This window comes from Phreatobacter sp., from assembly GCF_022843985.1.
GTDB lineage: Bacteria > Pseudomonadota > Alphaproteobacteria > Rhizobiales > Phreatobacteraceae > Phreatobacter.
Genome location: NZ_JALHMP010000034.1, coordinates 1 through 46,162, shown reverse-complemented (window position 1 = coordinate 46,162; position 46,162 = coordinate 1). Strand labels below are relative to the sequence as shown.

At 66.7% G+C, this 46,162-nt stretch carries 37 protein-coding genes and 5 pseudogenes; 20 read left to right on the top strand and 22 right to left on the bottom strand.

The window, feature by feature from the left end; all coding sequences use genetic code 11:
* The 5 genes from Q0C57_RS18660 to Q0C57_RS18640 form a co-directional block, all read left to right on the top strand.
* On the top strand, positions 1 to 330 hold a 330-nt coding region (locus Q0C57_RS18660; protein ID WP_296578687.1), incomplete at its 5' end, for a hypothetical protein.
* A 272-nt stretch (positions 331 to 602) separates the two neighbouring features.
* The gene (locus Q0C57_RS18655) at positions 603 to 845 is read left to right on the top strand and encodes a DUF3297 family protein (RefSeq protein WP_296578686.1); all 243 of its coding nucleotides are present in this window, start codon (positions 603 to 605) and stop codon (positions 843 to 845) included.
* Between the two features lie 183 nt (positions 846 to 1,028).
* Complete coding sequence (gene glmM, locus Q0C57_RS18650) at positions 1,029 to 2,375, top strand: phosphoglucosamine mutase (protein ID WP_296578683.1); 1,347 nt, start codon at positions 1,029 to 1,031, stop codon at positions 2,373 to 2,375.
* Between the two features lie 147 nt (positions 2,376 to 2,522).
* Positions 2,523 to 3,410, top strand: a complete 888-nt coding sequence (locus tag Q0C57_RS18645; RefSeq protein ID WP_296578680.1) for an outer membrane beta-barrel protein — start codon at positions 2,523 to 2,525, stop codon at positions 3,408 to 3,410.
* A gap of 187 nt (positions 3,411 to 3,597) precedes the next feature.
* A complete protein-coding gene (locus Q0C57_RS18640; protein WP_296578677.1) occupies positions 3,598 to 4,446 on the top strand; it encodes an outer membrane beta-barrel protein in 849 nt (282 codons plus the stop codon).
* A gap of 13 nt (positions 4,447 to 4,459) precedes the next feature.
* Here the strand turns inward: Q0C57_RS18640 and Q0C57_RS18635 are convergent, their stop codons facing one another.
* Together Q0C57_RS18635 and Q0C57_RS18630 are read right to left on the bottom strand one after the other, a co-directional pair.
* The gene (locus Q0C57_RS18635) at positions 4,460 to 4,900 is read right to left on the bottom strand and encodes a VOC family protein (RefSeq protein WP_296578674.1); all 441 of its coding nucleotides are present in this window, start codon (positions 4,898 to 4,900) and stop codon (positions 4,460 to 4,462) included.
* Positions 4,901 to 4,911: 11 nt separating this feature from the next.
* On the bottom strand, positions 4,912 to 6,060 hold the full coding sequence (locus tag Q0C57_RS18630; protein WP_296578693.1) for a PA0069 family radical SAM protein: 1,149 nt from the start codon (positions 6,058 to 6,060) through the stop codon (positions 4,912 to 4,914).
* A 269-nt stretch (positions 6,061 to 6,329) separates the two neighbouring features.
* Here Q0C57_RS18630 and Q0C57_RS18625 point away from each other — a divergent pair, with 269 nt between their 5' ends.
* From Q0C57_RS18625 to metH, 3 genes and pseudogenes are all read left to right on the top strand, one after another.
* Complete coding sequence (locus Q0C57_RS18625) at positions 6,330 to 7,313, top strand: metalloregulator ArsR/SmtB family transcription factor (protein WP_296578690.1); 984 nt, start codon at positions 6,330 to 6,332, stop codon at positions 7,311 to 7,313.
* Positions 7,313 to 8,227 carry a methylenetetrahydrofolate reductase [NAD(P)H] gene (gene metF, locus Q0C57_RS18620; protein WP_296578671.1) on the top strand — a complete coding sequence of 305 codons (915 nt, stop codon included), beginning with the start codon at positions 7,313 to 7,315 and terminating at the stop codon, positions 8,225 to 8,227. Before Q0C57_RS18625 ends, metF begins: the two co-directional genes overlap by 1 nt.
* A gap of 34 nt (positions 8,228 to 8,261) precedes the next feature.
* A pseudogene (gene metH, locus Q0C57_RS18615) lies at positions 8,262 to 12,081 on the top strand (methionine synthase).
* Between the two features lie 94 nt (positions 12,082 to 12,175).
* Here metH and Q0C57_RS18610 read toward each other — a convergent pair.
* Both Q0C57_RS18610 and Q0C57_RS18605 read right to left on the bottom strand, forming a co-directional pair.
* Positions 12,176 to 14,167, bottom strand: coding sequence for a potassium transporter Kup (locus Q0C57_RS18610; protein ID WP_296578668.1), 1,992 nt, complete (start codon positions 14,165 to 14,167; stop codon positions 12,176 to 12,178).
* A gap of 232 nt (positions 14,168 to 14,399) precedes the next feature.
* Positions 14,400 to 15,353, bottom strand: a complete 954-nt coding sequence (locus Q0C57_RS18605) for a DUF2865 domain-containing protein (RefSeq protein ID WP_296578665.1) — start codon at positions 15,351 to 15,353, stop codon at positions 14,400 to 14,402.
* A gap of 601 nt (positions 15,354 to 15,954) precedes the next feature.
* On the opposite strand from Q0C57_RS18605, the gene Q0C57_RS18600 reads away from it, so the two are divergent.
* A complete protein-coding gene (locus Q0C57_RS18600) occupies positions 15,955 to 16,563 on the top strand; it encodes a TetR/AcrR family transcriptional regulator (protein ID WP_296578662.1) in 609 nt (202 codons plus the stop codon).
* Positions 16,564 to 16,570: 7 nt separating this feature from the next.
* Here the strand turns inward: Q0C57_RS18600 and Q0C57_RS18595 are convergent, their stop codons facing one another.
* The 15 genes from Q0C57_RS18595 to Q0C57_RS18525 form a co-directional block, all read right to left on the bottom strand.
* Positions 16,571 to 17,128, bottom strand: a complete 558-nt coding sequence (locus Q0C57_RS18595) for a hypothetical protein (RefSeq protein WP_296578659.1) — start codon at positions 17,126 to 17,128, stop codon at positions 16,571 to 16,573.
* Positions 17,125 to 17,361, bottom strand: coding sequence for a DUF2798 domain-containing protein (locus Q0C57_RS18590; RefSeq protein WP_296578657.1), 237 nt, complete (start codon positions 17,359 to 17,361; stop codon positions 17,125 to 17,127). The genes Q0C57_RS18595 and Q0C57_RS18590 overlap by 4 nt, the downstream gene beginning before the upstream one ends.
* A gap of 88 nt (positions 17,362 to 17,449) precedes the next feature.
* Positions 17,450 to 17,821, bottom strand: a complete 372-nt coding sequence (locus Q0C57_RS18585) for a PilZ domain-containing protein (RefSeq protein ID WP_296578655.1) — start codon at positions 17,819 to 17,821, stop codon at positions 17,450 to 17,452.
* A 44-nt stretch (positions 17,822 to 17,865) separates the two neighbouring features.
* Complete coding sequence (locus tag Q0C57_RS18580; protein WP_296578653.1) at positions 17,866 to 18,603, bottom strand: aspartate/glutamate racemase family protein; 738 nt, start codon at positions 18,601 to 18,603, stop codon at positions 17,866 to 17,868.
* Between the two features lie 47 nt (positions 18,604 to 18,650).
* Entirely contained in the window at positions 18,651 to 19,646 is a 996-nt protein-coding gene (locus Q0C57_RS18575; protein ID WP_296578651.1) for an ABC transporter ATP-binding protein, read from the bottom strand.
* Between the two features lie 10 nt (positions 19,647 to 19,656).
* Positions 19,657 to 20,658: an oligopeptide/dipeptide ABC transporter ATP-binding protein gene (locus tag Q0C57_RS18570; RefSeq protein WP_296578648.1), complete on the bottom strand. Its 1,002-nt coding sequence runs from the start codon at positions 20,656 to 20,658 to the stop codon at positions 19,657 to 19,659.
* Positions 20,655 to 21,557, bottom strand: a complete 903-nt coding sequence (locus Q0C57_RS18565; RefSeq protein ID WP_296578645.1) for an ABC transporter permease — start codon at positions 21,555 to 21,557, stop codon at positions 20,655 to 20,657. Before Q0C57_RS18565 ends, Q0C57_RS18570 begins: the two co-directional genes overlap by 4 nt.
* Before the next feature lie 4 nt (positions 21,558 to 21,561).
* Entirely contained in the window at positions 21,562 to 22,515 is a 954-nt protein-coding gene (locus tag Q0C57_RS18560) for an ABC transporter permease (RefSeq protein ID WP_296578642.1), read from the bottom strand.
* Between the two features lie 22 nt (positions 22,516 to 22,537).
* The gene (locus tag Q0C57_RS18555; RefSeq protein WP_296578641.1) at positions 22,538 to 24,157 is read right to left on the bottom strand and encodes an ABC transporter substrate-binding protein; all 1,620 of its coding nucleotides are present in this window, start codon (positions 24,155 to 24,157) and stop codon (positions 22,538 to 22,540) included.
* 76 nt (positions 24,158 to 24,233) lie between these two features.
* A complete protein-coding gene (locus Q0C57_RS18550; protein ID WP_296578640.1) occupies positions 24,234 to 25,901 on the bottom strand; it encodes an ABC transporter substrate-binding protein in 1,668 nt (555 codons plus the stop codon).
* Positions 25,902 to 26,150: 249 nt separating this feature from the next.
* Positions 26,151 to 27,554 carry an amidase gene (locus Q0C57_RS18545; RefSeq protein WP_296578638.1) on the bottom strand — a complete coding sequence of 468 codons (1,404 nt, stop codon included), beginning with the start codon at positions 27,552 to 27,554 and terminating at the stop codon, positions 26,151 to 26,153.
* Positions 27,551 to 28,684, bottom strand: coding sequence for an NAD(P)/FAD-dependent oxidoreductase (locus tag Q0C57_RS18540; protein ID WP_296578636.1), 1,134 nt, complete (start codon positions 28,682 to 28,684; stop codon positions 27,551 to 27,553). The genes Q0C57_RS18545 and Q0C57_RS18540 overlap by 4 nt, the downstream gene beginning before the upstream one ends.
* Positions 28,685 to 28,808: 124 nt before the next feature.
* Positions 28,809 to 29,882: a TadE/TadG family type IV pilus assembly protein gene (locus Q0C57_RS18535; RefSeq protein ID WP_296578634.1), complete on the bottom strand. Its 1,074-nt coding sequence runs from the start codon at positions 29,880 to 29,882 to the stop codon at positions 28,809 to 28,811.
* Positions 29,883 to 30,058: 176 nt separating this feature from the next.
* Positions 30,059 to 30,973, bottom strand: a complete 915-nt coding sequence (locus tag Q0C57_RS18530) for a lipid A biosynthesis lauroyl acyltransferase (RefSeq protein ID WP_296578630.1) — start codon at positions 30,971 to 30,973, stop codon at positions 30,059 to 30,061.
* Between the two features lie 12 nt (positions 30,974 to 30,985).
* Positions 30,986 to 32,008 carry a zinc-binding dehydrogenase gene (locus Q0C57_RS18525; RefSeq protein WP_296578628.1) on the bottom strand — a complete coding sequence of 341 codons (1,023 nt, stop codon included), beginning with the start codon at positions 32,006 to 32,008 and terminating at the stop codon, positions 30,986 to 30,988.
* A 315-nt stretch (positions 32,009 to 32,323) separates the two neighbouring features.
* Here Q0C57_RS18525 and Q0C57_RS18520 point away from each other — a divergent pair, with 315 nt between their 5' ends.
* From Q0C57_RS18520 to Q0C57_RS18470, 11 genes and pseudogenes are all read left to right on the top strand, one after another.
* A complete protein-coding gene (locus Q0C57_RS18520) occupies positions 32,324 to 32,605 on the top strand; it encodes an acyl carrier protein (protein ID WP_106748888.1) in 282 nt (93 codons plus the stop codon).
* A 116-nt stretch (positions 32,606 to 32,721) separates the two neighbouring features.
* Positions 32,722 to 33,195 carry a 3-hydroxyacyl-ACP dehydratase FabZ family protein gene (locus tag Q0C57_RS18515; protein ID WP_296578623.1) on the top strand — a complete coding sequence of 158 codons (474 nt, stop codon included), beginning with the start codon at positions 32,722 to 32,724 and terminating at the stop codon, positions 33,193 to 33,195.
* A gap of 9 nt (positions 33,196 to 33,204) precedes the next feature.
* Positions 33,205 to 34,410, top strand: coding sequence for a beta-ketoacyl-ACP synthase (locus Q0C57_RS18510; RefSeq protein WP_296578622.1), 1,206 nt, complete (start codon positions 33,205 to 33,207; stop codon positions 34,408 to 34,410).
* 10 nt (positions 34,411 to 34,420) lie between these two features.
* Positions 34,421 to 35,695, top strand: coding sequence for a beta-ketoacyl-ACP synthase (locus tag Q0C57_RS18505; protein ID WP_296578620.1), 1,275 nt, complete (start codon positions 34,421 to 34,423; stop codon positions 35,693 to 35,695).
* Positions 35,695 to 36,444, top strand: a complete 750-nt coding sequence (locus Q0C57_RS18500; RefSeq protein WP_296578618.1) for an SDR family NAD(P)-dependent oxidoreductase — start codon at positions 35,695 to 35,697, stop codon at positions 36,442 to 36,444. The genes Q0C57_RS18505 and Q0C57_RS18500 overlap by 1 nt, the downstream gene beginning before the upstream one ends.
* A 25-nt stretch (positions 36,445 to 36,469) precedes the next feature.
* Positions 36,470 to 37,795, top strand: a complete 1,326-nt coding sequence (locus tag Q0C57_RS18495) for an O-antigen ligase family protein (protein WP_296578615.1) — start codon at positions 36,470 to 36,472, stop codon at positions 37,793 to 37,795.
* Positions 37,796 to 37,900: 105 nt separating this feature from the next.
* Positions 37,901 to 39,340: a mannose-1-phosphate guanylyltransferase/mannose-6-phosphate isomerase gene (locus Q0C57_RS18490; RefSeq protein ID WP_296578611.1), complete on the top strand. Its 1,440-nt coding sequence runs from the start codon at positions 37,901 to 37,903 to the stop codon at positions 39,338 to 39,340.
* A gap of 122 nt (positions 39,341 to 39,462) precedes the next feature.
* Positions 39,463 to 40,335, top strand: a complete 873-nt coding sequence (locus Q0C57_RS18485) for a tyrosine-type recombinase/integrase (RefSeq protein WP_296578608.1) — start codon at positions 39,463 to 39,465, stop codon at positions 40,333 to 40,335.
* Positions 40,336 to 40,344: 9 nt separating this feature from the next.
* Positions 40,345 to 41,538, top strand: coding sequence for an IS91 family transposase (locus tag Q0C57_RS18480; RefSeq protein ID WP_296578607.1), 1,194 nt, complete (start codon positions 40,345 to 40,347; stop codon positions 41,536 to 41,538).
* A gap of 394 nt (positions 41,539 to 41,932) precedes the next feature.
* Positions 41,933 to 42,882, top strand: a protein-coding gene (locus tag Q0C57_RS18475) for an IS630 family transposase (RefSeq protein WP_296578605.1) whose coding sequence is annotated in 2 segments (ribosomal slippage) — positions 41,933 to 42,274 and positions 42,277 to 42,882 — 948 coding nt in all. Because the reading frame shifts where the segments join, the coding sequence is not laid out codon by codon here.
* 9 nt (positions 42,883 to 42,891) lie between these two features.
* Positions 42,892 to 43,859, top strand: a pseudogene (locus tag Q0C57_RS18470) (IS630 family transposase); the annotation flags it as partial.
* 22 nt (positions 43,860 to 43,881) lie between these two features.
* Here Q0C57_RS18470 and Q0C57_RS18465 read toward each other — a convergent pair.
* From Q0C57_RS18465 to Q0C57_RS18455, 3 pseudogenes are all read right to left on the bottom strand, one after another.
* Positions 43,882 to 44,256 (bottom strand): annotated as a pseudogene (locus tag Q0C57_RS18465) (transposase zinc-binding domain-containing protein); the annotation flags it as partial.
* Positions 44,257 to 44,265: 9 nt separating this feature from the next.
* Positions 44,266 to 44,973: pseudogene (locus Q0C57_RS18460) on the bottom strand (tyrosine-type recombinase/integrase); the annotation flags it as partial.
* Between the two features lies 1 nt (position 44,974).
* Positions 44,975 to 45,961, bottom strand: a pseudogene (locus tag Q0C57_RS18455) (IS481 family transposase); the annotation flags it as partial.
* Between the last annotated feature and the right edge of the window lie 201 nt (positions 45,962 to 46,162).

Below are 46,162 nucleotides of genomic sequence, written 5' to 3'. Positions count from 1 at the left end.
GCCGCGGAACCCGCCACTACGGCCGCCGCCGCCGCGACGCCCGCGGCCACCGCGCTGCATCTCTATCGTTTCGCCAGCGCCCAGCGCGCCGCGGACACCGTCAAGCGTGGGTGCGGCCGCAGGCGCCGCTTCCGCCACCGACCCGACAACGGTCGTCGCCACGGCGCCGCCGGCAAGGCTCAACAGAAAAAACCGCCTATCCATGATGTCAATCTCCTCGATAATTGCCGCCCGGCCGCGAGGCTAGCACGTCTGGTCCTGCCGGACAGAATTATTCTCATCAACATAACCAAACGGAAGCCGCTACATTTGCTGCATTGCAACAGATGAATACTGAGTCGGCGGGGCATTTCGCCAATGGCAATGGCTCGGTAATTCAGATTCTATTTCCGTGGCACGGAATGCAGGATGTCGACCGGACTCGCCGCGCGCGATTGCGTAGCAAGTCGGCATGGCTCGGGCCGGTCTGCCGCCGGATGCGAGGCATTTTGCGCCGTCCCGCCGGTTGACGCGCCCGGGTGCCGGGTCCCGGCGGTCTTGGCAGGGGGCGGGTGGACGTCTATGTCGGGGGAAAGATCCTGCCAGCCCGCGAGGAGCCTGCCTTGACCGATGCGCCGACCCTGCCGGACCGCCTGTCGACCGATCCCAACAGTCCGTTCTACGACGAGGCCGTTCTCTCGCGTGAGGTCGGCATCCGCTTCAAGGGTGTCGAGAAGACCAATGTCGAGGAATATTGCGTGTCGGAAGGGTGGATCCGCGTCACTGCCGGCGCCGCCAAGGACCGTTTCGGCAACCCTTTGACGATCAAGCTGACCGGCCCGGTCGAGCCCTATTTCAAGCGCTGAGGCGCGCCGGGAGTCTCGAGCGTGGTGCCACCCTGTCGACCGGTCCGGGCCACTGTCATCGTTGCTTACCATATGTGAAGCGCGCCCGGGGACATCGGCGGCGCCTGCGCCTATAAGGTGCGGACCGCCTGATCGCATCGAATCGCAACCCACGACCCTCCGAAGCCGCACGAGAGTTCGCCCATGCCCCGCAAGTATTTCGGTACAGATGGCATCCGCGGCCGCGCCAACGCCTTCCCGGTCACGCCCGAATTCGCGATGAAGGTGGGGCAGGCGGCCGGCGTCGCGTTCCAGCGCGGCACCCATCGCCACCGGGTGATGATCGGCAAGGATACGCGGCTGTCCGGCTACATGATCGAAAACGCGCTGGTCGCCGGCTTCACCTCGGTGGGCATGGACGTGCTGCTGGTCGGCCCGATGCCGACACCGGCGGTCGCCATGCTGACGCGCTCCATGCGGGCCGATCTCGGCGTGATGATCTCGGCTTCCCACAACCCCTTCGACGATAACGGCATCAAGCTCTTCGCACCCGATGGCTACAAGCTTTCCGACGAGGTCGAGCGCGAGATCGAGAGCCTGCTGGACCAGGACCTTTCGAAGAAGCTCGCCGCCTCGCGGCTCCTGGGGCGCGCCAAGCGCATCGACGACGCCCAGGCGCGCTACATCGAGTTTGCCAAGCGCACGCTGCCGCGCAACCTCGACCTTGCGGGTCTGCGCATCGTTATCGATTGCGCCAACGGCGCCGGTTACAAGGTGGCCCCGGCGGCACTCTGGGAGCTCGGCGCCGAGGTCGTGACGATTGGCGACAAGCCTGACGGCTTCAACATCAACGAGGCCTGTGGCTCCACCCATCCGGAGACGCTGGTGGAGAAGGTGCGCGAGATGCGCGCCGATATCGGCATCGCTCTCGACGGCGACGCCGATCGCGTGCTGATCGTCGACGAGAAGGGCCATGTGGTCGACGGCGACCAGTTGATGGCGGTCGTGGCGCAGTCGTGGCTTGAAGATGGCCGCCTCGCCCAGCCCGGGATTGTCGCGACCGTCATGTCCAATCTCGGGCTGGAGCGGTTCCTCGGCGGTCTCGGCCTTCAACTCGCCCGCACTCCGGTCGGCGACCGCTATGTGCTGGAGCATATGCGCGAGCATGGCTTCAATGTCGGTGGCGAGCAGTCGGGCCACATCATCCTGTCGGACTATTCGACGACGGGGGACGGCCTCGTCGCCGCCCTGCAGGTGCTGGCGGTCGTGCTCAAGATGGGCCGGCCCGTGTCTGAGGTCTGCCATCGATTCGAGCCGCTGCCGCAGATCCTCAAGAACGTGCGGTTCAAGGGTGGCAAGCCGCTGGAGGCGACGAGCGTCGTCACCGCCATCGACGACGCCAAGCTGAAGCTCGGCAGCCATGGTCGCCTCGTCATCCGCCCCTCGGGGACCGAGCCCGTCATCCGCGTCATGGCGGAAGGGGACGACCGGGAACTCGTCGAGACCGTTGTCGACCAGATCGTCGCGGCCGTGGCCAAGGCCGCCGCCTGAACCTCGTGCCGGCAGGGGGCGGGTCGCTTCACCCGGCGTTGACCATGTTCGTTAGGGTTAAGCCGCCCTTAAGCAATCTCTGCGATTTTTTTGGCGTTGAACCTCCGGCTGCCCCGTGAAGGGTGCGGCCCCCGCCAGGACATCGCCATGCGCCGCCACTCTTCAGCCGTCCTCGCCGCCGCGGCGGCGCTCGTTTCCACCGCCGCCACCGCGGCAGACGTCGCGCCGGTTCTACGCCAGTCTGTTCCCGTGGTGCAGCCCGCCGAGAGCGGCGGCTGGTACCTGCGCGGCGACATCGGTGTGGCCGCCCATGCGATTGGCAATTTCGCCGTGATGCAGAACGGCACGCAGGTGCGCGCCGGCACCGGCGGCGTCAACGACTATGCGCTGCGCATGAAGTCTCATTCGGAAACGGTGTCGATCGGTATCGGCGTCGGCTACCAGTTCAACTCCTGGTTCCGCGCCGATCTGACCGGCGAGTTCCGCGCCGGCGGTCAGCTGCGCGGCCTCGACTACGTCAATTTCGACGCTGGCGGCGGCACCACCGCGCAGACCAATCTCTATCACGGCAACACCCGTTCGATGGTCGGCCTCGCCAATTTCTATGTCGATCTCGGCACCTTCTGCCAGATCGGCTGCCTGACGCCCTATCTCGGCGCCGGCTTCGGTTTCGCCCATACGACAGTGAGCGGCTTCACCGACACCTCCACCGGCTTCAACACGGTCACCGGGGCGACCGGCTCGCTCGGCGGCTATGCCAGTTCCGTGTCGCGCACCAGCTTCGCCTGGGCGCTGATGGCCGGCGTCGGCTACAAGGTCAATGAGCGGCTCACGCTGGAAGCTGGCTACCGCTATCTCTCGCTCGGCGACATGCCGGCTCTGTTGCTGCGTGACCCCGCCACCGGCCAGCCGCGGCCGGGCCGTGAGACCATCCAGGCCAGCCGCCTGACCGCCCACGAGATCAAGATCGGCATGCGCTGGTCGCTCAATTGCGCCTGCGCCGTGCCGGCCGAGCCGATCGTCGCCCGCTACTGATCCGACCGCCACCGCGCGGACAAGACGGCGCGGGCCTGGCCCGCGCCGTTTCCGATTGGGCGGGGAGGGTGGCGGCACGGTTAATTTTTAACCTTAAGGCGACCTTAACCCGCATTTCCGACACTGGTCCGGCTTCTCCCCGCGTCTGACGGCCGGGCTTCCCCCGCGCTTTGCAGGAAACGAGTCGATGACAGGTCCGACCATGTGGCTGCGTATCGGAAACCGCCTTTCGGCCGCCGTCATAACCTGTCTGGTACTCGCCGCTGCTCCGCCGGCTCTCGCTGCCGACACGCGTGGCGCCCCGCCGTCTGCGCCGCTGCTGCCCCCGGTCCTGGCGGAGGACTTCTCGTCGGGCTGGTACATGCGCGGCGACCTGACTGCCAGCTTCTTCCGTCGCCCTGCCGCGCGCTATTTCGACGCCGTCAATCTGGCCCCCGGGGCCTGGGTGGACCTGCGCGACACACGCGCCGGCACGGGTTTCGGCGCCGGCCTGGGCGCCGGCTTCAAATACAAGTGGCTGCGCCTCGACACGACGCTCGACATCCGCTCGACCGCGCGGCTCTCGGGTTTTGCACCGCCCGAGGGCAACTGGGCCTATGCCGGGCCGCTGCCGGTACCCGCCCGCACGGACCGTTTCGGCGTCACCGCCCATGCGCTGCTCGTCAACGCCTATGTCGATCTCGGCGGCTGGGGCGGCGTGACGCCCTATCTTGGTGTCGGCATCGGCACCGCCCGTCTCGCCGCCTCCGGCTATGTCTCGACGCCGGTGCCTGCCGCTGCGCTGCTCGGCGAGACGATACGCACGCCGACCCTCGTCTCCACGGTCAAGTGGACCCTCGCCTGGGCCGCAATGGCCGGCGTGACCATCGATCTGACGCCGCAGACCAAGATCGATCTCGGCTATCGCTACATGCATATGGGCGCGCTGCGCTTTGCCGATACCGCCGGGGGTGCCTACCGCACGACAGTGGCGGCGCACGAGTTCCGCATCGGTCTTCGCTACATGTTCGGCGACGGGCTGGGCGCCGGAAACTGACCGGCGGTGCCCTTCACATCGGCAGGTCGGCCGAGCCGTCCTCGCGCAGCGGGAAGAACGGGTTCAAGGCGAGTTCGATCGGGTGGCCATCGGGATCGGCGACGTAACCGGAATAGCCGCCCCAGAAAACCTCCTGCGGCGGCTTCAGCGCCGTGGCTCCATGCGCCAGGGCATGGGCATAGGCGTCGTCGACTGCTTCGCGCGAGGGCAGGGTCCGGGCGATGGTGATCCCGCCGAAGGGGCCGCGCGGCGCGACCGGTAGCCCCGCATCCTTGGCGAGGGCGCGGCGGTCGAAGAGGGACAGGACGACGCCGCCGGCCCTGAAGAAACTGACCGATGTCTGGCTCTGCGAGGCGGATTTGTCGAAGCCGAGATCGCTGTAGAAGCGCGTGGCGCGGGGCAGGTCGTCGACACCGAGCGTGACCAGGGCGATAGCGGCGGGGGCGGGTTTCATGCGGTATCCCTTCACAACAGCGACAATTGCTCGGCAGCGGCCGCTCCCTTGCGGGCAGGGGGCGTAAAATGCCCGCTGTCCAGCCGCAGTGTCCGCTTGTTGAAGCCGATGCGTTCGCGCGCCACCTCGAACCGGCGGCCGATCATCCAGGCGAAAGGGCCCGTGCCCTTCTGCCGCAGGTGGAAGGTCGCGTCGTAATCCTTGCCGCCACGGGTCTGCTGGACGAGGGAGAGGACGTGGCGTGCCGCGTCCGGCCGGTTCGCCACCAGCCATTCGCGGAACAGGTCGCGGATCTCGTGCGGCAGGCGCAGGAGGACATAGCCGGCCTCGCGGGCGCCCATGTGCCAGGCCGCATCGAGGATGCGCTCGATCTCGGCGTCGTTGACGGCAGGGATGATCGGCGCGACGAGAACCGCCGTCGGGACCCCCGCTTCCGACAGCAGGCGGATGGCCTCCAGCCGTTTCGCCGGGGTCGCGGCGCGCGGCTCCAGCGAGCGGGCGAGCTTGCCGTCGAGCGTCGTCACCGACAGCGCCACCTTGGCGAGGCCCTTGGCCGCCATGCGGGCGAGAATGTCGATGTCGCGGGTGACGAGATGGCTCTTCGTGACGATCCCCACCGGGTGGTTCGCCGCCTCCAGCACATCGAGGATGCGCCGGGTCAGCATCCACTGTTTCTCGATCGGCTGGTAGGGGTCGGTATTGGTGCCAAGCGCGATGGTTCGCGGCTGGTAGCCTGGCACCGCCAGTTCCTTTTCCAGGAGGTCCGCTGCGTTGGGCTTGGCGAACAGCCGCGTCTCGAAATCGAGGCCGGGGGAGAGGCCCATATAGGCATGGGTGGGGCGGGCGAAACAGTAGGTGCAGCCGTGCTCGCAGCCCCTGTAGGGATTGATTGACCGGTCGAAGGACAGATCGGGCGAATCGTTGCGGGTGATGATCCGCTTGGCCTTCTCCTCGGTCACCGTCGTGGCGAGCGCGGGCAGTTCCTCAAGAGATCCCCACCCGTCGTCGATGGCCTCCCGGCGCTCCCTTTCGAAACGCCCGGAGGCGTTGGTCAGCGTGCCGCGCCCGCGCCGCCGGGCCTCGCCGACCGCCGGGCCCGACGACAGATCGAGGGCGCTGGCGGTTTCGAGGCCGAAGATGCGAGCCGCCGCAGCCTCCATTCCACCGCCGTTCAGGCGGGCGGCGAGATCGTCTTGAACCGGTGAGGGGCGGGGACGGGCCATGGCTCAGAGCTAGCAGAGAGCCGGTAGTCGCTCAAGAACAAAAAAGGAACATGGTGCTTGTGGTCGCCGATTTTGCCGCGTCGAATGCCCCTTGCCACGGCTGGCAAACGGGCATAAAGATATCTTTATATGTGAGTGAGCCTGTGACCCTGTCCTTCGGTAAACCCCTTCGGGCCGCTGCGGCCGCCTATGCGTTCGACGGCGCCGTGGCGGTCCTGCGTGCCGTTGGCGAGCCGACCCGGCTGCGACTGCTCGCGCTGCTGGCGGAGGCCGAACTGACGGTGACTGACATGGTCGATATTCTCGGCCAGTCGCAGCCGCGCATCTCACGCCATCTCAAGCTCCTCCTGGAAGCAGCACTTGTCGAGCGGGTCAAGGAAGGCTCCTGGGCCTTCTTTCGCGCCGCGGGCGAGGGGGCAGGCGCCCGCACCGTCGCTGCGCTAGCGGCACTGGTCGATCCGGGTGATCCCATCCTTGCCAGCGACCGCGAGCGACTCGCCGCGGTGCGCGCAAAGCGGTCAGCCGAGGCGCAGGCCTTCTTCAGCCGTCATGCCGCGGACTGGGGGCGGCTTCGGGCCCTCCATGTTCCCGAGGAGCGGGTCGAGAAGGCCGTGCGCGACGCGCTGTCCGGCACGAAACTGCGCTCGTTGCTTGACCTCGGCACCGGCACCGGTCGGATGCTGGAGCTTTTCGCCCCCGACATCGATCGCGGCCTCGGCATCGATGCCAGCCCGGAAATGCTGACCCTGGCGCGCGCGGCGCTCGACCGCGCCGGGATCCGCCATTGTTCCGTGCGCACCGGCGACATCTATTCTCTCGCCCTGCCGCGCGACGCCTATGACGGCGTCATCATCCACCAGGTGCTGCATTTCCTCGACGACGGTGCCCGTGCCATCCGCGAGGCGGCACGTGTGCTGCGCCCCGGCGGACGCCTCGTCGTGGTGGACTTCGCCCCGCACGAACAGGAATTCCTGCGTGAGGTCCAGGCGCACCGCCGCCTCGGTTTCGCCCGCGACGTGATCGAAGGCTGGATGGCTGCGGCCGGCCTGACGCCGGTCCGCTTCACCACCCTCGCGCCCGACAATTCCGGCGGTGACACGCTCACCGTCTCCATCTGGGTCGGCCGCGACCCACGCATCGTCAACGACGCCCCGGTCCTGCCGGCGGCACCTGCCATCGAGGTCGCCTGATGTCCTCCGCCTACAAACCCAGCCGCTATGTCTCGCGCTCCCGCCTGAAGGTCTCCTTCGAGTTCTTCCCGCCGAAGACGGAAGAGATGGAAACCACCCTGTGGGAATCGGTCGAGCGGCTCGCGCCGCTGGAGCCTTCCTTCGTCTCGGTCACCTATGGTGCCGGCGGCTCGACCCGCGAGCGGACCCACGCCACCGTCTCGCGCATCATCAGGGACACGGTGCTCAAGCCGGCGGCGCACCTGACCTGCGTCGCTGCGACCAAGTCCGAGGTGGACGAGGTGATCCGCGACTACTGGTCGGCCGGCGTGCGCCATATCGTGGCGCTGCGCGGTGACCCCGTCGGCGGCGTCGGCACGAAATACGAAAGCCATCCCGGCGGTTACGAGGGCTCGCCCGAGCTCGTCGCCGGCATCAAGGCGATCGGTGATTTCGAGGTCTCGGTCTCGGCCTATCCCGAGCGGCATCCCGAGAGCCCCTCGCTCGACACCGACATCGAGATGCTGAAGCGCAAGGTCGATGCCGGCGCGACACGGGCCATCACCCAGTTCTTCTTCGACAATGACGTCTACCTGCGCTACCTCGACCGTGTCCGCGCCTCCGGGATCACCATCCCGATCGTGCCAGGCATCGTGCCGGTGCAGAATTTCAAGCAGACGGCGGGCTTCGCCGCGCGGACCGGGGCAAGTGTGCCCGACTGGCTCGCCCGGCGCTTCGAGGGATTGGAAAACGACCCGGCGACGCGCAAGCTGATCGCCGCTGCGGTCGCCGCCGAACAGGCGCTGGACCTCGTCGACCGTGGTGTCACCGAATTCCACTTCTACACGATGAACCGCGCCGATCTCGTCTATGCGGTCTGCCACCTGCTGGGCATGCGGCCCAAGGAAGCCACGCCGAGCGCGGTGGCGGCGTGATCCAGTCAGATTCTCTCCGGAGGGAGCTCTCCCTATGACCCAGTTTCCCCACCGCCATGCCGACGGCGCCGAGATTCTTGCTGCCCTGACCAAGGCTGCGGCCGAGCGAATCCTCATCCTCGACGGCGCCATGGGCACCATGATCCAGCGCTACAAGTTCTCGGAAGCGGATTTCCGCGGCGAGCGCTTCGCCCACTGGACCCATGACCTGAAGGGCAACAACGATCTCCTGATCCTGACCCGTCCCGACGTGGTCGAGGCGATCCATCTCGAATATTTCGAGGCGGGGTCGGACATGGTCGAGACCAATACCTTCTCCTCCACCTCCATCGCCCAGGCCGATTACGGCATGGAAGAGCTCGCCTACGAGCTCAATTACGAGGGCGCCCGGCTTGCCAAGAACGCGGCGAAGCGCGCCGAGGCCAAGGATGGCCGTCGCCGGTTCGTCGCCGGCGCCTTCGGTCCGACCAACCGCACCGCCTCGATCTCGCCGGACGTCAACAATCCCGGCTACCGCGCCACCACCTTCGACCAGTTGCGCGAGGCCTATGCGGACGAGGCGCGCGGCCTGATCGACGGTGGTTCCGACATCATGCTGGTGGAGACGATCTTCGATACGCTGAACGCCAAGGCGGCGCTGATGGCGATCGAGGAGGTCTTCGAGGAGAAGGGCCTGCGGCTGCCGGTGATGATCTCCGGCACGATTACCGACCTGTCGGGCCGCACCCTGTCGGGCCAGACGCCGGAAGCCTTCTGGTACTCGCTGCGCCACGCCAAGCCCTTCTCCATCGGGCTCAACTGCGCGCTCGGTGCCAAGGAGATGCGCGGCCATATCCAGGCGCTCGCCAAGGTCGCCGACACGCTGGTCTGCGCCTATCCCAATGCCGGCCTGCCCAATGAATTCGGCCTCTACGACGAGAGCCCGGAAGCCATGGCGACCATGGTCGGTGAATTCGCGACCGCCGGCCTCGTCAATATCGTCGGCGGCTGCTGCGGCTCGACGCCCGACCATATCGCTGCCATCGCGAAAGCGGTAAAGGGCGTGAAGCCCCGCGCCATCCCGGCCATCGAGACGAAGCTGCGTCTCTCCGGCCTCGAAGCCTTCGAGTTCGCGGCGTGACGCGCCGCGTCCGTCCTTCTCTTTTCGTGAGTGCCCGATGAACACCCCCGTCGCGTCCTTCATCAATATCGGCGAGCGTACCAACGTCACCGGTTCGGCGAAGTTCAGGAAACTCATCACCAACGGCGACTATACTGCCGCGCTCGACGTTGCGCGCGAGCAGGTGGAGAACGGCGCGCAGATCCTTGACGTCAACATGGACGAGGGGCTGCTCGATTCCGAGCATGCCATGGTGACCTTCCTCAACCTGATGGCCGCCGAGCCGGACATCGCCCGCGTGCCGGTCATGGTCGACAGCTCCAAATGGGAAGTGATCGAGGCCGGGCTGAAATGCGTGCAGGGCAAGTCCATCGTCAACTCGATCTCCATGAAGGAGGGCGAGGAGAAGTTCATCGAACAGGCGAAGAAGGTGCGGCGCTATGGCGCCGCCGTCGTCGTCATGGCCTTCGATGAGGTCGGTCAGGCCGACACGTTCCAGCGCAAGATCGAGATCTGCGAGCGCGCCTACCGCATCCTCGTCGACCAGGTCGGCTTCCCGCCCGAGGACATCATTTTTGACCCGAATGTCTTCGCGGTGGCCACGGGCATCGAGGAGCACAACAATTACGGCGTCGACTTCATCGAGGCGACGAAGTGGATCCGCCAGAACCTGCCGCATGCCCATGTCTCCGGCGGCGTGTCGAACGTGTCCTTCGCCTTCAGGGGCAACGAGCCCGTGCGCGCGGCCATGCACTCGGTTTTCCTGTTCCACGCCATCAAGGTCGGCATGGACATGGGCATCGTCAATGCCGGTGCCCTGCCGGTCTATGACGAGATCGACCCGGAGCTGCGCGAGCTCTGCGAGGACGTGATCCTCAACCGCCGTCCTGATTCCACCGAGCGGATGGTCGACGCGGCGGCGCGGTTCAAGGGTGACGGCGTCGCCCAGCAGGACAACAAGAAGGACATGTCCTGGCGCGAGAAGCCGGTCGGCGAGCGCCTGACCCATTCCCTGGTTCACGGCATCACCGAGTTCATCGAGCAGGACACCGAGGAAGCCCGCCAGCAGGCGACGCGGCCGCTGCATGTCATCGAGGGGCCGCTGATGGACGGCATGAACCATGTCGGCGACCTGTTCGGCGCCGGCAAGATGTTCCTGCCGCAGGTGGTGAAATCGGCCCGCGTCATGAAGCAGGCGGTGGCCTATCTCCAGCCCTTCCTCGAGCAGGAAAAGCGCGACATGGGGCTGGTCGATAAGCCCGCCGCCGGCAAGATCCTGATGGCGACGGTGAAGGGCGACGTCCACGACATCGGCAAGAACATCGTCGGCGTCGTGCTCCAGTGCAACAATTACGAGGTCATCGACCTCGGGGTCATGGTACCGGCCCAGCGGATCCTCGACGAAGCGCGCAAGCACAATGTGGACATCATCGGCCTGTCCGGGCTGATCACGCCCTCGCTCGACGAGATGGTCCATGTCGCCGCCGAGATGGAGCGCGAAGGCTTCTCCGTGCCGCTGATGATCGGCGGTGCCACGACCTCGCGCGTCCATACGGCTGTGAAGATCCACCCGAACTACCACCGTGGCCAGACCGTCTATGTGCTGGACGCCTCGCGCGCCGTCGGTGTCGCCTCGGCGCTGCTCTCCGAGGACCAGCGCGGCCCCTATATCGCCGAGATCAGGACCGAATATGCCAAGATCGCCGAGGCCCACCTGCGCGGCGAACAGGCCAAGCTGCGCATGCCGCTGGCCGACGCACGGGCGAACCGCCTGAAGCTCGACTGGGAGGGCTACGAGCCGCCCAAGCCGAGCTTCACCGGCACCCGTGTCTACGAGGACTATGACCTCGCCGACCTCGTCAGCGCCATCGACTGGACGCCCTTCTTCCAGACCTGGGAGCTGAAGGGGCGCTATCCCGCCATTCTCGACGACGACAAATATGGCGAAGCGGCCCGCAACCTGTTCAAGGATGCGCAGGTGATGCTGCAGCGGATGGTCGGCGAGAAGTGGCTGACCGCCAGGGCGGTGGTCGGCCTGTGGCCGGCCAATACGATCGGTGACGACATCGCGCTCTACAGTGACGAGTCGCGCAGCCAGGAGATCGGCCGGCTGCATACCCTGCGCCAGCAGATCTCGCGCCGCGAGGGCCGGGAGCGCGCCCATATCGCGCTGGCCGACTATGTTGCCCCGGTCGGGACGAAGCCCGACTGGATCGGCTGCTTCGTGGTCACGACCGGCATCGGCGAAGAGGTGCTGGCCAAGCGCTTCGAGGACGCCAAGGACGACTATTCCTCGATCCTCGCCAAGGCTCTGGCCGACCGCCTGGCCGAGGCCTTCGCCGAGCGCATGCACCAGATCGTCCGAAAGGAGTTGTGGGGCTATGCGGCGGATGAGACTGCCTCGGCCGAAGAGCTCATCCTGGAGCAGTATCGCGGTATCCGCCCGGCACCGGGCTATCCGGCACAGCCCGACCATACCGAGAAGGACACGCTGTTCCGCCTGCTCGACGTCGAGCGCGCCATCGGCGTGACGCTGACCGAGAGCCGCGCCATGTGGCCGGGCTCGTCGGTCTCGGGCCTCTATCTCGCCCATCCCGACAGCGCCTATTTCGGCGTCGGCAAGGTGGAGCGCGACCAGGTCGAGGATTATGCGCGGCGCAAGGGCTGGACGGTGGAGGAGGCCGAGCGCTGGCTCGCACCGGTGCTGAACTACGATCCGGCCATTCTCCGGAGCATGAGCGAAGCGGCGGAGTGACGGGGCTGCCCCGGGGCCATGACCGCCGCGTCCCCACCGGGCGCGGCGCGCCGTGGCGCGACGCCCCGAACGGCCGAGGCGCCATGGTGCGAGGTCAGATCGTGACCTGCGTGCCGACCTCGACCACCCGTCCGGTCGGGAGGTGGAAATAGTCCGACGCCGAATTGGCGTTCACCGCCAGGCCGATGAAGATGTAGTCCTGCCACAGCGGCATGCCGAGCTTGCCGGACGCCTTCAGGTGTCGCCGCGACAGGAAGAACGAGGTCGACATCATGTCGAACTTCAGCCCGTATTTCTTGCAGGCGATGAGGGCTTTGGGGACGTGCGGCGTTTCCATGTAGCCGAAGCGGACCGTGAGCCGCGAGAACCGCTCATTGATCTTCTCGTAGGAGATGCGGTCGCCGTCCGGCAGGCGCGGCACGTCGACCGTCTTCACGGCGAGGAAGACATTGTGCTCGTGCAGCACCTTGTTGTGCTTGAGGTTGTGCAGCAGCGATGCGGGTGCATAGGACTGGTCGGAGGTCAGGAACACCGCCGTGCCGGCCACCTCGTGCGGCGGCCGTTTGTCGAAGCTCTTCAGCAGGTCGACCAGCGGCACCTCGATGCGGCGGGTCTTGTCGGCGAGGATCGCCGTGCCCTTCCGCCAGGTCAGCATGAGGAACATGATCACCGCGCCGATAACGAGCGGCACCCAGCCGCCATCCACGAGCTTCAACATGTTGGCGCCGAAGAAGATGAAGTGGATGACGATCAGGGGCACCATCACGACGAGCGCCAGCAGGATGTTCCATTTCCACAGCCGACGGACGACGAACCAGGCGAGCACGGCGGTGATGAACATGGTGGCGGTGACGGCGATACCATAGGCGGAGGCCAGGCTCGACGAGGACTTGAACAGTAGCACCAGGGTCAGGACGCCGATCAGCAGGCCCCAGTTGATGGCCGGCATGTAGATCTGGCCGGCCTGTTCCTCGGACGTGTGGCGGATGGCCATGCGCGGCAGGAGGCCGAGCTGGATGGCCTGACGCGACAGGGAGAAGGCGCCGGTGATCACCGCCTGGCTCGCGATGATGGTGGCGAGAGTCGCCAGGATCACCATCGGCAACAGGGCCCAGGAGGGCGCCAGCAGATAGAAGGGATTGGTGAGCTTGGAGGGGTCGGCGAGCACCATGGCGCCCTGGCCGAGATAGTTCAACGTCAGCGCCGGGAAAACCAGGCCGAACCAGGCCCACTGAATAGGCTTGCGACCGAAATGGCCAAGATCGGTGTAGAGTGCTTCGCCGCCGGTGACCGCCAGGAAGACCGCGCCGAGTGCGAGGAGGCCGATCGTGCCGTTATTGGCGATGAAGACGAGACCGTAATAGGGGTTGAAGGCATGAAAGACGCCGAGATCATCGGCGATGTGGATGGCGCCGGTCACCGCCATGGCGAGAAACCAGACGACGCAGATCGGTCCGAAATAGCGCGCAACCCTGGCCGTACCGTGGCTCTGGACGGCGAAGAGCCCGATGATCACCACGACCGTCAGCGGCAGGATGTAGGGCTCGAAGACCGGCGTTACCAGCTTGAGGCCCTCGAGTGCCGACAGAACTGAGATGGCCGGGGTGATCGCCGCGTCGCCGTAGAACATGGCGGCGCCGGCCATGCCGAGAAGGGCGATCATATAGGAGGGCTTGCCCATGGCGCGCTGGGCGAGGGCGACCAGCGTCAGGATGCCGCCTTCGCCCTTATCGTCCGCGCGCAGCAGCAGCAGGACATATTTGCCGGTGATGATGAGGATCAGCGACCAGAGAATCAGCGACAGCACGCCGAGGACGATGTCGCGGCTCGGGGTGCCTGTTGCGCCATGGCCTGTCGCTGCAACGACGGCCTCACGGAACGCATAGAGCGGACTGGTGCCGATATCGCCGTAGACAACACCGACGGAGCCGACGACCAGCCCCCAGAAGCTCGCCTGGGAATTGCCGTGGCCATGACCATGTTCGCCGTTCCCGCCGGCCCCACGCGTTTCCGTGCGGTTGTCCTGGCCCGGGCCATCATCGGCCGCGGCCGGATGCGGGGAACCGGCCGCCGTATCTTCTGCCATCGGATCGAAACCTTTGGGACGGTTCTGGGGGAGTTCCTGAGGGCACGCGACGTGCAACCGCGGCTGCGCCTTCTCTCTGCCGGCATCATTCAGGACGGAACACCGGCCTTGTCTTGGGTTGGAAGCGACCGATCACCGCAGACAATCTCGTCGATGCCGCGGAAAAGGATGACGTCCAAGGGCAGCTTTTACTCCTCCCCCATGGCCGGATCAATGGGGACCCGGCAGGGGCTCAGCGCACGAGTGTCTCGCGGCTCTGGGTCATGTCGATGACGCGGATGGCCGGCGTCTCGGGGGTCACCGGGATGGAGACCGACACCGGGCCGGCCCTATCCCGGATCGGGCCCGCGGCGGCCCGCGCTGCCTGCGGCAGGCGGCCGACGGGGGCCGCGGCGGCGTTATCACCGGCCTGGATGCCGGCCTGGATCTCGTCGACCCGGCGGCGGACGTCGGCAGGCAGGCGGCCATAGGACCGTGCCGCTACGAAATCCTGCGGCTGGTAGGGGAACCGCGTGGCACCGCGGAAGACCTGGACACCGGTCTCGGTCACCACGACATCGCCGGCGCGCAGGGTGACGTCGTGGGTGATGGGAAGGCGGGCGAGGCCGTTGGCGGCTGCGCCCTGGCAGGAGCAGCTTCGCTCCAGTCCCTGGCGGAAGCGGAAGGCGGTCCGCAGCGCCGCATAGGTCTGGCCGCGGGCATTGACCGCCTCCTCGATGCTGCCCTGGTGCCTCACCGAATAGAGCGCCACGTCGGCACCGGGACACATGGAGGCGCAACTGTGCTGCTGCGCCTGCTGTGCGGCGCCAACCGTGGCCGGCCCCATAGGGAAGAAGAACCCGTCGCAGGTGCGCACGCAATAGGCGCGCGGTCCGCCGACATTCTCGCCGGTGGCCGACCGGCTCTGCTCGCCATGGCCGCGCGGCGTTCCGCGGATGTCGCCGCCGGGGCGGACGGTGATTTCCGGCACGTCGCGGCTGCGGCCCCCGCCGAACAGCGACAGGAATCCGAGGCCGCGGCCGGAGGTCGGCGGTGCCCCCGCACGCTGGCCGGCTTCGCCGCGGGCAATGGCATAGAACTCGTCCCGGTCCTGGGCGAGGGACAAGGCGGTGGAGACCAGAATGGCGAGGCAGGTGATCCCGGCAGCCAACAGGGCGGCGTGGAGACGCGGCGCGTGAAAGGTCATCGGTCCACCCTCGATGAGCGACGCAGAACAGGCAGGGGCATGCGGCTCTGTCTCGTCGCGCCGGCGCGGAGCCCGAGCGGACGATCAGCAGAGGCGGACCCTAGAGAGCGGATGTTGCGCCACCATGTCGTGGCTGCGGTGCCCGTCTGAAACATGGGGCGGAGCGGACCGGCGCAGCGATGGGCAACGTGCCAGGCCGCGCCAGTCCGCGTCAGTGTCGTCAGAAAGCGCCGAAGAGAATCGCCCCAACAAAGGCAAAGGCGGCGCACGCATAAACAATGTTGACGTGACGCACGAGTTCCACGGCTGATCTCCCATGAAGAAACCGGGTGCCTCAAACTATGCCGGCTCAGCGCGAGGCGCCAAGTGAAATCTGGCGATATCCCGAGATTTGGGCCTGCTGCGCGCCGCACGCCCGGGCTCCCGATTGACACGATTGCGGAAATTCCGGCGATCAACGCGGCGCATTGGGTGAGGGTTCCTGACCCTTCACCTCCGGGGAGTTGCGGCGGGGAGGGCTGCGTTCGCCGCCCCGGCGCGCGGACGGCCGCCGCGAGCCCCCTTGACGGGCTCGGGCGCAGATGTCACGCCATTTTACATCATGGCAAGCCTCCCCGATTCAGAACTGTCCGAGCGCCGTGGCTATCACCATGGCAATCTGCGCGAGGCGTTGCTGGAGGCAGCCCGCCGGCTCATCGCAGCGCGTGGGCCCGCGGGTTTCACCCTGTCGGATGCGGCGAAACTGGCGGGGGTGTCGCCCGCGGCGCCCTACCGCCATTTCAAGGACCGCGAGGCCCTGCTGAAGGAGATAGCCGTAGCCGGCTTCGAGGCCCTGGGCCGGCGGCTCCGCGCCGCCGCCGAGGCCGGCGGCCCCGACGGTTTCGTCGCCATGGGGCGGGCCTATCTCGCCTTCGCGCGCGAGGAACCGGCCTATTACGCCGCCATGTTCAACACCGGCCATCCCGGCGGCGGCGGGTCGGGAGACGATCCGGGCTTCGCGGCGCTCCAGCAGGCGGTTGGGCGGAGCATCGGCAGCGACGATCCCCGGCGGGTCAAGGTCGCGGCGACGCTGGTCTTCGCCCTGACCCACGGTCTGGCGTCCCTGTCGGCGCCGGGATCGATCGCCATGCCAGGCGGGCTGGATGATCCCGAGCGGATGCTCGACATCGGGGTCCATGCCCTGCTGGCCGGGTTTGCCCGAATGCCGTGACCGCGGCTCAGGCGAGCGCCCGCATGAGCCCGGCCATCAGGCTGACGGCGCCGCTGGCGACGCCGGTGCCGAACTTCAGCGCCGATGCCCAGGGCAGGATCGCGGCGACGTCACCGAGGCCCGAATAGGCGATGGCGAGCAGCATGTTCTCGGTCAGGTCCATCGCTGCATAGGCGATGGGAAGGGCGAGGAGGAGGCGGTGGGTGCGCTCGTTGACAGGCACGCCGCGGGTCACCAGTCCGACGGCGAACAGGAGGCTGGCAGTGACGGCGGCGATGAGCGGCAGGTCGACGACGAGGCCGGCCAGACCCCGCCCGCGCAGCGACCAGATGGCGTCGAGATAGTCGCGGAAGGCGGCGGCGCTGTAGCCGCCGTGCTGCGTGTCCGGCCGAAGCGGCCGCAGGCAGGCGAGCCCGTCGCAGGGCGCGGCGCGCAGGGCCGCCTCGATGGGCGCATGGAGGAGGGCACCGGCGAGGTAGCAGGCGAGGACGGCCGCCAGCGCCAGGGCGAGGCGGGCCGGGCTGGCGCGGGCGGCGACAGCCTCTGCGGCACCGAGCAGCGTCACAGGCCCTTCGCCTCCATCCAGGTGACGATCCGCCCGGTCATTTTCCGCGCGATCGGAATGGCGATATAGGCCGATACGGCGGCTGCCGGCCAGGCGATGATGAAGGCGGTCAGCCAGCGGGTCAGATAGTCAGGCGGGAAGCCGAGATTGAGCCAGGTGATGAGCGCGGTCATGAGGAAGGCCATGACGGCGGCCATGAGGATCGGCTGGATGATGGCGGCTTTCGGCGGCATGGCAGTCTCCGGAACTGGGACCGGATCACTGCCGACTGTCGCGCGGCGTGGCAAGCGTCATGGGATAACGCCGCGATGCGGCGCTCGATCAGTCGGAATCGCGCGCGTTGAGGCGCTGCATCAGCTTCCGGTTCTGCATTTCAAGGGTCTTGAGCTTTTCCGCCAGCGAATCGGTGCCCAAGTCCTTCGCGACCAGGAAGGCCACGCCAATTTCAGGCGGGCGGCGCCAGGTGACGGAACATTCGAAGGTTTCGCCCTTCTGGGGAATCTTCAACTGGAAGTGATCCGGCACGTCGCCGACGCCACCGCAATCGAGCCTTGCGCCGCGTTGCGTGAAGTTGCGCACCGTGCATTCGGTCGAGCGCAGGCCGCCGGGGAACAGGATGGTTCCCTTCCAGAACGTGCGCGACCGCTGGATCGTGCGGCGCTCGATGGCTGCGTTGGTTGGCACGGCGGGCAACCTGTCTCTGACAAAAGTGTCTTCAACAGTCTAGGCGCCAGCCCTTAACCGTCCGTTGCGACGGCCGCGGACGCGAACTGCCCGCGATAGACTTTGGGACGCGGCGGCGCATAGCCGCCGGCCTTGGAGGTCCGCAGGCCGAGGGTGTGCAGGCTCTCGGCGAGCTTCACGGCGGCCGCGACGCCGTCGATGACCGGCAGCCCGTGCTCCGCCGACAGCGCTGCCGCAAGGTCCGCCATGCCGGCGCAGCCGAGCACAATCGCCTCGGCGCGGTCCTCGCTCTTCGCGCGTGCGATCTCCTCAGAGATCCGGGCGCGGGCGTCAGAGGCGGGGTTTTCGAGTTCCAGCACCGGCACTTCGCAGGAGCGCACCCGGGCGCAGCGATGGGCGAAGCCATATTTGTGGACATTGTGCTCAAGGGCCGGCACCGAGACGGCCAGGGTCGTCACCACGGTGAACTTGGTCGCCAGCAACGTCGCCACATGCATCGCCGCCTCGCCGATGCCCACCACGGGCACGTCCATCAGGGAGCGGGCGGCGTCGAGGCCAGTATCGTCGAAACAGGCGATGACGAAGCCGTCCGAACCGGGGCGGGCGCGCATTTCCGCCAGCATGCCCGGAATGGAATAGACCTCGTCGTAATAGCCCTCGATGGAGGCCGGGCCGCTGTCGGGGTTGACGGCCTCGATGGTCGTGCCGGGTGCTGCGACAGCGCGCGCCGCTTCGCCGATGGCGCGGGTCATGGAGACGGTGGTGTTCGGATTGACGATGGTCAGGTGCATGGCGGCGACGGCGTCCGGTTCGGCGAGGATTCGTCCAGCCTAGCCGATCATGCGGCCACTGGCGCGGTCGCATCGGTGCGGAAACAGCGGGCCTCGTGGCCTGCGCCGACGGCGACGGGCTCGGGCGTCGCCTCCGAGCAGGCGGGCGCCGCGAGCTTGCAGCGCGGGGCGAAGGAGCAGCCGGGCGGCAGGTTGGCCAGGTCGGGCGGCGAACCGGGAATGGCGTCGAGCCGGGTGCCCTTGGTCATGGCGTCGTGGGCGCGGCTCTTCAGGAGGCCGATCGTATAGGGATGGCGGGGGCTGCGCAGAATGTCGCGGATCGGTCCGGTCTCGACGATCCGGCCGCCATACATGACCGCGACACGGTCGGCGACCTCGACAGCCACGCCGATATCGTGGGTGACGAAGATGACGGCGATGCCGAACTCGCGCTGCAATTCGCGGATCAGCAGCAGGATCTGGATCTGAACTGTGGCGTCGAGGGCAGTCGTCGGCTCGTCGGCGAGCAGCACCTTCGGGTTGCAGGCCAGCGCCAGGGCGATCATCGCACGCTGGCGCATGCCGCCGGACATCTCATGGGGGTAGTTGTCGAGGCGGCGCTCGGGCGAGGGAATGCGCACCCGCTCGAAGAGGTCGAGCGCCCGCTTCCTCGCGTCAGCCCAGGACCCGCCGTCGTGCTTGACGATGGTCTCGGCGATCTGGTGGCCGAGCGTATAGACGGGGTCGAGAGCGAGCGCAGGCTCCTGGAAGATCATCGAGACGTCGCGGCCGCGGAAGGCCTGCAGTTCCTTCGGGCCGAGGGTGAGAACGTCCTTGCCGCCGACGGTGATGGAGCCTTCGACCTTGGTGCGCTTTTCCGGGTTGAGGCGGAGCATGGCGCGCAGTGTCACCGACTTGCCGGAACCGGATTCGCCGAGGATGGCGAGGGTCTCGCCGCGGTCGAGGGCGAGATCGACGCCGTTGATGGCGCAGATCGGCTTGGGGCCGCCGGTGAAGGTGACCTTGAGGTTGCGGATATCGACGAGGGGCGGGGTGGTCAGCATCTCTTGTCCCTCACGCCGCGGCCGCCGGAGCCATCGTATGGCCGGAGCCCGGCTCGGAGCGCAGGCAGGCAACGTCGTGCAGCGCCGCCGCGCGGGTCAACACCGGCTCGCGCTGGGAACAGACGCCCTCGGCGAAGGTGCAGCGGGTGTGGAAGCGGCAGCCGGGGGGCGGGTCGATCGGGTTCGGCGGATCGCCGAAGAGCGGCGCCTTCTCGGTGCGGTTGTCCGGGTCCATGGTTGGCATGGAGCGGGTGAGGGCACCGGAATAGGGGTGGAACGGGTCCTCGAAGATCGCTTCCGACGGGCCGATCTCGGCGACCTTGCCGAGATACATGACCATGACGCGGTCCGACATGTAGCGGACGACATGAAGGTCGTGTGAGATGAAGACATAGGTGAGCTTGAACTCCTCCTTGAGGTCGAGGAGGAGGTTGAGGACCTGCGCCTCCACCGACTTGTCGAGGGCCGAGACGGCCTCGTCGAGGATGACGACCTTGGGCTGCAGTGCCAGCGCGCGGGCGATGTTGATGCGCTGGCGCTGGCCACCCGAGAGCTCGTGGGGATAGCGGCCGGCAAAACGCGATGGTTCGAGGCCGACCTTGGCGAGCAGGTCGCGGGCGCGCTCGATGGCTTCGCGCTGCGGCACGCCGTGGACCTGCGGTCCGAAGGCGATCGAGCTTTCGATGGTCAGGCGCGGATTGAGGGAGGCATAGCTGTCCTGGAAGACCATCTGGACCTGGCGGCGGTATTCGGTCAGCGACAGGTCCGGTGAGCCGACCTTGGCACCGTCGAAGAGGATCTCGCCGCGGGTCGGGTCCATCAGGTGCATCAGCAGGCGGGCGGTGGTCGACTTGCCGCAGCCGGATTCGCCGACGATGCCAAGCGTCTCGCCATCGATGACGTCGAAGTCGATGCCGTCGACGGCGCGCACCACCTTTTTGGGGCCGAACAGGCCGCCGGCAATGGGGAAGTGCTTGACCAGACCGCGGACGGTGAGGAGGGGCAGGCTCATACCTTGACGTCCATGGCGTTGCGCAGCCCGTCGGCGAGCACGTTGAACGAAATCGAGGTGATGAAGATCATCACGCCGGGAAGGGCTGCGACCAGGGGCTGGTTGTAGATCGCGGTGCGCAGCGTATTCAGCATCAGGCCCCATTCAGGCTCGGGCGGTCGGACGCCGAGGCCAAGGAAGGACAGGCCCGACGCGAGGATCATTGAGACCGAGATGAGGCCCGTCGCATAGACGAAGATCGGCCCGAGCACGTTGCCGAGCACATGCACGCGGATGATCGTGAGCGCATTGGCGCCGGAAGCGCGGGCGGCCTCGACATAGTCGCGGTTGCGCACCTGGGTCGTCACGGCCTCGGCGACGCGGGCGATCGGCGGGATGAAAACGACGGTGAGCGAGACGAGCGCGTTCTGGATGCCGGCGCCGAGCGCGCCGGACAGCGCCACCGCCAGCAGCACCGAGGGGAAGGCGTAGAACACGTCGATGGTGCGCATCATCACGGTGTTGGTCTTGCCGCCGACATAGCCGGCGATGATGCCGATGAGGCTGCCGACGCCGAAGGCCATCAGCACGGGGGTGACCCCCATCATCAGGGAATAGCGGGCGCCATAGATCAGGCGCGAAAGCATGTCGCGGCCGAGTTCGTCGGTGCCGAGTGGGAAACCGTCCGTCCCCACCGGCCTCAGCCGGCGGATGGTGCGTCCCGCATAGGGGTCCATCGGGGCGATGAGCGGGGCGAAGATCGCCATCAGGATCAGCAGCAGGACGAGGATGCCGGCGGCGATGGCGAGCTTGTCCTTGCGGAAGCGCTTGCCGACGCCGGACCAGTAGCCGGGCGACCTTTCGATGGGCGCGACGGTCTTGGCCGGGTCCTGGGGCAGGAGCGAGGCGACGGAGGTCATCGGGTCAGCTCCTCTGGATGCGCGGATCGATGGCCGTCTGGATGACGTCCACGATGAGGTTGAGGAGGACGAAAAAGAGCGCCAGGACGAGGATCGTCCCCTGGAGCAGGGGCAGGTCGCGCTGGAAGATCGCCGCATTGAGCAGGAAGCCGGTGCCCGGCCAGGAGAAGACCGTCTCGATAAGGATGGACCCGCCCAGCAGATAGCCGAGTTGCAGGCCCATGACAGCGAGGGCCGTGGGGGCGGCGTTCTTCACGACATGGCCGAAGATGCCGAGTTCCGAGAGGCCCTTGGCCCGCAGTGCCGGCACGAAGTCCTGGCTGAGGATGTCGGCGACGAGGGCGCGGATGGTGCGCGCCACGATGCCCATGGGAATGACGCTCATGGTGATGGCCGGCAGGATGAGATGGCGCAGATGCGCCCAGTCCGGCTGCCAGTCGGCCGAGCCGCCGGGACCCGCGCCGGTCGGCGGCAGCCAGTTGAGCTGCACGGAGAAGATGATGACCAGCACCATGCCGAGCCAGTAATGCGGCACGGAGACGCCGATCACCGAGAGGATGGAGGCGATCTTGTCGATGGGGCTGTTGCGGAAATAGCCGGCGACGAAACCGAAGAGCAGGCCGAAGAAGAAGCCGATGAAGGTGGCGACAAAGGACAGGAGCAGCGTGTTCTTCACCGCCCGGAACACCTCGCTGGCGACGGATCGGCCAGTGGCGATGGAGACGCCGAGGTCACCTTGCAAAGCGCGCCAGCACCAGAGCAGGAACTGCTCGTAATAGGGCCGGTCGAAGCCGTAGGCCCGCATCATCTGCATCTTCAGCTCTTCCGATGCGTCCGGTGGCAGGACCGAGACCAGCGGGTCGCCCGGGGCGATGTGGACAAGGCCGAAGCAGACGACCGACACGCCGATGACGATCGGGATCGTGTAGACGAGGCGTTTGCCGAGATAGACTAGCATGCGGGGCGTCCTGAGAGCCGCGTCATCCGACGGTGACCGGGCTGATGTCCTGGTACCAGTTCTGTGCCTGGATGAAGCCCCTCACCCGCGGCGACATGGCGCGCGGCGCGACGTCGTGGGCAACGAACAGGAACAGCGCCTCGTCGACAAATTTCTCATGGGCGCGCTGGATCGCGGCGAGCTGTTCCGCCGCATCGAAGGATGAGCGGATCCTGGCGAGACGGGCATCCATGTCCGGATCGATATAGTAGCCCCAGTTGGTGCCGGCGGGAGGCAGGAGCCCGCCGTCGAGGTGGCGGATGAGGGCCGTGAAGGGGTCCTGGCTGAAATAGGACGAATTGGTCGAATGGGCGCCGCGGGAGGAGGGGTGCTTTGCCCCCGCCCGCCAGGAACTGACGAGCGCATTCCAGTCCATCACCTCGAACTCGACCTTGATGCCGATCTCGCCGAGATTCTGCTGGATGAGCTCGTTCATCACCAGCGGCTGCATCTGCCCCGACCCGGAGGGCGAGATGATCGCCTTGACGGTCAGGGGGCGCGCCGGGCTGTAGCCCGCTTCCGCCATCAGCCTGAGGGCGGCGGGAACGTCGGTCTTGACGTCGAACGAGGGCTTGCCGAACCACGGACTGGAGGGTGGCACCATGCCCTTCGCGGGCAGCATCATGCCGCCGAGCAGTTCCACCATGCCGGCACGGTCGACTGCCAGGTTGGCCGCCTTGCGGATGCGGATGTCGTTCCAGGGCGAACCCTCGACCCGCGAGAAATGCCAGGTCCAGTTGTGCGGATAGACGTTGGAGGTGATCTGCATCCCGCGGGCCCGCAACTGCTGCAGGGCGTCGGTGGCGGGTGCCTCGATCCAGTCGACCTGACCGGACAGGAGCGCGGCGGTGCGGGCATTGGGCTCCGGCATCGGCACCAGAACCACACGATCGAGCTTCGGCCGACGGGCGGGGTTCCAGTAGGAAGCGTTCGGGACCAGTTCGAGCCGCTCGCGGGGCGTGTAGCGATCGACTTTCCAGGGGCCGGTTCCCGACGGGCTGCGGATGAAGCTGTCCCAGTTGCGCCCGACCTTTTCCCATTGGGCCGGCGACGACATCAGGATCCAGGAGATCTCGTAGGGGAACAGCGCGTTCGGCGTGTTCGATACGAATTCGACGGTCATCGGGTCGAGCGCGCGATAGCTCTTCACCGAGGGGATGCGGGTGCGGCCCTGGCCCGCCTGGCGTGGGTCGTGCTGGGGTGAATCGGCCTTCAGGATCTTGTCGAAGTTCCAGAGGACGGCGGCGGCGTCGAAGGCGGAGCCGTCATGGAAGGTGACGCCGGGGCGCAGCACGAAGGTCCAGCGCGTCGGATCTGCCGGATCGACGCGCCATGACGTCGCAAGGCCTGGAATGAGGCCGCCGGGCGTGTCGGCCCTGGTGAGGTCCCACAGGATGAGGGAATCGAAGACGTTGAAGCCGACGAAGCGCATGCCCTCGGCGCCCTGGTCGGTCTGGCCGTTCGGCAGCGGAATGTCCGAAGCCGTCATGGCGATGCGCAGGACGCCCGAGCCCTGGGCGCTGACCTGCGACAGGTCGAGGAAGGACACCGTGGTTGCAGCAAGACCACCGGCGAGCACCTGCCGCCTGTCGAAAGAACGCATCTCAGCCTCATGGAATTCGGGGGAGGAACCGGGCGACCCGCACAGGGGCCGCCCGGCCTTGCGTGATCGACCGGAGTTACGAACCGGGGCGGATGTCCATCGGCGCGATGTCGATGAACCACGAGCGCGGCTGGACGACGCCGGTCACCCGCGGTGACATGGCGCGGGGGCCGACGTCATGGGCGACCCAGAGGAACGGGGCTTCCTCGACGATCCGCTTGTGGAGGGCGGCAAGAGCGCTGTCGCGGCCGGCATCGTCGAAGGTCGAGCGGGCGGTCGCGGCGAGCTGGTCGAACTCGTCGGAGTTGAAGAAGCCCCAGTTGTTGGAGGCGGGCGGGTTGGTCTGCCGCGTCACGAAGCGGATCATGGCGAAGAAGGGGTCCATGGCCGCGAAGGTGACGTTGGTGGCATTGGCGCCGCGGGCATTGGCATGGCCCGCGCCCTCACGCCAGTTGGTGAAGACGGCGTTCCATTCCGCGACTTCCAGCTCGACGTTGAAGAAACATTCCTTCAGCGCCTGCTGCAGCCACTCGTTCATGACGATAGGCTGCATCTGGCCGGAGCCCGAGGCCGAGGTCAGTACCTTGACGCTCAGCGGGCGGGCGGCGGAGAAGCCGGCCTCCTGCATCAGACGGCGGGCCGCCGGCAGGTCGTACTTGATCTGGAAGGAGGGGTTGCCCCACCAGGGATGACCCGGCGGAACAGTGCCCTGCGGGATCTCCATCAGGCCGCCCAGCAGTTCCTTCAGCTCAGCGCGGTTGATGCAGAGATTGGCAGCGTGGCGCACCCGGCGGTCGAGCCATGGCGAGCCCTCGCGGAACGAGAACTGCCAGGGCCAGACATGCGGCTGGGCGTTGGTGTACATGGTGAAGCCGCGCTGGCGGATCTGCGGCACCGAATCCGGGGCCGGCGCCTCGATCCAGTCGACCTGACCGGACAGGAGAGCCGCGGTACGGGCATTTGGCTCGGGCAGCGGCAGCAGGACGACGCGGTCCACCTTCGGGCGGCGGGCGGCGTCCCAGTAGTCCTTGTTGGCGACCATCTCGAAACGCTCGCGCGGCACGAGGCGCACGCCGCGGAACGGGCCCGTCCCCGAAGGATTGGCCGCGAACGCGGTCCAGGCGGCGGCAGCCCGCGCCTTCGGATCGGTAACCGAGGCCGGAACCTCGCCCAGCAGCTTCTGCCAATGGGTCGGCGAGGCCATGAACAGGTTGGTGAGGTTGATCGGCAGGAAGGAGTCGGGGTTGCGGGTCGTCAGTTCGACGGTCATGTCGTCGATGGCCCGGGCCGAGGCGAGGTTCGGCATGCGCGAGACCGTGACGCCGACCTGGCTCTGGTCGAAATGGGCGGCATTCTGGTCCAGCACCTTCTGGACGTTCCAGACAACGGCCGCCGCATTGAACGGCGAACCGTCATGGAACTTCACACCAGGGCGCAGGCGGAACGTCCACTTGGTCTTGTCGGTCGCATCCACCGCCCATGACAGGGCGAGGCCCGGGATGATGACGGAGGCGGCATCGGCCTTCGACAGGTCCCAATGGACCAGCGCGTCATACATCGGGATGCCAGTGAAGCGGTTGCCCTCGAAGCCCTGGTCGGGCTGGCCGTGGGTGCGCGGAATGTCAGCGGCCGTCATGCCGATGCGCAGGACCTTTTCCTGGGCCATGACGGAAGCCGAGGTCAGCAACGCACCCGCAAGGGCAAAGGCGCCGGCGATCAATGCCGGACGGAATGTGGATCGCATACGGAGTCTCCCTGATACTTCCCTCGACCGGACTGGCAAGGCACATGCCAGCCATTCCAAAGAGCCGGTTGATCCGGCTTCTCGACGCCTGCCCTTCCGTCATCGGCCTGAGGCTGCCTAACAGAAGTGCAGAATGCCTGATTTGAAGGCAGTTTATCCGGGAGATCAAGGTGCGCGAGGGAAGCCGCCGCGGAAATGATCAATCCGCCGCGTGATCCCGCCGGTGCCGAGGCGGGGTGAGGGCCGCGATCAGGCCGGCAGCGGCAGCGGACCGCCGACAGCCCGCTCGACGCTGCGGGCGATGCGCAGGGCCATGGCGTCGCGGAACTGCGGCGCGACGATCTGGAAGCCGATGGGCAGACCGGTAGGGGTGGGCGCGACGGGCACCGAGACGCCGCACCATTCGAGATAATTGGCGAAACGGGTAAAGATGCCCGGCGCCGCCGTCTCGTCCACCTGCGACAGCGCCACGGCGGGCGCCGGCGTCGTCGGCAGGATCAGTGCGTCAATGCCGTTGTCCACAAGCAAGGCGTTCGCCGCGGCCATGCGGAGCCGGCGCGTCTCGACCCCGGCGAAATAGCGCGTGGCGGCGATGTCGAAGCCGCCGCCGATGCGCCGCGCCGCCCACTCGCCGAGCCGCGAGGGGGCCTCGCGCGCCAGGTCGCCATGGTGGTGGGCTCCCTCGACCATCATCAAGTCGCCGCAGGACTGGGTATAGGCCTGCAGGCTTTCAGGCAGCGAGACCGAAACGAGGCGGGCGCCGGCCTTCTCGAGGGCCGCGGCGGCGGCGTTGAAGCTGGCGGCGACGGCTGGATCGACGGCGATGCCCGGATCGAGGGCGAGGACACCGAGCGTCAGGCCGCGTACGCCCATCTCCAGTCCGGCGACGAGGTCAAGGCCCGGGGCCCCCTCGGTCGAAGTATCGGCCGGGTCGGAGCCGAGCATGACCTGGCTCATCACCGCGGCGTCGCGCACGCTGCGCGCCAAAGGGCCGATCGTGTCGAAATGCAGCGCCAGGGGCACGACTCCGGCCCGGCTGACCAGGCCCATCGAGGTCTTGTGGCCGACCGTGCCGCACCAGGCGGCGGGCAGGCGGACCGAGCCGCCGGTATCGGTGCCGAAGCCGATGGGAACGAGGCCGGCACCGACCGCGACGCCGGTTCCGGAGGAGGAACCGCCGGGGACGCGGTGGGTCGCGCCGTCATGGGGGTTCACCGGCGTGCCGGCGATCGGGTTGGTGCCCCAGCCGCCGAAGGCATATTCGACCGTGTGGGTTTTGCCGACGACGATGGCGCCGGCGGCCCGCAGGCGCGACACGCACCAGGCGTCGGCCGCGGCCGCCGGCAGGTGGTCACGGGTGATGGACCCGGCGCGCGTGCGCTGGCCGGAGACGTCGATGATGTCCTTCACCGCGACGGGAACGCCATGCAGGGGGCCCCGGTGCTGGCCGCGGGCCTGGAGGGCGTCGAGCATGTCGGCCTCGGCGCGCGCCTCCTCGGCGAGAACCGTGATGAAGGCGTGGAGGCGGTCGTTGCCGGCGGCGATGCGCGCCAGGGTCGTCTCGACCACGGCCCGGGCGCTGGTGCGACCGTCGGCGATGGCCTCGGCGGTGGCGACGGCGCCGGCGGCGAGGACGGTGGCAGCTTCGGTCATGGCACAGTCTCCAGGGCGGGCAGGTCCAGGCGGGCTGCCACGAGGTCGGCGAGAGCCAGGGAGGCGGTCAGGCCCGGGCTCTCGATGCCGAGCAGGTTGACAAGGCGGGGAATGCCGTGGACCTCGGGGCCATCGACCCGGAAATCCGGCATGGGCATGCCCGGTCCGTGCAGCTTCGGGCGGATACCGGAATAGTCCGGCTGCAGGGCGCCGTCGGGCAGGTTCGGCCAATAGGCCCGGATTGCGGCATAAAAGCCGTCTGCGCGGCGCGGATCGACGACAAGATCGGTTTCGCTCTCGACCCATTCGACGTCCGGGCCGAAGCGGCAGCGGCCCTGCAAGTCGATGGTGGCGTGGACGCCGAGCCCGGCGCCGTCGGGCATGGGATAGACGAGGCGGGAGAAGGGCTGCCGGCCGACGAGGGAGAAGTAGTTCCCCTTGGCGTACCATTGCCGCGGCGCATGGTCCTGTGGGAACCCGTCGAGCGCTGCCAGGAATTTCGGCGCGTAATGGCCGGCCGCATTGACGACGATGCGCGCCGTTATCTCGGCCGCTTCGGCGCCGCCTGTCCGCAACACGATGCCGTCCGGCGTCACGCTTGCTCCAAGGATCGGGGTCTCGAAAGCGACCATGCCGCCGGCATTCTCAAGGTCGCCCTGCAGCGCCAGCATGAAGCCATGGCTGTCGACGATGCCGGTGGAGGCAGAGAAGAAGGCGCGGATACAGGCGACCTCCGGCTCGAGGGCGCGCACCTCGTCCGGGGTCTTCCAGGAGAGGCCCTCGACACCGTTGACATGGGCCTGGTCCCAGATCGCCTGAAGCTTCGGCAACTGGTCCTCCGACGTCGCCACCATCAGCTTGCCGCAGGCCTTCGCCTTGACGCCGCGGTCGGCGCAGTAGCGGTAGAGGAGGTGTTTGCCGCGCAGGCACGCCGCGGCCTTGATCGAACCGGTGGGATAGTAGAGCGAGGCGTGGATGACCTCGCTGTTGCGCGACGAGGTCCCGGTGCCGATGGCATCGGCTGCCTCCAGAACCAGGGTCTCGAGCCCGGCAAGCGCCAGGCGGCGGGCGGCGGCGAGGCCGACGACCCCGGCGCCGATCACGACGGCATCAATGGACCAGTCTGTCATGGGGCGGGGGCAGGGGATGTGAAGGGGAGACGCATGCCCCCTTCTTAGGGCGGGCACGCCCCCGAGGAAAGCGCCCGCCCCGCGCGGCTGATCACCAGCGGCCGACGACCGGCCGACCCCGCCATCACTCGATGAGGCGGACGATGGTGGTCGCCGTGCTGCTGATCTTCGGACATTCGACGATGACGCGGATGTCGTCATAGTCGCCGTCCGTCCAGCCATAGCCCGGCGGGCGGTCTTCCCAACCGAAATACATGAACTTGCCGGGCTCGCAGGCCTTCGTGGCCTGCTGCGGCGTGCGGTTCTTGCCCTCGGGGATGATGCCGCCCTTCCCCTTGGCCTTGCACTGGCCGAGATTGTCGCAGATGACCGTCTCGAGGATCGGAACGGCATTGGTGAAATTGTGCGTCGGGACGCCGGCGGTCAGGGTCGTGTCGGAATAGTAGTTGTAGGAGAGGTTGTTGGACCAGGGCGAGGCCCAGTCGGCCGGGTTGTTGGGGATCAGGGTGCCGGGGGTGGCGTTGTCCCACAGATGCGGCTTGGTCCGTGCATTGCGGACGTTGTAGAGCCGATAGGAGATCGTCTCGCCCGCCTTGCAGGTGGGCATGTTGAAATTGTACTTCGTGCCGGCATTGTCGGCGATGGCGGTCATCTGCGAACGGCCGAAATCGGCATGGTTCTGCCGGTTCTTGTCGAAGCAATAGACATACATGCGGTTGTAGTCGCCGGCCTCCGGATCGAGTTCGGCCGTGACCGGCTTGGCGCTGGTCACGGTGTGAAAGGTGGTCGAGGTCGCCGCCGACTTCGCGACGACATTGAGGGTCGGCATGCCGATCACGCCGAGGATCGACGTCGGCATTGTCGCGCCGTCGGTCCGGATGCGCAGCGTCTTGCCGCCGTCGGAGGTCTCGATCGCCACCGGATAGCTCTTCAGATGGCCGGTGAGGTGTCCGTCGATATGTCTCTGGGCTGTCTGCTTCACAGCGGCCTCGCCGAGGGCAGCCTGGCGCACGCCGGCAAGCGCCGCGGCATCGAAGACGCCCTGCAGTTCGGCTGCGTCACGCGATGCACGGTGGAAATCGACGGCGCCGCCGACAGTGGCGAACAGCGGCACCGCGGCGAGGGCCAGTGTCATGGCCACATTGCCGCGCCGGTCCTTGGCGAACGTCTTCAGACGATCCTGGTCCATGATGGTCATGCCAGCCTCCTGGGGCCCGTTGGCGAACCACGACCCTACGAGACGACAGATTGCCATCAGGTTTCATAAAATGCGGTCAATCGGAAACGGCCATTAACCAAACCGCCCGGATCAGGGGTGTCGATGGCGGGTGGCCGCCCGTTTGATGTGTCGCAGCTTGCTGAGCGGCGGTGCCGTCAGCGCCAGCGGCGGTGCAGCCAGAGCCATTGGTCGGGATGTTCGCGCACCCAGCCCTCGACGATGTCGGTCAGCATCTGCATCGTCGCCTTCACGTCGACGCGGCCTTCGCCGTCGCGCGGCAGGACGAGCTCCTCTGTCGCCTCAAGCCGGAAGCGGTTCCCGGGAAGGCGGATGACGCGCACGCCATGGACCGGGCAATCGAACTCGCGGGCGAGCCGGGCCGCGGTCGGGTTCGCCTTGGCGGGCCGGCCGAAGAAGGTGACGTCGACGCCGCGCTGGAGATGCTGGTCGATCAGCATGCCCACATGGTTGTTCGCCTCAAGTTCGCGGGCGAGTTGCAGCACGCCGCTGCCGCCGGAGGCGACCAGCTTGCCCATGGTCTTGCCGCGAATCCTGTGGATGGCGCGGGCGACGAAGCGGTTGTTCGGCATGCGGTAGAGCGCGGTCGTGTCGAGGCCGTGGGCGGCGGCGGCCACTGCCGGCATCTCCCAGTTGGCGAGATGGGCGGCGAAGAAAATGGCCGGTTTGCCGTCGTCGCGCAGTCGCTCGTAGAGGGCGACGTCGTCAGTGACGATGCGGCCCTGATTGGGTCTTGCGGGGTCATAGTCCCAAAGTTCGTCCATGCAGGCATATTCGAAGGCGGTGCGGCCGAGATTCTGCCAGCAACCGTCGAGGATCGCCTGGATCTCGGCTTCGGGCTTCTCGGGAAAGGCGGCCTTGAGATTGGCATGGCCGATGCGGTTTACAGGAAGCAGACGGCCGATCCGCGGCAGGATCCAGGCACCGATATCGCTTGCCCGGTCGGGACCGAGCGCGCTGATGACCCGCAGCGCGCCGAGCGCCAGCACGCCGACGACCCAGTCGAACGGCAGCATGGCGGCGGGATAGTTGTGGCGGATCCAGCGGACCAAGGCTGGCCGCCGTCAGATCTGGACGAGGATCTTGCCGAAGACCTTGCGGCCCTCGAGCCGATCGAGGGCCTCGGAGAACCGGTCCATCGGCAGTTCCGTGTCGATGACCGGCGTAACGCCCGCCTCGATACGCTTCAGGCCGTCAGCGATGGCGCGGATGGGGGCTCCGAAGGACCCGAAGATCTTGTACTGCTGCTGGAAGAGCTGCATCAGGTTGAAGGTGATGGTGGCGCCTGACGTGGCGCCGCAGGTGGCGAGCCTGCCGCCACGCCTCAGGCAGAACAGCGACTGATTGAAGGTGTCGGCGCCGGTATGTTCGAAGGCGACGTCGACGCCCTTCTTTTTCGTGATCTTCCTCACCACCCCCTCGAACCGCTCGGTGCGGTAGTTGATGGCGTGGTCCGCGCCGATGGCGAGGGCCTTCGCGACCTTCTCGTCGTCGCCGACCGTGGTGATGACCGTGCAGCCGAGGGCCTTGGCCACCTTGATCGCGACCGTACCGATGCCCGAGCCACCGGCCTGGACGAGGACGGTCTCACCCGGCTGGAGGCGGCAATTGTCGAAGAGCATGTGCTCGACGGTGGAGAAGGTGATCGGAGCGGTGGCGGCATCGCGCAACGATACGGCGGCTGGCACCGGAACGACGTGGCGGGCCTCCAGCGTTACGAATTCACACGCGAAGCCGTCGATGTGGAAGCCCATGATGCCCTGCACGTCAGTGCACAGATTGTCCTGGCCGGCCCGACAGAACTGGCAGGTCCCGCAGGTCTTGGCGCCGAACATGACAACCTTGTCTCCGGTCTTGAACGCGGTGACGCCGTCGCCGACGCTTTCGATCGTGCCGGAGGCCTCGGCGCCCACCACCAGCGGCATCTGGCGCTTGGCGAAGGCCATGCCGCGGAAGCCCCAGACGTCGATGTGGTTGAGAGCCACGGCGGCGACCTTGATGCGGACTTCGCCGGAAGCCGGGGCGGGGGCGTCTGCGATCTCCTCGATGCGGAGGTCGCGGTCACCGTGAAGGCGCAGGGCGCGCATGGGGAGGATCCTCTTCAGGGCGGAATAGCCCGCTGGGCGGCAGACCGGGCCGTCGCGCCAGCAAAGAATGCAAGGCGCCGCTGCCTAAAGGCCCGCGGCGGGCGCGTCAACCAAAGGCCCGGCCGCCTGCGCCCCCGGCCGCGGTGCCTTGTCTCTGCTCGCCGCCCCGGCCGCGGCCTCCAGACGAAGGGTTGATGCGGCTTGCGGCCTCATCTATAGCAGCAGCTTCCTGTTCGGGGCGCCCTGTACGGGCGATTGCCTTGTTTCGTGCCGCTTTGATCACCATCTGACGGCCGCCACGGAGATTGCGCCACCATGTCGTCCACCTTCGAAACCGTCTCGAAGATCATCTCGGAAACCTGTGACATCCCGCTTGAGAAGATCACGCCCGAGAGCCATGCGATCGACGATCTCGGTATCGATTCGCTCGACTTCCTCGACATCGCCTTCGCCATCGACAAGGCGTTCGGCATCAAGCTGCCGCTCGAGAAGTGGACGCAGGAGGTGAACGAGGGCAAGGCGAAGACGGAAGACTATTTCGTCCTCGGCGCCTTGTGCGGGAAGATCGACGAACTGGTCGCCGCCAAGGGCGCCTGATCCTTTCCGGCCACAGGGCCGCGACAGCTTTTTCTGCATGACCGGCCGGATCCCCCGGCCGGTTTCGTCATCCAAACCCTGTCGAAAGCCTCCCGGCACGGGAGATCAATCCTCCCATGCGACTCGAATATTTCCAGATGATCACGCGCGTCGTGTCGTTCGACGCGCAGGCGAAGACCCTGACGGCGGCGGCGGATGTTCCCGCCGAAAGCCCCGTCTTCGAAGGCCATTTTCCCGGCTATCCGCTGCTGCCTGGCGTGCTGATGATCGAGGCGATGGCGCAGACCTCGGGCTGGCTGATCCTCGGCCTGAATCGCCTCACTGCCATGCCCTTTCTGGTCGGTACCAACATCACCAAGATGCGTGACTTCGTGCAGCCTTCGACACCCCTCGTCGTCCATGCGGAAATGGTCGGCGACGGATCGGGCTATGCTGTCACCAAAGCCTTCATCACCCGCGAGGGCAAGAAGGTCGCCGAGGCGGAGATCAAGTTCGCGGTGAAAACCTTCCCCGATCCGAAATTCGCCTTGATGATCCGCGAGTGGGGGGAACGTCTCCAGTTCCCGTTCGAGAAGCTGGAAACGGCCTGAAGGGAGTGCATGATGGCGATTGCCCCGGAACGTGAGGCCTGGATCACCGGCATCGGCCTCGTCTCCGCGCTTGGCGAAGGGCTAGACGCCCATTGGCATGCCCTGAACGGCGACCGCGAGGCCTGGCTGAAACTCGATTCGACCACCCATGCGCCCTACCAGGTCCATCCCGCCGTCACACTGGATCTTGCCAGGCAGATTCCCGATCGCGGCGACCGCCGGCAGATGGAGGGCTGGCAGCGCCTTGGCACCTATGCTGCCGGGCTGGCGCTGGAAAATGCCGGGGTCAAGGGCCAGGACGACCTGCTCAAAAGCATGCACATGATCGTCGCCGCCGGCGGCGGCGAGCGCGACTATGCCGTCGATGGCCAGATCCTCTCCGGGCTTGAGGCCTCCAACGAACCCGCCAAGTTCCTCAACGAGCGGCTGATGAACGACCTCAGGCCGACGCTTTTCCTCGCCCAGCTCTCCAACCTGCTGGCGGGCAATATTTCCATCGTCCATGGCGTCGTCGGCTCCTCCCGCACGTTCATGGGCGAGGAGATGGCAGGCGTCGATGCGGTGCGCGTTGCGCTCGGCCGCTGCCATGCAGCGCAGGGCGATATCTTCCTGGTGGGCGGGGCCTATTCAGCCGAACGTCCGGACACGATCCTGCACTTCGAACTCGGCCACATGAACTGGACCAGGCCCTGGGTGCCGGTCTGGGAGCGGCCGAAGGACGGCGGCGGTACCATCCTCGGCTCGGTCGGCGCCTTTCTTGTGATCGAGGCGCGCGAACATGCCGAACGGCGCGGCGCGACGCCCATCGCGAAACTGGCGAAGGTCTCCTCCGACCGCACCCGCCGCAAGGACGGTGATGCCGAGCACTCCATGGCGGTGCAGTGGAACGAGATTTCACCGGGTCTCATTCCCGGGGCGACGGTCGTCGTCTCCGGTGCGACGGGAGTCAGAGAGGGGGTCGCCATCGAGCGCGACCTTCTGGACCAGCGCCGGGTGCCGACGCGGGCGACGGGGTCGGTCATCGGCCACAGCGTCGAGGCGACCTTCCCGGCCAATGTCGCCCTTGCGGCGATGATGGTGGCGCGCGGCGAGGCCGTGCCGCCCATCGGCGACTCGAAGGACGAGGCGCGCATGACCCGCAAGGTCAAACAGGCGGTCGTCACTTCGGTCGGGCACTGGCGCGGCGAGGGCATGGCCCTCGTCGAGGCGATCTGAGGAGGGCACCATGGCTCACATGAAGGACAAGCACGGCCGGCCGGTGGTCGTCGTCACCGGCATGGGCGTCGTCACCTCGCTCGGCCAGGGCAAGGACGAGAACTGGGCGAAGCTGACGGCTGGCCAGTCCGGCATCCACACCATCACCCGCTTCCCGATCGAGGGCCTGCGCACCACCATCGCCGGCACCGTTGATTTCGTGCCCTTCGAGAACGCCCCCGACCTCACCACCAAGATGGCGGCGCTGGCTGGCGACGAGGCGGTTCAGGAGGCGAGGATCGGCGGTGAGGGAGCGTTCCCCGGTCCGCTTTTCCTCGGCATGCCGCCGGTGGAACTGGAATGGCCGCAGCGGCAGGATCTCGCCCGCGCGTCGGCCAAGAGCGCGGACATCACCTATACGGACATTCTCAAGGGCGCCGCGGCGAAGGACTTCTCCGCCATGCAGACGCGCTTCCTCTTCGGCTCGGTTGGCGACGCGCTCGCCGACCGCTTCGGCACCAAGGGCGCGCCAATCTCCATCTCCACCGCCTGCGCCACCGGGGCGACCGCCATCCAGCTCGCGGTGGAGGCGATCCGCCGCGGCGAGACGGAGGCGGCCCTCGTCATCGGCGCCGATGGTTCCGCCAATCAGGAATCCCTGGTGCGCTTCTCGCTCCTGTCGGCGCTGTCGACCCGCAACGGCGATCCGAAGGCAGCGGCCCGGCCCTTCTCCAAGGACCGCGACGGATTCGTCATGGCCGAGGGGGCAGGGGCCCTGGTGCTGGAATCCTTCGAGCACGCCAAGGCGCGAGGCGCGACCATCCTCGGCGTCGTCGAGGGCTGCGGCGAGATGGCCGACAGCTTCCACCGCACCCGCTCGAGCCCGGACGGCGCGCCGATCATCGGCTGCATCCGGAACGCGCTCGACGATGCGGGCGTCACGCCGGCCGACGTCCAGTATGTCAATGCCCACGGCACCTCGACGCCCGAGAACGACAAGATGGAATATGTCGGGCTCGCCGCGGTCTTCGGCGATCACCTCCCGGCCATCGCCGTGTCGTCCAACAAGTCGATGATCGGCCATACGCTGTCGGCAGCCGGCGCCATCGAGGCGGTGTTCACGCTGATGACCATCCGCAGCGGCATCGTTCCGCCGACGATCAACCACACCGAGGCAGACCCGGCGATCAAGTTGGATCTCGTGCCCAATGTCGCCCGCAAGGCAAACGTCACCCGCGCCATCTCCAATTCCTTCGGCTTCGGCGGGCAGAACGTCTGCCTCGTGCTCGCCGCGGAGCCGGCGTGATGGGGCGCGTCCTCGTCACCGGCGGCGCCAAGGGCATGGGCGCCGCCATCGTCCGCGCCGTGGTCGCGAGCGGCCATGACGTGACCTTCACGGTCCGGTCGTCGGGCGAGGCGGGCGAGGCGCTGGTGGCCGAGCTGAAGGCCTCCCACCCCGACCGCAATGTCGCCATCGCATCGCTCGACCTAGCCGACAAGGCGGCGGTCGAAGCCTTCTGCGCCGAGCTCGAAAAAGGCGAGCCGCTCTTCGGCCTCGTCCACAATGCCGGGCAGCCCTACGACCAGCTCGCCGCGGTCATGGACCAGGCCAAGGCCGAAGTGGTGATGCAGATCAACTTCTTTGCCTTCACGCGCCTCGTGAATGCCGTGGTGCGCCCGATGATGCGGGCCCGGAACGGCCGGATCGTCGCGATCGGCTCGGTGACAGCGGAACGCTCGAACCAGGGCAATGCCGCCTATGGGGCCTCCAAGGCGGCGCTCGCCGCCTATTGCCGGACCCTGGCGATCGAGAGCGCCAAGCGCGGGGTTTCGGTCAATGTCGTCGCGCCGGGTTTCGTTGATACCGACATGATGGCGAAATATGCCGACTATCGTGAGACCATGGAGAAGCAGATCCCGGCCGGACGCTTCGCGCGGCCCGAGGAAATCGGCGGTCTCGTCGCCTATCTGCTGTCACCGCTTGCAAGTTACCTGACAGGCGCTACCCTTTCCATCGATGGTGGGCTGGCAGCTTCCATGGGGCTGCAGCGATAGGGCAGTCCCAGGCGTCATGAGTTCGATGGATGGACCGCCGAAAACCCCGTCGCAACGGGGACCTCTCTCTGCAGCCTGGGCCTGGATCTGGGCGACGATCGACGATCCCAACCGCATTGCCTATCTCTACATTCCGGTGCTCGCCTTTCTGCCGCTGACCCTCGGCAGTGTTGCCACGTTCTTTTATTTCGGGGCGTGCATCTATGTCGGTCTGATCTTTCTCGGCCGGCGCATCTCCTGGGTCTGGCCTCCGACGACCGCATTCGGTTGCCTCGTCTCCCTCGGCTATGTCCTCGTGACGATGATTTCGCCGCTCGCCTTCGCCAATCAGGCCGCGGGCTGGCTCGATGTCGGAACGGCGATGCATTTCCTGGCGTTGACCGTCCTGGTCGGCATCCTGGTGCAGACGCCGAAGGTCGATGTCTTCGATCTCTTCCTGAACGGGGTCCGCGCCGCGGCCATCGTTTCCTTCGTCCAGGCGCTGGTGCAGGTCTTTGTCTTCGGCCAGCCGCGCGCCACCGCCGGGATGATCAACGCCATCCCCTTCGGCGGCACGGCCATGCTTGCAGCCGGACTGTCGATGGTCGGGTTCGCCCGGCTTTCCCGGCAGATGAAGATGGTCGCTGTTGCCGCGCTCATCTGCGGCATCGGCGGCACCCTCCTTTCGCAGTCACGCGGGGCGCTGCTGGCCCTGCCGCTGGTCGCCGCCGTGGTTGGCGTGCATGTCTGGCCGATGATCCGGCTGCGGATGGGGCAGGCTGTGCTGGTGGCTTCGGCGCTCGCTGCCGGGCTCGCTGTCTTCGCCATTGTCCTGAAGGTGCCGGAACGTGTCGACGAGGTGCGCCATGCTCTGCAGAGCCAGACCCTGGGTCTCGACCGCGATCCCTCGACGGCCCACCGGTTGATGCTCTGGAGCCATGGGCTGGATGCCTTCTTCGATCGCCCCGTCCTGGGCTACGGCAGCCAGAACGCGGTGGCTGAGGTGCGGGCGCGAGCCGCGCGGGATGGCACCGCCATTCCGCCCTATCACCATCTCCACAACGAGTACATCTCGGTGGCGGTCGGTCGCGGCCTTGTTGGCCTCAGCGCGCTTGTGCTGCTGCTCGTCGCGCCGCTGGTCGTCGTCGCACGGGCGCCGCGGGACGATCGGCAGCGCGAGCGCTGGGCCTGCGCAGCCCTGCTGTCAGGGAGTTATGCGATCTTCGGCCTGACCAACCTCCTGTTCAGCCACGATCAGACCAATACGGTTTTCGCGACGGGCTACCTCGTCCTTGTCGTTGCAGCACATCAGGCCCGCGTCGGTATCTCGGTATTTCGTCGGCCGTTCCTCGGTGTTCCCGCCAGGCCCTGAAAGCCGCGACGTTGACCATTCCGGCAGATCGGTGTGGCCAATCGGCCGGCCAAGGGCTAGGCAATGAACCAACATGATGATCCAACAGTGAAGGACATGCCTTCAATGCCGAAGCAGACGCGGATCGTTCCGGTCATCCTCTCCGGTGGGGCGGGAACGCGCCTCTGGCCCGCCTCCCGCGAAGCCTATCCGAAACAGTTCCTGCCGCTCCTTGGCGATCGTTCAACCTTCGAGGAGACGCTGGCCCGCGTCGGAGACCGCGCCATCTTCACCGATCCGGTGATCGTCACCGGCGAGGATTTCCGCTTCCTCGTTGCCGACCAGCTGGCCCGTGCCAGGACGCCCGGCCGTATTGTGCTCGAACCCATGCGCCGTGATTCCGGTCCTGCCATCGCAGTGGCCGCCGAACTCGTTGCCGCGGCCGATCCCGATGCCGTCATGCTGGTCCTGGCGGCAGACCACCTCGTCACCGACGCCGCGGCCTTCGCCGCGACGGCCGAAGCGGGCCTTGCGGTCGCCGAGGCCGGAGCGCTGGTCACCTTCGGCATCCGTCCGACCCATCCGGCCACCGGCTACGGCTATATCCGCCCCGGCGACGTCATGGACGGCCGGGTGCGGATGGTCGCTGCCTTCGTCGAAAAGCCCGACGCGGACAAGGCCAAGACCTTCCTCGCTGAGAACTACCTCTGGAATTCTGGAAACTTCCTGTTTCGCGCCGATGTTTTCCTCGCCGAACTCGCGCGTTTCGAGCCGGAGATCGCCGCCGCGGCCAAGGCCGTCGCCGGGTCGATGAGCGTCGATCAGGCCGGTAATGTCACGTTCGAGCGGATCGATCGCGAGGCCTTCGCCGCCTCCCCCGCGAAATCCGTCGACTATGCCGTCATGGAGCGCACCGATCGCGCCGCCGTCGTCGAAGCGGATTATGCCTGGTCGGATCTCGGCTCGTGGGACGCCCTGTGGGATGCGTCGACGAAGGATGGCGACGGCAATGCCGTCCGCGGTGCTGTCTCGCTGGTGGGGACTCGCAATTCCTATGTCTCCAGCGACGACGTCCATACGGCGGTGATCGGCCTCGACGACGTCGTCGTGGTGGCCACCAAGGATGCGGTCCTGGTGGCCGGCCGGAAGGTTGCCGGTGAGCTCAAGACCCTCGTGGCCGACCTGCGCGAGGGGGATGTGCAGCGCCGCCGGCTTGCCGAGGAACATCGCAAGGTGCTGCGCCCATGGGGCTCCTATGAGAGCGTCGACCGCGGCGAGCGCTTCCAGGTGAAGCGTATCGTGGTGAAGCCCGGCGCACGCCTGTCGCTGCAGAAGCATTTCCACCGCGCCGAGCACTGGATCGTCGTCAAGGGCACCGCGACGGTCGAGGTCGACGCGGTCTCGAAGATCGTGTGCGAGAACGAGAACGTCTATATCCCACTCGGTGCCTGGCACCGCCTTTCGAATGACGGGAAGATTCCCCTTGAGCTCATCGAGGTCCAGTCGGGCAGCTATCTCGGCGAGGACGACATCGTCCGCAGCGAGGACGACTACAAGCGCGTCTGAGAGCCCGATTGAAAAGTAGTTGAACGAACCCGCTGACGCGGGAGAAGTGCGCCTTTTGTGACGGGAAGCTCCTGATGGGAAGGTTTGGTTGTTGAAGCCACCCTCGCCACCAGGAGCACCCGATGACCGAAGCGAAGCCCGCGATGAGCGCCCTGCGTCGACGCATGATCGACGACATGACGCTGCGCAACCTTTCTCCCGCCACGCAGCGATCTTATCTCCACGCGGTGACGAAGTTCAGCCGTCATTTCGGCTGCTCGCCGGACCGGCTCGGGCTGGAGGACGTACGCTCGTTTCAAGTTCATCTCGTGGCGCAAGGCATCTCGTGGCCTGCCTTGAACCAGACGGTCTGCGCGCTTCGGTTCTTCTACGGCGTGACGCTGGATCGGGCCGAGTTTCCGGAGCGCATCGTCTACGCCCGCACACCGCGCAAGCTGCCCGCGATCCTGGGTGCCGACGAGGTCGTACGTTTCCTGGAGGCCGTGCCATCCCTGAAGACGCGGGTGGCGCTGACCACGGCCTATGCGGCTGGCCTGCGAGCCTCGGAGGCCGTGAGCCTCAAGGTTGCGGACATCGACAGCGCGCGGATGGTGCTGCAGGTTCGGCACGGCAAAGGCGCCAAGGACAGAACCGTTATGCTGTCGGCAGCGCTTCTGGCGATCCTGCGCAGCTATTGGCGGCTCACGCGCCCAAACGACTGGCTCTTCCCCGGACGCGGACCCGACAAGCCGATCGATGTTCAGGTCCTGCATTCGGCCTGCCGCTCCGCAACGAAGGCCGCAGGGCTGACGAAGAAGGTGAGCGTGCATACGCTTCGGCACAGCTTCGCAACCCATCTTCTGGAGAGCGGAACGGATATCCGCATCATCCAGGTGCTTCTGGGCCATGCCAACCTGTCAACGACGGCGCGCTACACGCATGTGGCGACGAGCACCATCGCCCGGACACCGAGCCCACTCGATCGGCTCGACATCGTGGTGACGCCGCTCGCCTGAGCAGCGGCCATGCGTGGAGATCTGGAGGTGGCGGATGTGTTCCGCCGTCACGGTCCTGCCTATCGCCACGACCGGGCGAAGCCGCTCGGCCGGGTTGAGACGCGCGTGATGAGCGCCATCACGCTGTGCCGCACGGCGGCGCTGGGCGGGCATGTCGAAGCTTGTGGCGACTGCACGCACAGCCGCATCGCCTACAACAGCTGCCGCAACCGGCACTGTCCGAAGTGCCAAGGTGCCGCACGGGAGACGTGGTTGGCCGCGCGCGAGAAGGATCTCCTGCCCACCCACTACTTCCATGTCGTCTTCACCGTTCCGGCCGAGATTGCGGCGATGGCCTTCCAGAACAAGGCGGTCGTCTACGCCATCCTGTTCGAGGCAGCGGCCTTCGCGCTAAGGGCCGCCAGCCGCGATCAGCGCCATCTCGGTGGAGAGACCGGCGCCGTGGCCATCCTCCACACCTGGGGCCAGGCGCTAACCCATCACCCCCATGTGCACTGCCTCGTCCCGGGAGGCGCTCTGGCGTCCGACGGCCGCTGGATCGCCTGCAAGCCGAACTTCCTGCTGCCCGTCCATGTCCTCTCCCGCCTGTTCCGCCGCCGCTTCGTCGAGCGGCTTGAGGAGGCAAGGATTGCAGGCAGTCTCTCCTTCTTCGGCGAACTCGCCGTCATGAACGACGCTGAGGCCTTCGCCGCGAGCATCACCAGACAGCGGCACGCCAACTGGGTTGTTTACGCAAAGCCACCCTTCGGCTCACCGCGGCATGTGCTGGCCTATCTCGGCCGCTACACCCACCGCGTCGCCATCGCCAACAGCCGCCTCGTCGCCATGGACGACGCCACCGTCTCCTTCCGCTGGCGGGACTATCGCCATGGCGGCGCGGCGCGCGTCATGACGCTCGACGCAAACGAGTTCATCCGCCGCTTCCTGCTCCACGCGCTGCCCGACGGCTTCCACCGCATCCGCCACTTCGGCTTCCTCGCCAATGGCTGCCGGCGCGCCAAGCTCGCGGTCATCCGCGGTGCCATCGCCGCCGCTCGGGAGAACGGCGCCGACAGTCTCCACGCCGGCGAGCAAGACGCCGCCGATGGCGGTCCGAAGCCCAAGCGCGGGGCCCTCGAACCGACGGCCTGTCCGTGCTGCGGCGGAACGATGCGCGTCATCCTTGTCATGCCGCGCCGAAAGCCCTGGCCGGATACGTCATGACGCCAAACCGCCGCTTGCCGCCGGGCCTGTCCGATCCACGCGTCCAAGCGGCACGGAACGCGGCGTCATGCCTAGGGCCGCGTGGCGTGCTGGCAAATCCACGGCTCCAGGCCAAGCGATACGGGGGCGAGCCGCCCGCTCCCCTCGAGAACGGCGCCAAGACCGAAGATGGCGTCGGCCCAGCGGACCAAGATTGGGGAAGACCAATGGCCGTACGCCACCCACACGACAGCGCCCGTCGGCAACAATACCCATAAGGCTCCCACTGTCAGCGGGTTCGTTCAATACGGCTTCAATGAGGTCGCGGACCTGCGCCTCGCACCACGCCCGGCGCCGCCCGACCTCACAGAACCCTCCAGATTCAGACTGACTGCCGGGTGGGAGGCCGGCAGTCATGTCGAAAGCTCTGTCGGTGGATCTTCGGGTGCGTGTTCTGGCGGCGGTTGCGTCGGGCCTGTCGCATCGCCAGGCCGGCGAACGGTTCGGGGTCAGCGCGGCCAGTGTCAGCCGCTGGCGCCAGCGGGAAAGAGAGCTGGGTGATGTGCGGCCGGGCGCTCTTGGCGGCGATCGGCGCTCACAGGCCACCGAACGGCATGCCGAGACGATCTTGAGCATCGCGGCGGCGAACGACCGGGACATCACACTTGCGGAGATCCAGGCTTCTCTGGCGGAGAAGGGCATTCGCACCAGCATCGGCGCCCTATGGCGCTTCTTCCGTCGCCACCGGATCACGCTCAAAAAAAGTCGGCGCACGCGAGTGAGCAGGCTCGGCCGGACATCCTGAAGCGGCGGCAGGCTTGGTTCGACGCCCAGCCCGATCTTGATCCCGAACGGCTCGTCTTCATCGACGAGACCTGGGCCTCGACCAACATGGCGCGCCGCCATGGCTGGTGCCTGCGGGGTGAACGGCTCCGTGTCGGTGTTCCCCATGGGCACTGGAAAACCACGACCTTCGTCGGCGCGCTCACGCTCCGTGGCTTCATTGCCCCCTGGGTTCTGGATGGCCCGATCAACCGTGTTGCCTTCGAGACCTATGTCGCCAAGGTGCTCGTGCCCGAACTGCGTCCCGGCGACGTCGTGGTGATGGACAACCTCTCCAGCCACAAGGGTCCGCGGGTCGGCGAGATGATCGCCGCTGTTGGCGCAGAGCTGCGCTACCTGCCGCCATACAGCCCCGACTTCAATCCCATCGAAAACGCCTTTGCCAAGCTCAAGGCCCTGCTCCGCAAGGCCGCCGAGCGGACAGTCGATGGCCTCTGGTCAGCCATCGGACGGTTGATTGATCTCTTCAAGCCCGAAGAGTGCCGAAACTACTTTGCCGCCGCAGGCTATGATCCAACATGATGGGAAAATGCTCTAGCCGCGGTACTCGATGGGATGAACCGCACGGAGGCGGCCAAGATCGGCGGCATGGACCGGCAGACGCTGCGCGATTGGGTTCATCGTCTGAACGACCTCGGGCCCGAGGGTCTGAAGGACGACTGGGCTCGGCCGAAGCCGCGCCGGCTGACGGCGGCCCAGGAGGCCGAACTGGTAGCGATTGTGGAGGCGGGGCCCGATCATGCGGTTCATGGCGTGGTCCGCTGGCGACGCATCGACCTGCAGAAGCTCATCGCGGAGCGCTTCGGCGTCGCCTACCACGAGCGGACCGTTGGCAGGCTGCTGAAGGATCTCGGCTTCTCCCACATCAGTGCCCGGTGCCGGCATCCTGGCCAGAAGCCCGAAGTGATGGCAGCATATAAAAAAACTTCGCCGAAACCCTGAAGGCGCACCTGTCCGGTGTAGCGCGCCGTTGGCCGATCGAGATCTGGTTCCAGGACGAGGCCCGGATTGGTCAGAAGAAAGGCCTGGTGCGTCAATGGGCAAGACGCGGGACAAGACCGCGACAGCCCGCTGATCAGCGATATGAGAGCGCCTACCTCTTCGGGGCGATTTGCCCGGCCCGTGGCGTGGGAGCCGGCCTTGCCATGCCATACGTCGAGACCGAGGCGATGCAGGCCCACCTGGACGTGATCAGCAAGGCCGTCGCTCCCGGCGCTCATGCCGTCCTATTGCTTGACAGGGCAGGATGGCACACGACCGCGCGGCTGAAGGTTCCCCGCAACATCACCATGATCCTGCTTCCCTCGCGGGCACCGGAACTGAACCCGGTCGAGAACGTCTGGCAGTACCTGCGTGCCAACTGGTTATCCAACCGGGTGTTCGAGACCTATGAGGAGATCATTGATGCCGCATGCGACGCCTGGAACAGGCTGATGGATTTGCCCGACACCATCAGATCGATCGGCACACGCGAATGGGCACTCATCGGTCAACGATGACAACCGTTGATATTAGCGCGAAGGCCGCTGCCTCGAACAGGATGGCGTAGACGACCGCCTTGTTCTGGAAGGCCATCGCCGCAATCTCGGCCGGAACGGTGAAGACGACATGGAAGTAGTGGGTGGGCAGGAGATCCTTCTCGCGCGCGGCCAACCACGTCTCCCGTGCGGCACCTTGGCACTTCGGACAGTGCCGGTTGCGGCAGCTGTTGTAGGCGATGCGGCTGTGCGTGCAGTCGCCACAAGCTTCGACATGCCCGCCCAGCGCCGCCGTGCGGCACAGCGTGATGGCGCTCATCACGCGCGTCTCAACCCGGCCGAGCGGCTTCGCCCGGTCGTGGCGATAGGCAGGACCGTGACGGCGGAACACATCCGCCACCTCCAGATCTCCACGCATGGCCGCTGCTCAGGCGAGCGGCGTCACCACGATGTCGAGCCGATCGAGTGGGCTCGGTGTCCGGGCGATGGTGCTCGTCGCCACATGCGTGTAGCGCGCCGTCGTTGACAGGTTGGCATGGCCCAGAAGCACCTGGATGATGCGGATATCCGTTCCGCTCTCCAGAAGATGGGTTGCGAAGCTGTGCCGAAGCGTATGCACGCTCACCTTCTTCGTCAGCCCTGCGGCCTTCGTTGCGGAGCGGCAGGCCGAATGCAGGACCTGAACATCGATCGGCTTGTCGGGTCCGCGTCCGGGGAAGAGCCAGTCGTTTGGGCGCGTGAGCCGCCAATAGCTGCGCAGGATCGCCAGAAGCGCTGCCGACAGCATAACGGTTCTGTCCTTGGCGCCTTTGCCGTGCCGAACCTGCAGCACCATCCGCGCGCTGTCGATGTCCGCAACCTTGAGGCTCACGGCCTCCGAGGCTCGCAGGCCAGCCGCATAGGCCGTGGTCAGCGCCACCCGCGTCTTCAGGGATGGCACGGCCTCCAGGAAACGTACGACCTCGTCGGCACCCAGGATCGCGGGCAGCTTGCGCGGTGTGCGGGCGTAGACGATGCGCTCCGGAAACTCGGCCCGATCCAGCGTCACGCCGTAGAAGAACCGAAGCGCGCAGACCGTCTGGTTCAAGGCAGGCCACGAGATGCCTTGCGCCACGAGATGAACTTGAAACGAGCGTGTTTAGTCCCGGTATCTGATGGAGCGGATTGGCTGTGAACCGTTGAGGTTCGGCAGCCCAGCGTTTGCAGATGAACTCGTATGGTGTGAGGCCCTTGAGCGTCTTGAGCCGGCGGCCGAAGTTGTAGGCGGCAATGAAGTCGGTGAGGTGCCGCTTGAGTTGGGCATGATCGTCATAGTGGTAGCGCCGGACGGTCGCGTCCTTTATTGTCCGGTTCATCCTCTCCACCTGCCCGTTCGTCCAGGGATGGGCGGGCTTGGTCAGTCGATGCTCGATGTCGAGATCGGCGCAGGCCGCTTCAAAGGAATGACAGCGGAAGAGTACGCCCTCAGCCCGCATTGCTTTGATGTCTTCGGGGGTCCAGCCGTCACCCGTCGGGTCGGTGAAGTGGGTGCCGTTGTCCGTCAGCACGATGTTGATCTTGTAGGGAACCGCCTCGGCCAGGTGGCGGAGGAAGTCGCCGGCGACGCGACGGGTCGCCTTCTTGTGCAGCTCGACGAAGGCAAACTTGGACGTCCTGTCGATGGCCACCAGCAAATAGAGCCGCCCCTCGGCCGTCTGCACTTCGGCGATGTCGATATGGAAGAAGCCGATCGGATAGGCCTTGAACTTCTTCCTGGCGCCCTTCTCACCGTCGACGTCAGGCAACCGGCCAATGCCATGGCGCTGAAGGCACCGGTGCAGGGACGAGCGCGTCAGATGCGGGATTGTCGCCTGCAGAGCATAGAGACAGTCGTCGAGCGACAGAAGCGTGTGCCGTCGGAAGGTGACGATCACAGCCTCTTCCTCGACCGTGAGCACCGTTGATCGCGGATCTTTCGGACCGGTCCGCTCGTCGGCAACCGAGCTTCGTTTCCTCCACTTCGCCACCGTCTTTGGGTTGATCCCGTGGCGTTTTGCCAGCGTCCTCAGGCTCTCTTGACTATGCTGTATCGCTCGACGGACTGCCTTTGTCGTGGTGGCGCTCCCGTGAAGAACCTGGCCCATAGCGCATCCCTTTCGTCCTGCGATGAAAATGCACCATCAAACCCTGAGATCAAACATCTAGTGCCCATTCGCGTGTGCCGATTGACGTTGCCCCTCTGGGATAATCCAGCTTGAAGTTCGTTCTGGCCTATAGAGAGGACCAGAACATGAGGCGCAGCCGCTTCACGGAAGAGCAGATCATCGGGATCCTGAAGGAGCACG

Coding starts and splice junctions, on each gene's coding strand:
- Q0C57_RS18570 (WP_296578648.1), bottom strand. CDS start 20,658: ATGAGCCTGCCCCTCCTCACCGTCCGCGGTCTGGTCAAGCACTTCCCC.
- Q0C57_RS18545 (WP_296578638.1), bottom strand. CDS start 27,554: ATGACCGAAGCTGCCACCGTCCTCGCCGCCGGCGCCGTCGCCACCGCC.
- Q0C57_RS18510 (WP_296578622.1), top strand. CDS start 33,205: ATGATGGCGATTGCCCCGGAACGTGAGGCCTGGATCACCGGCATCGGC.
- Q0C57_RS18605 (WP_296578665.1), bottom strand. CDS start 15,353: ATGACCTTTCACGCGCCGCGTCTCCACGCCGCCCTGTTGGCTGCCGGG.
- Q0C57_RS18500 (WP_296578618.1), top strand. CDS start 35,695: ATGGGGCGCGTCCTCGTCACCGGCGGCGCCAAGGGCATGGGCGCCGCC.
- Q0C57_RS18505 (WP_296578620.1), top strand. CDS start 34,421: ATGGCTCACATGAAGGACAAGCACGGCCGGCCGGTGGTCGTCGTCACC.
- metF (WP_296578671.1), top strand. CDS start 7,313: ATGTCCTCCGCCTACAAACCCAGCCGCTATGTCTCGCGCTCCCGCCTG.
- Q0C57_RS18535 (WP_296578634.1), bottom strand. CDS start 29,882: ATGACCATCATGGACCAGGATCGTCTGAAGACGTTCGCCAAGGACCGG.
- Q0C57_RS18485 (WP_296578608.1), top strand. CDS start 39,463: ATGACCGAAGCGAAGCCCGCGATGAGCGCCCTGCGTCGACGCATGATC.
- glmM (WP_296578683.1), top strand. CDS start 1,029: ATGCCCCGCAAGTATTTCGGTACAGATGGCATCCGCGGCCGCGCCAAC.
- Q0C57_RS18635 (WP_296578674.1), bottom strand. CDS start 4,900: ATGAAACCCGCCCCCGCCGCTATCGCCCTGGTCACGCTCGGTGTCGAC.
- Q0C57_RS18600 (WP_296578662.1), top strand. CDS start 15,955: ATGGCAAGCCTCCCCGATTCAGAACTGTCCGAGCGCCGTGGCTATCAC.
- Q0C57_RS18495 (WP_296578615.1), top strand. CDS start 36,470: ATGGATGGACCGCCGAAAACCCCGTCGCAACGGGGACCTCTCTCTGCA.
- Q0C57_RS18550 (WP_296578640.1), bottom strand. CDS start 25,901: ATGCGATCCACATTCCGTCCGGCATTGATCGCCGGCGCCTTTGCCCTT.
- Q0C57_RS18520 (WP_106748888.1), top strand. CDS start 32,324: ATGTCGTCCACCTTCGAAACCGTCTCGAAGATCATCTCGGAAACCTGT.
- Q0C57_RS18560 (WP_296578642.1), bottom strand. CDS start 22,515: ATGCTAGTCTATCTCGGCAAACGCCTCGTCTACACGATCCCGATCGTC.
- Q0C57_RS18565 (WP_296578645.1), bottom strand. CDS start 21,557: ATGACCTCCGTCGCCTCGCTCCTGCCCCAGGACCCGGCCAAGACCGTC.
- Q0C57_RS18630 (WP_296578693.1), bottom strand. CDS start 6,060: ATGGAGGCTGCGGCGGCTCGCATCTTCGGCCTCGAAACCGCCAGCGCC.
- Q0C57_RS18575 (WP_296578651.1), bottom strand. CDS start 19,646: ATGCTGACCACCCCGCCCCTCGTCGATATCCGCAACCTCAAGGTCACC.
- Q0C57_RS18645 (WP_296578680.1), top strand. CDS start 2,523: ATGCGCCGCCACTCTTCAGCCGTCCTCGCCGCCGCGGCGGCGCTCGTT.
- Q0C57_RS18490 (WP_296578611.1), top strand. CDS start 37,901: ATGCCGAAGCAGACGCGGATCGTTCCGGTCATCCTCTCCGGTGGGGCG.
- Q0C57_RS18525 (WP_296578628.1), bottom strand. CDS start 32,008: ATGCGCGCCCTGCGCCTTCACGGTGACCGCGACCTCCGCATCGAGGAG.
- Q0C57_RS18540 (WP_296578636.1), bottom strand. CDS start 28,684: ATGACAGACTGGTCCATTGATGCCGTCGTGATCGGCGCCGGGGTCGTC.
- Q0C57_RS18515 (WP_296578623.1), top strand. CDS start 32,722: ATGCGACTCGAATATTTCCAGATGATCACGCGCGTCGTGTCGTTCGAC.
- Q0C57_RS18480 (WP_296578607.1), top strand. CDS start 40,345: ATGCGTGGAGATCTGGAGGTGGCGGATGTGTTCCGCCGTCACGGTCCT.
- Q0C57_RS18610 (WP_296578668.1), bottom strand. CDS start 14,167: ATGGCAGAAGATACGGCGGCCGGTTCCCCGCATCCGGCCGCGGCCGAT.
- Q0C57_RS18590 (WP_296578657.1), bottom strand. CDS start 17,361: ATGCCGCCGAAAGCCGCCATCATCCAGCCGATCCTCATGGCCGCCGTC.
- Q0C57_RS18580 (WP_296578653.1), bottom strand. CDS start 18,603: ATGCACCTGACCATCGTCAATCCGAACACCACCGTCTCCATGACCCGC.
- Q0C57_RS18555 (WP_296578641.1), bottom strand. CDS start 24,157: ATGCGTTCTTTCGACAGGCGGCAGGTGCTCGCCGGTGGTCTTGCTGCA.
- Q0C57_RS18640 (WP_296578677.1), top strand. CDS start 3,598: ATGACAGGTCCGACCATGTGGCTGCGTATCGGAAACCGCCTTTCGGCC.